38 protein-coding genes and 1 riboswitch (1 of these 39 running past the window's edge) are annotated in these 57,671 nt (G+C 57.5%); of the genes, 7 read left to right on the top strand and 31 right to left on the bottom strand.

All coding sequences use genetic code 11. The features are described from left to right. From tuf to rpsL, 4 genes are all read right to left on the bottom strand, one after another. Positions 1-296, bottom strand: partial view of an elongation factor Tu gene (tuf, locus tag QP442_RS03390; RefSeq protein ID WP_285069614.1) — the beginning only. It extends 892 nt beyond the left edge of the window; only the first 296 of its 1,188 coding nucleotides appear in the window; the start codon lies at positions 294-296; its stop codon lies off the left edge, out of view. Positions 297-458: 162 nt separating this feature from the next. After that, on the bottom strand, positions 459-2,582 hold the full coding sequence (gene fusA, locus QP442_RS03385; RefSeq protein ID WP_285069613.1) for an elongation factor G: 2,124 nt from the start codon (positions 2,580-2,582) through the stop codon (positions 459-461). Between the two features lie 89 nt (positions 2,583-2,671). Then, the gene (gene rpsG / locus QP442_RS03380; RefSeq protein WP_005962255.1) at positions 2,672-3,142 is read right to left on the bottom strand and encodes a 30S ribosomal protein S7; all 471 of its coding nucleotides are present in this window, start codon (positions 3,140-3,142) and stop codon (positions 2,672-2,674) included. Further along, positions 3,142-3,516 carry a 30S ribosomal protein S12 gene (rpsL, locus tag QP442_RS03375; protein ID WP_006681505.1) on the bottom strand — a complete coding sequence of 125 codons (375 nt, stop codon included), beginning with the start codon at positions 3,514-3,516 and terminating at the stop codon, positions 3,142-3,144. Before rpsL ends, rpsG begins: the two co-directional genes overlap by 1 nt. Positions 3,517-4,150: 634 nt before the next feature. Here rpsL and QP442_RS03370 point away from each other — a divergent pair. Then, the gene (locus tag QP442_RS03370) at positions 4,151-5,197 is read left to right on the top strand and encodes a hypothetical protein (RefSeq protein ID WP_285069612.1); all 1,047 of its coding nucleotides are present in this window, start codon (positions 4,151-4,153) and stop codon (positions 5,195-5,197) included. Positions 5,198-5,569: 372 nt separating this feature from the next. Here the strand turns inward: QP442_RS03370 and QP442_RS03365 are convergent, their stop codons facing one another. Together QP442_RS03365 and rpoB are read right to left on the bottom strand one after the other, a co-directional pair. Then, entirely contained in the window at positions 5,570-9,466 is a 3,897-nt protein-coding gene (locus QP442_RS03365) for a DNA-directed RNA polymerase subunit beta' (protein WP_103633255.1), read from the bottom strand. Positions 9,467-9,481: 15 nt separating this feature from the next. After that, positions 9,482-12,961, bottom strand: a complete 3,480-nt coding sequence (gene rpoB, locus QP442_RS03360) for a DNA-directed RNA polymerase subunit beta (protein WP_285069611.1) — start codon at positions 12,959-12,961, stop codon at positions 9,482-9,484. A gap of 391 nt (positions 12,962-13,352) precedes the next feature. On the opposite strand from rpoB, the gene QP442_RS03355 reads away from it, so the two are divergent. Then, entirely contained in the window at positions 13,353-13,988 is a 636-nt protein-coding gene (locus QP442_RS03355) for a restriction endonuclease subunit S (RefSeq protein ID WP_285069610.1), read from the top strand. Positions 13,989-14,543: 555 nt separating this feature from the next. After that, entirely contained in the window at positions 14,544-16,934 is a 2,391-nt protein-coding gene (locus tag QP442_RS03350; RefSeq protein WP_285069609.1) for a serpin family protein, read from the top strand. Positions 16,935-17,111: 177 nt separating this feature from the next. On the opposite strand, the gene QP442_RS03345 is transcribed toward QP442_RS03350, so the two are convergent. From QP442_RS03345 to guaA, 7 genes are all read right to left on the bottom strand, one after another. Continuing rightward, entirely contained in the window at positions 17,112-17,405 is a 294-nt protein-coding gene (locus tag QP442_RS03345; RefSeq protein ID WP_285069608.1) for a hypothetical protein, read from the bottom strand. Between the two features lie 258 nt (positions 17,406-17,663). Continuing rightward, entirely contained in the window at positions 17,664-18,086 is a 423-nt protein-coding gene (locus QP442_RS03340) for a hypothetical protein (protein WP_257878430.1), read from the bottom strand. Next, positions 18,083-19,159, bottom strand: coding sequence for a 5-methylcytosine-specific restriction endonuclease system specificity protein McrC (gene mcrC, locus QP442_RS03335; RefSeq protein ID WP_285069607.1), 1,077 nt, complete (start codon positions 19,157-19,159; stop codon positions 18,083-18,085). The genes QP442_RS03340 and mcrC overlap by 4 nt, the downstream gene beginning before the upstream one ends. Next, a complete protein-coding gene (locus QP442_RS03330; RefSeq protein WP_285069606.1) occupies positions 19,156-21,558 on the bottom strand; it encodes an AAA family ATPase in 2,403 nt (800 codons plus the stop codon). Before QP442_RS03330 ends, mcrC begins: the two co-directional genes overlap by 4 nt. A 10-nt stretch (positions 21,559-21,568) precedes the next feature. Then, entirely contained in the window at positions 21,569-21,802 is a 234-nt protein-coding gene (locus QP442_RS03325) for a hypothetical protein (RefSeq protein WP_285069605.1), read from the bottom strand. Positions 21,803-22,206: 404 nt separating this feature from the next. Further along, positions 22,207-24,126, bottom strand: a complete 1,920-nt coding sequence (gene tet, locus QP442_RS03320) for a TetM/TetW/TetO/TetS family tetracycline resistance ribosomal protection protein (RefSeq protein ID WP_219585434.1) — start codon at positions 24,124-24,126, stop codon at positions 22,207-22,209. A gap of 969 nt (positions 24,127-25,095) precedes the next feature. Continuing rightward, positions 25,096-26,664, bottom strand: a complete 1,569-nt coding sequence (gene guaA / locus QP442_RS03315) for a glutamine-hydrolyzing GMP synthase (RefSeq protein ID WP_285069604.1) — start codon at positions 26,662-26,664, stop codon at positions 25,096-25,098. A gap of 279 nt (positions 26,665-26,943) precedes the next feature. Between guaA and QP442_RS03310 the strand changes: the two genes are divergently transcribed. Beyond that, a complete protein-coding gene (locus QP442_RS03310) occupies positions 26,944-28,326 on the top strand; it encodes a hypothetical protein (RefSeq protein WP_285069603.1) in 1,383 nt (460 codons plus the stop codon). Positions 28,327-28,566: 240 nt separating this feature from the next. Here the strand turns inward: QP442_RS03310 and purH are convergent, their stop codons facing one another. The 9 genes from purH to QP442_RS03265 all read right to left on the bottom strand — a co-directional run bounded on the left by purH (position 28,567) and on the right by QP442_RS03265 (position 41,706). Next, positions 28,567-30,405 (bottom strand): bifunctional phosphoribosylaminoimidazolecarboxamide formyltransferase/IMP cyclohydrolase, encoded by a 1,839-nt coding sequence (gene purH / locus QP442_RS03305; protein ID WP_285069602.1) that lies wholly within the window; start codon positions 30,403-30,405, stop codon positions 28,567-28,569. A gap of 25 nt (positions 30,406-30,430) precedes the next feature. Beyond that, positions 30,431-30,516, bottom strand: a riboswitch (ZMP/ZTP riboswitch). A 197-nt stretch (positions 30,517-30,713) separates the two neighbouring features. Continuing rightward, positions 30,714-30,866, bottom strand: a complete 153-nt coding sequence (locus QP442_RS03300) for a hypothetical protein (RefSeq protein ID WP_285069601.1) — start codon at positions 30,864-30,866, stop codon at positions 30,714-30,716. 23 nt (positions 30,867-30,889) lie between these two features. Further along, the gene (locus QP442_RS03295) at positions 30,890-32,398 is read right to left on the bottom strand and encodes a cell division protein PerM (RefSeq protein ID WP_285069672.1); all 1,509 of its coding nucleotides are present in this window, start codon (positions 32,396-32,398) and stop codon (positions 30,890-30,892) included. A 278-nt stretch (positions 32,399-32,676) separates the two neighbouring features. Then, positions 32,677-33,597, bottom strand: coding sequence for a succinate--CoA ligase subunit alpha (sucD, locus tag QP442_RS03290; RefSeq protein WP_006681537.1), 921 nt, complete (start codon positions 33,595-33,597; stop codon positions 32,677-32,679). A gap of 27 nt (positions 33,598-33,624) precedes the next feature. After that, complete coding sequence (gene sucC / locus QP442_RS03285) at positions 33,625-34,824, bottom strand: ADP-forming succinate--CoA ligase subunit beta (protein WP_285069600.1); 1,200 nt, start codon at positions 34,822-34,824, stop codon at positions 33,625-33,627. Between the two features lie 91 nt (positions 34,825-34,915). After that, complete coding sequence (locus QP442_RS03280; protein WP_285069599.1) at positions 34,916-37,855, bottom strand: ATP-dependent helicase; 2,940 nt, start codon at positions 37,853-37,855, stop codon at positions 34,916-34,918. Between the two features lie 304 nt (positions 37,856-38,159). Beyond that, positions 38,160-39,650 (bottom strand): DUF1846 domain-containing protein, encoded by a 1,491-nt coding sequence (locus QP442_RS03275; protein WP_179369914.1) that lies wholly within the window; start codon positions 39,648-39,650, stop codon positions 38,160-38,162. 174 nt (positions 39,651-39,824) lie between these two features. Further along, the gene (locus QP442_RS03270; RefSeq protein ID WP_006681541.1) at positions 39,825-40,475 is read right to left on the bottom strand and encodes a LuxR C-terminal-related transcriptional regulator; all 651 of its coding nucleotides are present in this window, start codon (positions 40,473-40,475) and stop codon (positions 39,825-39,827) included. A 70-nt stretch (positions 40,476-40,545) separates the two neighbouring features. Further along, positions 40,546-41,706 carry an ATP-binding protein gene (locus QP442_RS03265; protein WP_179370297.1) on the bottom strand — a complete coding sequence of 387 codons (1,161 nt, stop codon included), beginning with the start codon at positions 41,704-41,706 and terminating at the stop codon, positions 40,546-40,548. A 247-nt stretch (positions 41,707-41,953) separates the two neighbouring features. Here QP442_RS03265 and QP442_RS03260 point away from each other — a divergent pair, with 247 nt between their 5' ends. Then, a complete protein-coding gene (locus tag QP442_RS03260) occupies positions 41,954-43,894 on the top strand; it encodes a PspC domain-containing protein (RefSeq protein WP_285069598.1) in 1,941 nt (646 codons plus the stop codon). Further along, entirely contained in the window at positions 43,891-44,226 is a 336-nt protein-coding gene (locus QP442_RS03255; RefSeq protein ID WP_285069597.1) for a hypothetical protein, read from the top strand. Before QP442_RS03260 ends, QP442_RS03255 begins: the two co-directional genes overlap by 4 nt. A 194-nt stretch (positions 44,227-44,420) precedes the next feature. Here QP442_RS03255 and QP442_RS03250 read toward each other — a convergent pair whose 3' ends face one another. Both QP442_RS03250 and metG read right to left on the bottom strand, forming a co-directional pair. After that, positions 44,421-48,119: an alpha-L-fucosidase gene (locus QP442_RS03250; protein ID WP_181002162.1), complete on the bottom strand. Its 3,699-nt coding sequence runs from the start codon at positions 48,117-48,119 to the stop codon at positions 44,421-44,423. Between the two features lie 449 nt (positions 48,120-48,568). Then, positions 48,569-50,410, bottom strand: a complete 1,842-nt coding sequence (gene metG, locus QP442_RS03245; protein ID WP_103633082.1) for a methionine--tRNA ligase — start codon at positions 50,408-50,410, stop codon at positions 48,569-48,571. Between the two features lie 317 nt (positions 50,411-50,727). On the opposite strand from metG, the gene QP442_RS03240 reads away from it, so the two are divergent. After that, positions 50,728-51,303, top strand: coding sequence for an isochorismatase family protein (locus tag QP442_RS03240; protein WP_103633081.1), 576 nt, complete (start codon positions 50,728-50,730; stop codon positions 51,301-51,303). An 85-nt stretch (positions 51,304-51,388) separates the two neighbouring features. Here the strand turns inward: QP442_RS03240 and rsmI are convergent, their stop codons facing one another. The 7 genes from rsmI to QP442_RS03205 all read right to left on the bottom strand — a co-directional run bounded on the left by rsmI (position 51,389) and on the right by QP442_RS03205 (position 57,270). Continuing rightward, positions 51,389-52,246, bottom strand: coding sequence for a 16S rRNA (cytidine(1402)-2'-O)-methyltransferase (gene rsmI, locus QP442_RS03235; protein ID WP_285069596.1), 858 nt, complete (start codon positions 52,244-52,246; stop codon positions 51,389-51,391). A 118-nt stretch (positions 52,247-52,364) separates the two neighbouring features. After that, positions 52,365-53,204 carry a metal ABC transporter permease gene (locus QP442_RS03230; protein ID WP_285069595.1) on the bottom strand — a complete coding sequence of 280 codons (840 nt, stop codon included), beginning with the start codon at positions 53,202-53,204 and terminating at the stop codon, positions 52,365-52,367. Further along, a complete protein-coding gene (locus QP442_RS03225; protein WP_103633079.1) occupies positions 53,201-54,127 on the bottom strand; it encodes a metal ABC transporter permease in 927 nt (308 codons plus the stop codon). Before QP442_RS03225 ends, QP442_RS03230 begins: the two co-directional genes overlap by 4 nt. After that, positions 54,124-54,885, bottom strand: a complete 762-nt coding sequence (locus QP442_RS03220; protein WP_103633078.1) for a metal ABC transporter ATP-binding protein — start codon at positions 54,883-54,885, stop codon at positions 54,124-54,126. Before QP442_RS03220 ends, QP442_RS03225 begins: the two co-directional genes overlap by 4 nt. A gap of 9 nt (positions 54,886-54,894) precedes the next feature. Further along, a complete protein-coding gene (locus tag QP442_RS03215) occupies positions 54,895-56,076 on the bottom strand; it encodes a metal ABC transporter substrate-binding protein (RefSeq protein ID WP_285069594.1) in 1,182 nt (393 codons plus the stop codon). Between the two features lie 172 nt (positions 56,077-56,248). Beyond that, positions 56,249-56,806 (bottom strand): NADPH-dependent FMN reductase, encoded by a 558-nt coding sequence (locus QP442_RS03210; protein ID WP_103633076.1) that lies wholly within the window; start codon positions 56,804-56,806, stop codon positions 56,249-56,251. Between the two features lie 263 nt (positions 56,807-57,069). Then, positions 57,070-57,270 carry an Rv0909 family putative TA system antitoxin gene (locus QP442_RS03205; RefSeq protein WP_103633075.1) on the bottom strand — a complete coding sequence of 67 codons (201 nt, stop codon included), beginning with the start codon at positions 57,268-57,270 and terminating at the stop codon, positions 57,070-57,072. Positions 57,271-57,671: the final 401 nt, after the last annotated feature.

Below are 57,671 nucleotides of genomic sequence, written 5' to 3'. Positions count from 1 at the left end.
GCTGCACCGGTGATCATGTTCTTGACGTAGTCGGCGTGGCCGGGGGCGTCAACGTGTGCGTAGTGACGCGCCTCGGTCTGGTACTCGACGTGGGAAACGTTAATCGTAATGCCACGCTCACGCTCTTCAGGAGCGTTGTCGACGTTTTCGAACGGGGTGAACTCGTTCAGTTCCGGGTACTTGTCGTGCAGAACCTTGGTGATTGCTGCGGTAAGCGTGGTCTTGCCGTGGTCAACGTGACCGATGGTACCGATGTTGACGTGCGGCTTGCTGCGCTCGAACTTGGCCTTCGCCACTTGTGTCCTCCTGGACTCGGGTAGTTTTTCTAGCCTTTGGCTACGTGCAACTCTAACACCCAGCCGGCCGAAACCTACATGGAAATTGTTGGTATGTGAGGCGGGTCGCTACGCTCGCGCTAATTTCTTAGCGCGAGCAAGCGAAACGCGACGGATCGGGACTCACTCGCCCCGGGACTTGCCGACGATTTCGTCAGCGACGTTACGCGGAACTTCCGCGTAGGAGTCGAACTCCATCGAGTACACTGCACGGCCCTGCGTCTTGGAACGCAGGTCGCCAACGTATCCGAACATTTCAGAGAGCGGAACCTGTGCCTTGACGACGCGGATACCGTGCTGCTCATCCATGGACGAAATCTGTCCACGACGGGAGTTCAGGTCGCCGATGACGTCGCCCATGTACTCCTCAGGAGTACGGACCTCAACGGCCATGATCGGCTCAAGAAGAACCGGGCTTGCCTTCTTCGCGGCTTCCTTCAAAGCCATCGAACCGGCAACCTTGAACGCCATTTCCGAAGAGTCAACTTCGTGGTACGCACCATCGAGGAGCGTTGCCTTGATATCAACCATCGGGTAGCCGGCGAGAACACCGGACTGCATGGCGTCTTGGATACCAGCGTTAACCGAAGGAATGTACTCGCGCGGAACGCGGCCACCAGTGACCTTGTCCTCGAACTCGTACTCTTCCTCGGAGCCTGCGGGGATAGGTTCGAGAGCGATGATGACACGCGCGAACTGGCCGGAACCACCGGTCTGCTTCTTGTGCGTGTACTCGTACTTCTCGACCTTCTTGCGGATGGTCTCGCGGTAGGCAACCATCGGAGCACCGACGTTTGCTTCAACCTTGAATTCGCGACGCATACGGTCAACGATGATGTCCAGGTGAAGCTCACCCATACCACCGATGATCGTCTGGCCAGTCTCAGCGTCGAGCTCGACCGTGAAGGTCGGGTCCTCTTCGGCGAGCTTCTGAATTGCGACGCCCATCTTTTCCTGGTCAGCCTTCGACTTCGGCTCAACCGCAACCTGGATAACAGGCTTCGGGAACGTCATCGATTCGAGAACGATCGGCTTGTCGATTGCGCAGAGCGTATCACCAGTGGTCGTGTCCTTCAGGCCGATAACCGCGTAGATGTGGCCAGCATGTGCCTGATCCACAGGGTTTTCCTTGTTGGAGTGCATCTGGAAGATCTTGCCGATGCGTTCCTTCTTGCCCTTGGTGGAGTTCAAGACCTGTGCGCCAGAGTCCACCTTGCCGGAGTACACGCGGACGAAGGTGAGCTTGCCGTAGAACGGGTGAGCAGCAATCTTGAATGCAAGAGCTGCGAACGGTTCGTTCTCGTCAGGCTTACGGGACTCGGTCTCTTCTTCGGTTTCCGAACCGGGCTTGAAGCCACGGACGGACTCAACGTCCAGCGGAGACGGGAGGAAGTCAACAACCGCGTCGAGCACGGGCTGAACACCCATGTTACGAAGAGCGGTACCGCAGTAAACCGGGAATGCGCGACCAGAGATCGTCAGCAGGCGGATGCCTTCCTTAATCTGCTCGACGGTCAGCTCACCATTCTCCAGGTATGCCTCGGTCAGCTCGTCGGAGCCTTCCGCAGCAGCTTCGATCATGAGTTCACGATATTCTTCCGCGCGTTCCTGCAGATCCTCGGGGATCGGGCCACGAACAATGAGGGAGCCGAGGGTTGCCTCGCCCTTGTCGTCTTTTGCCGGGTAGCGCAGGGACTCCATCGAGAGCAGGTCAACCTGGCCCTCGAAGTCATTCTCTGCACCGATCGGGAGCTGCATGACGATCGGGGTCGCGTGGAGGCGATCCTTAATCGTCGAAACGGAGAAGTAGAAGTCAGCGCCCATCTTGTCCATCTTGTTGATGAAGCAGATACGCGGGACTTCGTACTTGTCAGCCTGACGCCACACGGTCTCAGACTGTGGCTCAACGCCTTCCTTACCGTCGAAGACTGCAACAGCGCCATCGAGCACACGCAGGGAGCGCTCAACCTCAACCGTGAAGTCAACGTGGCCGGGGGTGTCGATGATGTTGATCTGGTTGCCGTTCCAGAAAGAGGTAACAGCGGCGGACGTAATCGTAATGCCGCGTTCCTTTTCCTGTTCCATCCAGTCGGTCGTCGAGGCGCCGTCGTGGGTCTCGCCGATCTTGTAGTTAATGCCCGTGTAGAACAGGATGCGTTCCGTCACGGTCGTCTTGCCGGCATCAATGTGAGCCATGATGCCAATGTTTCGAACCTTGTTAAGGTCGGTAAGCACGTCTAGTGCCACGAGTGCGATCCTTCGCTCGAAGTGATTGTGAATTCGCGGGCAAAATTAAGGTTGACGAAGACCGAAGATCCCGGCCTCGTCACCCAAAATCACCAGCGGTAGTGAGCGAACGCGCGGTTCGACTCGGCCATCTTGTGCATGTCCTCACGACGCTTCACGGCGGCGCCGAGACCGTTGGAGGCATCCAGGATCTCGTTCGCGAGGCGCTCGGTCATCGTCTTTTCGCGACGCTGACGCGAAAAATCAACCAGCCAACGCAGGGCAAGGGTCGTGGCGCGCGCGGGGCGAACCTCAACCGGAACCTGGTAGGTCGCGCCACCAACACGGCGGGAGCGAACCTCAAGGGCGGGACGAATGTTGTCAAGAGCGCGCTTCAGAACCGAAACCGGTTCCTGCTCGGTGCGCTCACGCACGGTCTCCAGTGCACCGTAAACGATGCGCTCTGCAACGGTCTTCTTACCGTCGAGGAGTACGCGGTTGACGAGCTGGGTCACGACCTTCGAGCCGTAGACCGGATCGTCGACGAGGGGACGCTTAGGAGCTGGGCCCTTACGAGGCATTACTTCTTCTCCTTCTTCGCGCCGTAGCGGGAACGAGCCTGCTGGCGACCACGAACACCCTGGGTGTCGAGGGAGCCACGAACGATACGGTAACGGACACCCGGGAGGTCCTTCACACGACCACCGCGAACGAGCACGATCGAGTGCTCCTGCAGGTTGTGGCCTTCACCGGGGATGTACGCCGTAACCTCAATGCCGGACGAAAGGCGCACACGAGCAACCTTACGGAGGGCTGAGTTCGGCTTCTTCGGGGTGGTGGTGTACACGCGGGTGCACACACCACGTCGCTGAGGCGAGCCCTTAAGCGCCGGGGTCTTCACCTTCGAGCGCTTCGAGCTACGACCCTTGCGGACGAGCTGCTGAATGGTAGGCACTGGTTCTCCAGTTTCTTTCCGTCGGAGGCCTTTCGATTGAGCAATCGCGAAAGGCCCTTGTCTAGTCATCCATGGCTTGACGAATCCCCTTACGGACACACGCATGTCCGTCAAGGGGCCGGTGCGCCATGATAGCCACCGTTCGGCTGGCCAGAGAATGACGCCCGGAGCTCCGACGGACGGAGCCCGCTGTCAGCGAAAGCTGACGAAAGAGAACCCGTAAATTCACGGGAACCTCGTCTAGTTTACGAGGCTTGGAGTTTCTTGGTCAAAGGCACAACTCGTGAGGTGCGCCCCACTTCCCCCACCGCGCTTGTTCACCACCGCCCGCCCCACCCACCGCGCTTGTTCACCACCAACGATCCCTCATTTAGGGCACCGCGAACCCTTTTCCAAACGCTGACGGACTTGAACGCCTAGGAGCGCTTTGCTTCAACAAGCGCGCCAAAGTCGCAAAACTACGCGCTTCCCTCCCCGTATTGAGTTCCGCAACGGTGAACAAGCGCGGTAGTTTTCCACAGTTTTCACACACCCCGACTTATCAACATTTCGCTCTAGGGAGCCTCGCACATTCCTCCTCCATCGCGGAAGCTAGACACCTACTTCCCCCCTTCAGCCCACAATCGAGGTCCCCATGCACCGTTTCCAGGCGCCTCGCATCCGCGACGTCCGCAAGGCAATGACATTCACCCGCCCGCACCGAGCTTCGCGCGACGAACTCACGTACAACGTCGAAATACGAAGAGGCGCTTTCCTGAGCGTCACCTACCTCTCGACACTTCCTCAGCATTGGCAACGCGAACAGGCCGTCCAACTTGCTCGCATTATCGCTGTTCAGCACACTCATCCGCGATGCGTTCCAACGGGTATATCAGCAGCGTACTTGCACGGTGCCCGCGCGTTTGATTACCCCGGCGACGTCCATATGGCTTCCCTGTCGAATTCAACGCGTTCTGCAAAGGCGTTACCAGCGGTCACTCTCGGCGAAGAAGTACTAGCCAGTCGCGCCACAATCGTATTTCACCGGATGCTTCCTATCGCCAATCACACGTGCAGGATTGATGGAGTGCGGAGTTTGACCTTACATGACGCGCTGTTGACGCTCGCAGTGCAGGAGTGCGGTGCGCTAGCTTTCTCGATGGCTTGCTCGGGGATGCGCCTGTTGATTGAGAACACACGAAGCAGAAGCATTGGATTCAAAAAACGCCTTCGAACACTCAGGCAGTCGTTGATCGCTCAGTTCAAACAGCTCGAATCGGGCCACCGCCATCGCGCGGACGGCTCTTGGCTGTTCACTCACGCCGATGCCGCGTGCGAGAGTCCTGGAGAAAGCCACATCCTATGGATTCTGCGTTCAAGCGGACTAGCTGGCATTGAAACGCAGTACGAAGTCACAAGTAACGGCAACCGTTTCTTCTTCGATCTCTGCTTTCCTGAGGCTCACGTCGCAATCGAGTTTGACGGGCGTTTCAAGTATGGAGACAGTGACTTAGAGATTGACGAGGCTACGGCCAAGCAAGTTCAACGACAGACACAATTAGAGGCCGACGGTTGGCAGTTCATCCGTTTCCGTTGGGAAGACTTGCCAGACTGTTCGAAGATATTGAATTCAGTGTTCATGCTACTTCTGCAGGTTGAGGCTTGTCCGGCCACTATGAGACGCGCTCGCGTCCACGCCTGACACCTTGCCTGCCTCTACTGACCGAATCAATCCACCGTTTTTACTGACATTTCCTCCCTTGCCACTCGGCACCCCTGCCACTGCCTAGGCACTACGGTGTCGCCTCGCGTCTGATGCCGCTTCCTCATCCCCGCGCTTGTTCACGATTTACAGTCACATTTCGTAACTTCTGTGTCCCGCGCGCGTTCGACGGCGCACCAAATACAACCTGTTCACTCTGAGCGAACAGGCGCTTGTTCACCGTTCGCCAACGGTGAACAAGCGCTGAAAGACAGACGACAACATATACAAAGCGTGGCACCCGAGCGAACAAATCGCATCAAGCGCCACGCCTCGTATTTAGCCGGTCATTGCCTGGCTAAAGAGCAACTACTACTCACGGAACGACATACCGAAGTCGATCGCACCAAGAGCATCGAGGAAGTCCTCGGAAACTCCACCATCCTGGAAGTCCATCTGCGTGTAGTTCGAAGCAGCAAGCGCTTCCGCAGTCGGCTCAACGGTGACTCGGTTGTAACGCGACAAGCCGGTACCAGCCGGGATGAGCTTACCGAGAATGACGTTCTCCTTGAGGCCAACGAGCGAATCAGACTTGCCGTTCATCGCTGCCTCAGTGAGAACCTTCGTCGTTTCCTGGAAGGATGCCGCCGACAGCCACGAGTCGGTTGCCAGCGACGCCTTCGTGATACCCATAAGCATCTGACGACCGGAAGCAGGTTGCCCGCCCTCGGCAGCGACCTTGCGGTTCTGCGCCAGGTAAGCCATACGGTCAACAAGCTCGCCGGGCATGAAAGTCGTATCACCGGGCTCAAGGATGGTAATTCGACGCAACATCTGGCGAACGATGACCTCAATGTGCTTCGCGTGGATACCGACGCCCTGATCGCGGTAGACCTTCTGGACCTCGTCAACAAGCTGCTTCTGCGCGACGGAGCGACCCATGATGCGAACGATTTCCTTCGGATCAAGCTGACCCTCAGTCAGAGGCTTGCCTGCCTCGACATGCTCGCCTTCAGCGACAAGAAGCTCCTGACGACGCGAGACCTCAATAACGTCATCTTCCTTCGCATCATCACGAGTAATGACGATGCGACGAACCGACGGATCCTCGTCATCAATGTGAACGCGACCAGCGGCCTCGCTCATCTTTGCTTCCATCTTCGGACTACGAGCCTCAAAGAGTTCCTGAACTCGTGGCAGACCCTGGGTAATATCAGCTGCAGATGCGGCGCCACCGGTGTGGAACGTACGCATCGTGAGCTGAGTACCGGGCTCACCAATCGACTGCGCGGCGATAATGCCAACTGCTTCACCAATATCAACCTGCTTGCCGGTAGCCAACGAGCGACCGTAGCAGGCAGCACAGGTGCCGACCTGCGATTCACAGGTGAGGACGGAACGGCAGGTGATCTCTTCAACGCCTGCTTGCGCAAGGGCGATGAGCTCATCGTCACCAAGATCGGTGCCTGCGGGCATGATGACCTCGCCGGCTTCGTTCACAGCATCGCGGGCAAGGTTACGCGCATATGCGGTGGTCTCAACCGTTTCGAGAGCCTCCCAAACGCCGTCGACCTTCTTCGCGATCTTGATCTTGACGCCCTGGCGGGTGCCACAATCCTCTTCACGAACGATGACGTCCTGCGAGACGTCAACCAGACGACGAGTCAGGTAGCCAGACTCTGCGGTACGAAGTGCCGTATCAGCAAGACCCTTACGAGCACCGTGCGTTGCGATGAAGTACTCGAGAACGGTCAAGCCTTCGCGGTAGTTCGCCTTGATCGGACGCTCAATGAGCTTCTGCTTCGGGTCGGACACCAGACCACGCATACCTGCGATCTGCTGGACCTGTGACCAGTTACCACGCGCGCCCGAGTTGACCATGCGGTACACGGTGTTGCGATCGTCGAAGTTACCGCGCATGTCATCTGCAACCTTCTGGGTGCATTCGAGCCAAAGGTCAACGAGGTCCTTGTAGCGGTTTTCTTCGAGGATGAAGCCTGCGTCGAAGTCTTCCTGAATCTTGGCTGCGCGAGCCTCGTATTCAGCAAGAATTTCTTCCTTGCGTGGCGACGCCTGGATGTCGGAGAACGCGATCGTGATACCCGACCACGTCGACCAGTGGAAGCCGGCCGACTTCAGGGCATCGAGGCATTCTGCAACCAGAACGTTCGGGTAACGCTGGGTCAGGGTGTTGACGATCTGACCGAGCTGCTTCTTGCCGACGACCTCGTTCACGAACGGGTAGTCAACCGGTAGCTGCTCGTTGAAGATCGCGCGACCGAGGCTGGTTTCGAGCAGAACATCGTCGCCCGGTTCCCAACCTTCAGGTGCTTCCCAATCGGCCGGCGGAACGATGCCGTCGAAGCGAATGAGAGCCTTCGCGTTGAGGTCAAGCAGACCCATGTCGAACGCCATAATCGCTTCAGCGGCACTGGAGAACGACGGCACGATGGGGTTGCCGGCAGAATCCTTGGCAACTTCGATCGTCGAATCCGGTTCCGAAGTCAGGTGGAACAGGCCAATGATCATGTCCTGTGACGGCATCGCAACGGGGCGACCGTCGGACGGCTTCAGAATGTTGTTCGTCGACAGCATGAGGATACGCGCTTCAGCCTGAGCCTCGGCACCCAGTGGCAGGTGGACTGCCATCTGGTCACCGTCGAAGTCAGCGTTGAACGCGCCACAGGCGAGCGGGTGCAGCTGAATGGCCTTACCTTCAATGAGCTGAGGCTCGAACGCCTGGATACCCAGACGGTGAAGGGTAGGTGCGCGGTTCAGTAGCACGGGGTGCTCGCGGATAACGTCGTCGAGGACGTCCCACACCTCGGGGCGCTGACGCTCGACCTTGCGCTTCGCTGCCTTGACGTTCTGCGCGTAGTTCTTCTCAACGAGGCGCTTCATGACGAAGGGCTTGAAGAGCTCGAGTGCCATCTGCTTGGGCAGACCACACTGGTGGAGCTTCAGCTGCGGGCCGACGACGATGACCGAACGGCCAGAGTAGTCGACGCGCTTACCGAGCAGGTTCTGACGGAAGCGACCCTGCTTGCCCTTGAGCATGTCAGAGATCGACTTCAGCGGGCGGTTGCCCGGGCCTGCAACGGGGCGACCACGGCGGCCGTTGTCGAAGAGCGCGTCTACAGATTCCTGCAGCATGCGCTTTTCGTTCGCGACGATGACGTCCGGCGCACCCAGTTCAAGCAGTCGCTTGAGTCGGGTGTTGCGGTTGATCACTCGACGGTACAGGTCGTTGAGGTCGGAGGTCGCGAAGCGGCCACCGTCCAGCTGAACCATCGGGCGCAGGTCCGGCGGAATAACCGGAATCTTGGTCAGGACCATCGATGCCGGCGAGTTGCCGGTCGCGATGAAGGCGTTGATGACCTTCAGGCGCTTGATGGCACGTGCTTTACGAGGCCCGGAGTCGGACGCAATGGTCTGACGGAGGGATTCAACTTCGGCTTCAAGATCGAAGGTTTCCAGGCGCTTCTGGATGGCAGCTGCGCCCATGTCGCCCTTGAAGTAGGTACCGTAGCGGGCGACCATCGCGCGGTAGAGGCGCTCGTCACCGATCAGGGCACCGACCTTCAGGTTCGTGAAATTATCCCACACGACTTCAAGACCGTCGATGTCACCGTCGAAGCGCTTACGAAGGCGCGCCATGTCCTTCTCGGCGCTCTTGCGGAGCTTTTCGCGTTCCGCGGCGGAGGCGCCATCAGCTTCGAGAGCAGCGAGATCAGCTTCGAGCTTCTCGGCTGCCTGGTTGATGGCGTCGTCACGGCGGTCTTCCATCTGCTTCTTCTGAACTTCGAGTTCAGCGCGCAGATCCATGAGGTCCTCGTCGCGGCCCTTTTCGTCGATTTCTGTGACCATGTATGCGGCGAAGTAAATGACCTTTTCGAGGTCCTTCGGAGCGAGGTTCAGCACGTAACCGAGGCGCGAGGGCACGCCCTTGAAGTACCAGATGTGTGTGACCGGTGCGGCGAGGTCGATGTGGCCCATGCGCTCGCGGCGAACCTTAGAGCGCGTGACCTCGACGCCACACTTTTCACATACGATGCCCTTGTAACGGACACGCTTGTACTTGCCACACGCGCATTCCCAGTCGCGTGTGGGGCCGAAGATCTGTTCACCGAACAGGCCGTCGCGCTCGGGCTTGAGCGTGCGGTAGTTGATGGTCTCCGGCTTCTTGACTTCACCGTGTGACCACGAAGCGATGTCATCGCTTGTGGCCAGGGTGATCTTCAGGCTGTCGAACGTTTTGGCGTCCAGCAAAGTCATCTCTCCCTATCAGATCGCGTCGATGGTCGCCGCAGCGTTCGGACGGGCATCAAGCGTGATGCCGAGGTCTTCGCGCGCGTTGAAGTCTTCTTCCTGGTCACGCAGGTCAATGGCGTTGCCGGCTGCGTCGAGAGCTTCGACGTTCAGGCACAGCGAGCGCATTTCCTGGATGAGAACTCGGAAGGACTCGGGGATTCCGGGCTCAGGAATGTCTTCGCCCTTGACGATCGCTTCGTAGACCTTCACACGACCGGTCGTGTCATCCGACTTGATTGTGAGGAGTTCCTGGAGCGCGTAGGCTGCACCGTAAGCTTCGAGCGCCCACACTTCCATCTCACCGAAACGCTGGCCACCGAACTGGGCTTTACCGCCCAGTGGCTGCTGCGTGATCATCGAGTACGGGCCGGTTGAACGGGCGTGAATCTTGTCGTCAACCAGGTGGTGGAGCTTGAGCATGTAGGTGTAGCCCACTGCGATCGGATACGGGAACGGTTCACCGGAACGACCATCGAACAGGCGGGCCTTGCCCTGCTCGTTCGTCAGACGGTTGCCGTCGCGGTTCGGGTTCACGTTACGCAGCAGGCCTGCGAGTTCGTCGGCTTCAAGACCGTCGAACACGGGGGTTGCCACGAGAGTCTCAGGTTCGGTGGTGATGCCGTCAGCCGGGAGGTGACGGGTCCATGCTTCGCCGGCCTCGACAGCCTTGGAAGCATCCCAGCCCTGGTGAGCGAGCCAGCCGAGGTGGTATTCGAGTACCTGGCCGACGTTCATACGGCCGGGGACACCAAGCGGGTTGAGGATGATGTCAACCGGGGTTCCGTCTTCGAGGAACGGCATGTCCTCGACCGGCAGAATCTTGGAGACAACGCCCTTGTTACCGTGGCGGCCTGCCATCTTGTCACCAATGGTGATCTTGCGACGTTGGGCGACGTAGACGCGAACGGTCTGTCGAACGCCAGGGTTGAGTTCGTCTTCTTCGTCGTTGAATTCGCGGACGCCGATGACGATGCCTTCCTGGCCGTGAGGAACACGCAGGGAGGTATCGCGAACCTCGCGGGCCTTCTCACCGAAGATTGCGCGCAGAAGGCGTTCTTCGGAGGTGAGCTCAGTTTCACCCTTCGGGGTGACCTTGCCAACGAGAACGTCGCCAGCGGTAACCTCGGCACCAATGCGGATAATGCCACGTTCGTCTAGGTCAGCGAGTGACTCTTCGGAGACGTTCGGGATATCGCGGGTGATTTCTTCTTCGCCGAGCTTGGTTTCGCGGGCGTCGACCTCGTATTCCTCGATATGGATCGAGGTGAGGACGTCCTCTTCAACGACGCGACGCGACAGGATGATCGCGTCTTCGTAGTTGAGGCCTTCCCACGACATGTAGGCGACGAGCAGGTTCTTGCCGAGTGCGACTTCACCATTGTCGGTTGCCGGACCATCAGCCAAGACGGAGCCGGCCTCAACGCGGTCGCCTTCGTCGACGATGACACGCTGGTTGGTGCAGTTGCCCGGATTCGAACGTTCGAACTTTTCAAGACGGTAGGTGTCGCGACCGCCTTCGTCCGTGGAAACGATGATCATGTCTGCCGAAACTTCGGAAACAACACCAGCGTGGGTGGCGATGATCATTTCACCGGAGTCCTGTGCTGCACGACGTTCCATACCGGTACCGACCAGCGGTGCTTCGGTGGTCAGCAACGGCACTGCCTGACGCTGCATGTTCGCGCCCATGAGTGCGCGGTTTGCGTCGTCGTGCTCGAGGAACGGAATGAACGCTGCTGCAACAGACACCATCTGACGTGCAGACACGTCCATGTAGTCAACTCGGTCGCGCAGGATCAGCGTCGGGTCTTCGCCGGCGACACGGCAGAGGACATGCTCTTCTGCGAAAGTGCCGTCGTCGTTCAGACGGGACGAGGCCTGTGCAATGTAGTGACCGATTTCGTCGTCTGCGGTCAGGTATTCGACCTCGTCGGTGACTTTTCCGTTGCGAACAACGCGGTACGGGGTCTCAACGAAACCGAAGGGGTTGATGCGACCGAAGGTTGCGAGCGAGCCGATCAGACCAATGTTCGGGCCTTCAGGGGATTCGATCGGGCACATGCGGCCATAGTGCGACGGGTGGACGTCACGAACTTCCATGCCTGCGCGTTCACGGGACAGACCGCCAGGGCCAAGAGCCGACAGACGACGCTTGTGCGTCAGACCTGCAAGCGGGTTGTTCTGATCCATGAACTGCGACAGCTGGGAGGTGCCGAAGAATTCCTTGATCGCTGCAACAACCGGGCGGATATTGATCAGCGACTGAGGAGTAATCGAGTCGGCTTCCTGGGTCGTCATGCGTTCGCGGACGGTGCGCTCCATGCGGGACAGACCTGCGCGGACCTGCGCCTGAATGAGCTCGCCAACTGCGCGAATACGACGGTTACCAAAGTGATCGATGTCGTCCGCTTCAACACGGAGTTCGACAACCTCGCCACCGTTGCGGGTGCCGAGGAAGGTCTTCTCACCCTTGTGCAGAGCGAGCATGTACTTCACGGTTGCAACGACGTCATCGATGGAGAGAGTCGAAGCCTTCGGATCTGCGTCGGTGCCGAGCTTCTTGTTGATCTTGTAGCGACCGACCTTTGCCAGGTCGTAGCGCTTCGAATCGAAGTAGAAGTTGTTCAGCAGGGTGCGTGCCGATTCGACGTTTGCGGGCTCGCCGGGACGGAGCTTGCGGTAGATGTCGACGAGGGCTTCTTCCTGGGTCTTGACGGTGTCCTTCTCGAGGGTCTCGAGGAGCACCGGGTATTCGGCAAACTCTTCACGAATCTCAGATTCGGTCATGCCGATTGCCTTGAGGAAGTGGGTGACAGGTTGCTTGCGCTTGCGGTCAATACGAACGCCAACAGAATCGCGCTTGTCGATTTCAAATTCGAGCCATGCGCCGCGACTAGGAATGACCTTTGCGCTGAACGTTTCACGGTCGGTGGAACGCTCGGAAACGCGCTCGAAGTAGACGCCCGGGGAACGGACGAGCTGCGAGACGACAACACGCTCAGTGCCATTGATGATAAAGGTGCCACGCGGGGTCATGAGCGGGAAATCGCCCATGAACACGGTCTGACGCTTGATCTCAAGGGTCTCGTTGTTCATGAACTCCGCGGTCACATACATCGGTGCAGAGTATGTGTAGTCCTTGGTCTTTGCTTCTTCGATCGAGTACTTCGGTCGTTCGAGCTGGCATTCCCTGAACGTAAGGGACATGGTCTTGCCCAAGTCCTCAATCGGCGAAACTTCTTCGAAGATTTCTTCAAGACCGGAGACGTCGGGGACGTCGTTACGGCCTTCCGCCTTAGCGGCTTCGACGCGAGCCTTCCACGCGTCGTTGCCCAGCAGCCAATCGAAGCTCTCGACCTGCAAACCCAGAAGGTTCGGGGCCTGAAGCGGTTCGGCGAGCTTAGCGAATGAGATGCGGTTCCTGGGCTGGTTGGCAGTGCTACTGGCAGCCAAAGGGGATCCTTCCCTGCATTTTCGGTGCGCACACACGCCTTCGCCCATTATCTGACTCCGTCCATCCCGCTCAGCGCCTGATACAGCGGGGTGGATACGGATCACCTCGGGCACAATAAGGCGCAAGTATCAATGATAGGGATTCGCGGCTCCTCAGCTCAATATCTTTTGGCGTTTGTGCCGAGTTTCACGCAACTACCACGTTGGCGCGCCGATCACGCTCCAGTGTGCCGCGATCGCAGATTAATTCGCCTTCGATTCTGCTCATCGTGGTCGGAGTTTTCGACGAGGCCTCGTACATCACCCTTGCAGGGTTTGCCTGATTTCTTGAGCCATCAGGGCTAATGCCCGAAACTTCAAATTCAGTGAAAGACGTTTCGCTTCTCTAGCGATGGTCGCTAGTGCTTGCAAAGCTATTGAAGGATTATTAGCAATTCGCGAATTCACGGTAACTCGAGATACTGAGAGTAGACAGCGACAATCGCCTTCAACGCCAGCTTGGGAACAGCGTAAGGTTGGGGACTTACTTATAGAGCGTAATCAGCAAGCGCCGATGAGCGACGAATATCCACTTATGGCATTCATAGCAAATGAAGGTGTTGCCCCTAAAGGCGAGCGTTATGACCGAACTGCTTTAGTTACGGATACGGTAAACAAGCTATATAAGCAAACAGAAAGAGGCGATTTCATATATAGCTCCAACAATCTCGAAACTGGCTCAATCGGTCTGAATAAGTACGGAAAAGCCTGCATTTCACCGGTTTATAGCATTTTTGAGTCTACCGGCATTGCCGACTCAGATTTTTTAGGAAGAAGATTAGTCAGAAAAGACTTTATAAATGCTATGGTCAAGTGGCGTCAAGGTGTTATCTATGGACAATGGCGAATACACGAGTCCGATTTTGTGAAAATCGAAATACCTGTACCTTCAGTTGAGGAACAACGGAAGATCGGTGCCTATTTAGACCAGCTCGACCGCCTCATCACCCTTCATCAGCGTGAGCCACGATTTGCTGATACAGGTTAAATAAGAGTCGAAAGAGCCCTCATGACGATGTCAATGTCCTTGTTCTCGAGCTCTTGGATGACGTGCAGATAGGTTTCCTGAGTGGTGGTCATGCTTGCATGCCCGAGCCTTCGGGATACGCTGGCGATGGATACGCCAGCGAACATCGTAAGCCGTCATTCGACGACGAACGCTTTCGAAGCCTTAGCGCGCCTTAGCGTGCGCCAGAGATTCGCGGCGCAACCTAGTAAACGAGCTGACGGAGCGGAGGAAGGAATTCGCGCCCTTCGGAATAGGGCTCCTCATGGGGCTCCTCACGCTCACGGCCTACGCCTGCTGCGCCGCCGGCGACGACAGGGATTGAGCACGGCGTAAACAACAAGCAGCAACCGAATTCATCGCCCAAAACCTCTCATAACGCGGAAGCATCCATGCTTTTTGGCATCTATAAGACGCCAACACCCACTGTCTGACATGCGCCCGTCACATACGGTGGAATAATCACGAACGAAGCAGGTCCCACGCGAGAATTACATCCCCTACAGAGAATGCAGTTCTCGAAACCAGGAGGCGAAGATGGACGACGAAATAGTCGATTCGGGCCATATGAAGAAAGGCGGCCTTTTAGACAGGTTGGTAGCCGGCGTTGCAGATGCCGCGGATGCGGGTGCAAAAGCCGTGAATGCCGGCGCCGAGGCGATCAAGGCCGGAGAAAAAAAGACCCACCAGGCATTCGGGGGCGAATACGGAGAGGTATTCGAGGGAAACCTCGTCGGCGAGGACGGCTCGTATATCATGCCGGACCCCGCGCTCGACGAGCGAGAGTTCAACGAGATTGAAACCCTCGCGAAACGCTACGAGAAGCTTACATCGCCCGGCACACTCGCGAAGGCTGGTAAGCAGATCGGCGAGGCGGTGCCCGCGCCCATGAAGGCCCTCGCCAATAAGGCTGGGAAGGCCGCGAAGGACGCTCTCAACGGGTTAACCGAGCAGGAACTTATGGCAAACGCCATCAAGGCGGCAGCAGAGGGATTCGGGGAACTCGAGAAGCAGGCGGCGAAGGCGAGCGTCAGCAGGGAGTACGTCATTTCCCGTATCAACGAGGGCAAGCAGGAACAGAAGGTCTCCTCGCTCTCCGAGATATGCCTGCTGCGCGCCTACGACGTCGCCGCAGTGTCCGCGAACGAAAGGCTGCACCACATGGGCATAGCCCTCGCCGAAGGCGGAGGCACGGGCGCCGCGGGCTTCTGGGGTCTGCCCGCCAACCTCGTCCTCAGCATGCTCATCTATTTCAGGGCCGTTCAGTCAGTCGCCATGTTCTACGGCTACGACGTCAAGGACGACCCGTCCGAGCTCGTCATCGCGAGCGAGGTGTTCCAGAGCGCCCTCGCTCCCAAGGCCAAAGTCGACGCCTCGAGCGAGTATATCGGCAAGGCCCTCGTCTACGCGGAAGCGGCAGTGGTCAAGCAGACCGCAAAGAAGGGCTGGTCGGCGATGGTCGAGCAGGGCGGCGCCGCTCTCGCGATAGCCCAGATCCGCGCGCTTGCCAACGGCGCTGCCCGCAAGGCGGTCGAGAACGGCGGCAAGAAGGCGCTCGAGGCTGGAGTGTTCAAGAAGGCGCTCACCCAGATCGGGCAGAAGATGACGCTCGAGACCGTCGGGAAGATGGTCCCCGTCATCGGCGCGGGCTTCGGGGCGCTGTTCGACAGCGCGCAGATGAAGAGAATCCTGGATTTCGCGGACCTCTTCTACCACAAGCGCTTCATCGTCGAGAAGGACCAGCGCGCCCAAGCCCTCGCGGAAAGGGGACCCGAGCCGTCAGTGTCCGATAGCCCCGCGGAGATGAAAGAAATCGCCTTGGCGCCCAGCCCAGAACAGGGGCTCGACTCCATAGCCGCACGGCTTCTCGAGATCGGCCTCAGAGACGGCAAGAGCTTCGTTTCCTCGCCCGCGTGCCTCCAGGTTGCGCTCGAGGCGCTCGCAAGGGGTGCGGAGGCGGAGACGCTCGCCGAGATCGATACGGTGCTCGGCGGCGCGGATGCGCGAGAAGCCGCCCACGCCGCGCTCTTCGGTGAACCCTCTGAAAGCCTGCCTGACAACTACAGCTTCACCATCGGCACGTCAATCTGGGCCGATCCCGACCGAGCGCCGCTTCACGGATCGTACGCAGAGTCGATTAGCGATATGAATGGCAAGGCGGTCGAGGCGAACCCCGCCAGCGAAGAAGCTCATTCGCGGATGTCGAGCTGGCTCGCCGAGAACACTGGAGGCAAGTTCACTTCGGCTCCGCAACTCGATGCCTCGACGACGCTCGCCCTCATGAGCGCGATGCGCTTCAAGGACACGTGGATCAACCGTCTGGACGATGAAGAAACGGATATGCTGTTCCATGCCGCCAGCTCCACTCCGACCGTCACGATGATGGGCGGGTTCAGCTTCTATGAAGACCTTATCAGGGAAGCGGGCGGCACCGCAGTGACCTGGCACATGGAGTCGGGAGCGCAAGCCGTGTTTGCCATGCCCGATGAAACGGCCGGCATCGAAGAGTTCATCGGGAGCGGTTCGGCGTGGAGCTTGATCTCCCGATGCCGTGATAGGAAGGGCGTCGAGCATCCCGAAGGAGGCATCGGGCTTGTCGTCCCCGAGCTCGACCTGAAGACGGAAGGCATGAGTCTCGATTCCGCCATGAAGGCCATGGGAGTGCGGCGGGTCTTCTCGCCCGAGGCCCAGCTCGGCAGCCTCACCGAGGCGGACACAATGCTTGACAGGGCGATACAGAGCTCGATGCTCAAGCTCGATCCCAACGGGGCCGAGGGCGCAGCTTTCACGCTGTTTGCCTGCCGCGCTGGGGCTCTGCCGATGGACCCGCCCGAGCCCGTCAGGCTCGTCTTCAACCGACCCTTCGTGTTCGCGCTGTTCAACGATGCCGATGCGCCGCTGTTTGTCGGCGCGTACACGGGAGAATAAACCACCCGTTTAACGAATAAGGTCCCATGCTCGAGCATGGGACCTTATTCGTTTTCCTGCTTTCCAGGTTGCTTCCACACGGTTTTCGTTTCCTCTTCTCACATCACCCACTTGAACACAGCGCGGAACAGTCAGACGAAAAAGCCCAGCGTGACCTTCAGCGCCGCCTTGAGGAACCTACCAAGCCTCTTCATCGACGTCACCCCAATCTTCCTTGACCTTGCGGGCGCCCTCCTCGGCGCCCTCTTCCTTCTCTTCGGCGAGCAGCCTCGCCAGCTCGTCCGACACGCCCGGGACCTCCGCTCTCCCCAGCGCGCGCTGCAGGTCCCTTATCTGCGACTTCAGCGGTTTTGAGGGAGGGCCTACGTGCTCGCGGTAGCAGGCGCCGATCGCAGCCGAGTCGCACAGGAAGCCGCGCACCCAGGCAAACGCCTCGTCGCCGTCGAGCAGGATGCGGCCGGGCTTGGGCAAGCTCGGCCTCCGAGGCCAGCATGAAGCGCCACCCGCGGGACCTGCGCGCCGCCGGGATGCCGTCCGCGGGCGCGTCGGCGCGCCAGTCGTCGCACACCTGATGCCAGTTCGCCGTGAGCCAGAGCCCCTTCTCGGGCTCCTCGCGCATCTCGAGCTCGAACTCCGTGAGCGTGTTCGCGCCGGAGAACGGCGAGCCCTCCGTGAACGAGAGCATGTCGAACAGCGTCGTCCTGCCGCCCTCGTACTCTACCCTCACCATCATCTCCGGCCCCTCTCCCTGCGCTGGTCCTGCCTGGCCCGCTGCCGCTCGGCGGTGATGATGCGCTGCTGCTCGTCCCCTCTGCGGCCCTCGCGTGGGTTGCCGCCGGCATCGACGCACCCGCCATCGTCCCCGTAGCGGGTCTTGAGCGGCATGAGCCCGTTCTCGGCCATGTAGGCGCGCGCAGCCTCGAGGCGGCGGTACCCCTCGCCACCCGCCTGGCCGCGCCGCTCCAGCGTCGCCATACTGAGCCCGAACTCCTCTATGGACTCGACGTCGAACTTCGCGCAGGTCTCGAGCGCCGAGGAGAGCCTGCTCAGCTCCGAGAGGTCGTTGAGCTCGAGGGCGCGCTCGGCGGAATCACGCAAATTTGCCACCAGCTCGTCAATTTGAGCCGCATTGGCTGTTCCCGCTTCACTCATACCGCAATCGTCTCCTTCGCGAAGTGCGCCTCGGCTATGCCGTCGAGCTGGGCGCGGATGGCCTCGAACGGCTGGTTCAGGTCGAGCGTCTTCGCGCTTATCCGGTTGCCGCTCATCTGGTAGGTGCTGTCCGGCTGGATTTCCTCATCGGTCTTGGCGTAGAGCAGCATGCCGGAGACTTCGTGTGGCACACCCGCCCGCTCAAGTTCCGCCTCCTTGTTCTTCACATAGGTGAAGATCTGGTACAGGTTGCCGGAGTGGATGGTATGGACATCCCAGCTCTCCTGCGTCGAGTGCGTGTAGTACTTCGCGTCGATGATGAGGATGCGGTTGTCCCGGCTGAGTACGATGTCGCTCTGCATGGTTGGCAGCATCGTCCCGAAGCCGTCATCGAGAGCCCACTTGATCTGCGGCGAGCTCGCATCGGCAATACGGCACTCGGCGGCATAGTACTCGAGGATGAACTTCTCGTAGAGGCGTTCCATGTATTTCGGTTTGATGTAGGTCATGAGGCGCATCTCGCCGTGCTCGCTCGTCAGCAGCATCCCCTGCAGCACGAGCTGGCACACCGACAGCAGCATGCGGTAGCTCTGCGTGTTGCGCGTGAATCGGATGGAAGACCAGCGGATGGCCGAAGGATCCACCTCTTCGACGCCCGTGAAGAACAGCATCCGCTTCTTCAGCTCGTCGCGGTGCTCGGCGCTCACGTTGCCGTGGCGCAGCAGGATCATCGACGTTGTCTTGAGCACCTGGTTCAGCAGATTGTCCTCGGAAAGCTCGTCGAACTCGCATGAGACGACCTGCCTGTGGGCGAGCCGGTTCCTCAGCGTACCGGGCATGTCGACCTTGCCGCGAAGCGAGGTGAGGTCTTCGGCGCGGTTCAGGTACTCGCGATGCAGCCCCTGCTTGAGCTGGCGGGCTATGCCCTTCGCGAGAATCACCGCGAACAGGTCGTGGATGCGCTCGAACTCCTCGCCCGCGACGTCGTCCTCGCGGTCGGGTCGCAGGTCTTGGAAGGCGTAGGAGAGCATATAGTAGACGTTCTTGATGAATATGCTCTTGTCCTTGATCATCGCTGGAACACCCCGTGCATAACGTTTTCCCAACGCTTGACCTTGGCCTCGTCGTCGAACCAGTACTCGGAGAGCATGGGTAGGATGTCGTAGTCCACGACCTCCTGCAGCCACTCCTCATCGCACGCGTCGCGCCCGCAGAGATAGCTGTGGCCGATGCAGAATCCCGCGCCAAGAGACTTGTCTCGGGCGATTTCCGCATTGAGCTCCTTCACTTTGGCAATCAGCTCGTCGAACGTCTCGTTGTCTAAAGCCTTCTGGTAGGCGGCGAAACCCTCCGAGTCGAAGCCCGGCTCCATCTCGAAGAACGAGAAACGACGGCGCAGCGCGTAGTCGATCATCGCAAGCGAGCGGTCGGCGGTGTTCATCATGCCGATGATGTAGAGGTTCTCCGGCACGCTGAAGGGCAGCCCGTTGTAGGCGAGTGTCGCCTTGTGCCCACGGTAGTCCCGCTCGATGAGCATCAGCAGCTCGCCGAATATCTTGGACATGTTGCCACGGTTGATCTCGTCGATGATGAAGAAGAAGTCCTTGTCCGGGCGGTTTGCGGCCTTCTGGCAGAAGCGGTAGAACACCCCGTACTTCATCTCGAACGTCTCACCAGCGGGCTTGTAGCCCATCATGAAGTCCTCGTAGGAGTAATTCTGGTGGAACTGCACGAACTCGATGCGGCTGTCGTCCTTCTCGCCCATTATCGACCATGCCAGCCGGTTGGCGGCGAAGGTCTTACCCACGCCCGGAGCGCCCTGAAGGATGACGTTCTTCTTGTTCCTGAGCACTGCGACGAGGTGGCGGTACCGCTCCTCCGTCATGTAGACCTCCTCGAGGAAGTCGTCGGGCGTGTACGTCTCGACGGCCTTCTCGTCGGCGATGGGGTTCTCCTCGCGGATGAGGTCGAGGATGAAGTCGTACTCGCCGGGGGTAAGCTTGAAGAGGCTACCCTGCGGGTTGATGAAGTACTCCATCTTCTCGAGCTCGGGGCAGTCGTGCAACGTCTGGTAGTCGACGGGCGTTGCAAGCCCCTCTACCTTCTCGAAGTAGAACTGCTCGCCATCTTGCTCGGACGTTATCTTGGCGATGGCCACGACCTGCTTCACGGGGTTGGACTCGTAGCCGATGACCATGTCACCGGCCTTGGCATCGAGGAAGTTCTGGAAGATGCGGCGCTTGTTGCCGTTCTCGTTGTAGAGGGTGTACGACTTCACCTCGCCGACCGGCAGCCCCGAGAAGCTCCAAATCTTGGGGCTGGCGTTGAGCCACCAGTAGCCCCTCGCGCCCTCGCCCTCGGAGGCGGCGACGAACAGAGCGACGCCATCGGTGTCGAAGCGTCCGAGCGCCTCGGACAGCTCGTCGCGCAGCCGCCAGATGTAGCTGCCCTCCTCGTCCTTCTCGGCGTGCCTGCCGGTGTAGAGCACCGGCCACCACTTGAAGTTCTTGGTGTCGCCCTGCATCACAGGGCATCCAGTCTTGTCCACAACGCGCTTGGCGAGCGCCACCGAACCGGACAGGTAGAAGTTGCTTGACTCGCCGTACTTCACCGAGAGCTGCTTGCACGAGGCAGCGCCGCCGTAGTCCTTCAGGCGCTTTACTATCTCGAGACTGCCCTCGGTGAACACGGCCTCGTCGCCGAGCAACGCCAGCCATTCGTCCGAGGTGAGGCCGGGGTCGTACTCGTCCTTGGAGGGGAACCAGTCCGCCGCCGACGCGCCCTTCTGGTTTCCCGAGACGTAGCGGCTGATGTAGAAGCCCACGTCGATGGTGAGCGTGCGCAGCTGCGGGTCTGGGTAGCACTCGGACGTGAGCTGTGAGCGCAGCATGGTGCTAAGCTCGTCGTCCTTCTGCAGCTCCTCGCACAGCTCATCGTAGAACGCGAGGTGGCTGCGCACGTTGTCGGCGTAGGCACCCTTCTTGAAACGATAGCTCGCGTCGAGTTCGTCCGCCGCCTTCTTGACCTCGCCGAACTTGTAAATGTAGTACCTGTCCGGGTAGCGCAGCCACAGGTAGGTGGTGATGGCGTTCTCGTACTGGTAGCGCTGACCTGCGCCGTTGCCGTACTTCTCCAGCAGCGTGGTCGCCCCCTGCTTGAACGCCTCTATGCGCTCGTAATAGTCTATGCTCTCGTCGAAGAGTGCGATGAACATCGACCGCACATCTTCGGGCGCGGTCTTGGCGAAGTTCACGATCATCCGCGCCGGGAAGTTGTTCATCGATGCGAGCAGGTTGTAGGTCTTGGACAGCGACCGCTCGAGCATGCCTGCGAAGTCCGGCGCGTTCACGTCCCAGTTGTCCTGGAAGTGCTTCACGGCCTCCCACTTATACCGCTCGTTTCCCCATTGGGTGGCGACGAAGTCCCTTTTGTACTCTACGAGCACCTCTTTAAGTCGGAATGCATCGAACACGGCTAGCTCCTTACGCGCTTCTCAGGCTCTGGTATATCTCGTCGGTGAAAATGCCCAGAACCTGCCTCTTTATCTCGTCGTTGCTCAGCAGCAGCGAGAAGAAGTCCTGATTCTGCGAAAGCCCCTCGATGAGGGCGTCGTCGATGTCGTCGAAATAGGAGAACTCGAAGTCTTTCACCGTGTTATTCTTCGCGGACGCCTTGAGCTTTTCGGACTTGAGCAGAAGGTCGCGGATTTGCAGCATGGCCTTTACGGCAACGTCGTTGTCGTAGGACTTGCCGGTGCGGCTGTTGATCTAGGCGATGATCTGCGAGAGCCGTTCCTCCTTGGCCTCGCTCAGCTCGAAAGCCTCCGTTGCTGGCGGCTTTGCTATGACTTTCATACGAAACGAAACTCAGGAGTACAGTGCGGCACTCAAAAGTGCAGGTCAGAACCCTGTCAGCCTACTCCCACTCGACAAATTCAAGTATATGAGGAAGTATTTCTCTTGAATTTACAGGTAAAATATTCGCAAATTTGCTAATATTTTACCTGCTATTTTCGGCTGTCAATTTTCTTAGTATCAAAATAGTATCACAAGAGGCTGGAAAATGCAACAGAATTATGTGGAGCTCTACATAATTCTGTAACCTTCTTTGCTGTGGTGTATCAAGTAATCTTACTGAACATATGGCGCACCTTGTCCAGGCGGCTGTTTGGACGGCGGGGCTGGATGACCGGCTCGCCGACAGCGGCCTGATACCCTTTCAGTTCTGTAAGACATACGCTCCGCCCGTTGGTGTAAAAGGCCAGATCAGTACGGTATGCCTGTATATAGCGGGCGGGAATTTCGCCAGTAAAGACAACTTCATCCTTTTTTACCTGGGCCGTTTCGATAGCGGCACAGTATTTTGGCGCATCGTGATAAGCCCTGGAAAGGTATTCCTGGGGCGCATAGAGGGTGAACGAGAGATAAGGTTCCAGCAACTGCGTTCCTGATTTCTTCAATGCCTGTTCCAATACAATCGGGGCCAATGAGCGAAAATCCGCCGGCGTGCTGACCGGGCTATAATAAAGCCCGTATTCAAAGCAAATCTTACAGTCCGTTACGTTCCAGCCGCACAAGCCTTGTTCCAGCCCGTAACGGATACCATCCATGACAGCGTTTTGAAAACTCTGGTTCAAGTATCCCAGGGAAACCCGGCTCTCGTATTGTACACCGGAGCCAAGCGGGAGCGGCGTAACAGACAGTCCGATGGATGCCCAAAATGGGTTGGGCGGCACCTCAATATGGATAGTGTGGCTGGCTGCTTTGAGCGGCCGCTCTAAATAAATGACGGTAGGTTCCTTCACCGCTGTTTCAATCTTGTACTTTTCTGCCAGCAAAGCGGAAACAACCTCCAACTGCACCCGGCCCAAAAAAGAAAGAATGATCTCATGGGTGATGGAATCCACCTCGTAGCGCAAAAGCGGGTCAGTATCCGCAATTTGCGTAAGAGCGTCCAGCAGCCGTTCTCTTTGCGCTGCCGTTTTCGGCGTGATCGCCGTCCGCAGCATGGGGAGGGGGGCATCGCACCACCTTTCACGAGGAAGCCGGGTGTTGTCCCCTAATACGTCGTTTAATCCCACGCTGTCGCTGGGAAGGATGACAATTTCGCCCTTGTGGGCGGTGTCTGTCCGAACAATCTCCCCTTTGGATGGAATACGCATCTCTGTGATTTTCAGCTTTTCTCTCCCGGCCAGGGCCACCGTATCCCGCAGGCGCAGCGTTCCGCTGTATAGCCGCAGATAGATAAGCCGCTGGTCACAATCTGTATACTCCACCTTGAAAACGTTGCCGCATAGGGCGGCGCTCCCCTGTTCCCCAATCGGTTGGAACAGCCCTGTCACCGCATCCATCAACGGTTGAATGCCAAGGCCCTTTTTGGCGCTGCCGTGATAGACCGGGAATAGGGAGGCGTCTTGAACCCGCCGCTGTTCCTCCTGCGCAAGTTCTTCCCGGCTGATTGGTTCTCCTGCGATATATTTTTCCAATAATTCATCGTTATTTTCGATGACCGCATCCCATGCTTCTATGTCGGTATTTTCATCCAGGACTATTTCCGGGGACAGCGACACCGTCTGCTTGATGATAATATCGGCGGAGAGCTTATCCCGAACAGACTGATACACACCCTGCAAATCAACGCCAGCCTGGTCGATTTTGTTGATAAAGATAACGGTGGGAATGTTCATTTTCCGCAGGGCATAGAACAGAATACGGGTCTGGGCCTGCACACCATCTTTAGCGGAGATCACCAAGATAGCCCCATCTAAAACGGCCAAAGAGCGGTACACCTCCGCCAAAAAATCCATGTGGCCGGGCGTATCCACTATGTTGACTTTACATCTGCGCCACAGGAAGGAAGTGACTGCCGCTTGAATGGTAATCCCACGCTGCCGCTCCAACAGCATGGTGTCCGTCCTCGTTGTCCCTTTTTCGACGCTCCCCGGTTCTGAAATGGCTCCGCTGGCATACAGCAGGCTTTCAGTCAGTGTCGTCTTGCCGGCGTCTACATGGGCAAGAATCCCGATATTGATTATATTCATGTCTATCCTCCATACAAGGCCCAAATGGGCGCAAAAATCCCCAGCGGCTAATACTTTTACCGCTGGGGATCATGACTTCGGACACACAAAAACACACACGGCTTACATAAGCTGCTGTCCGTCACGATATTTGCTTAAAAGGCAAAAGTATTCTTAAATTGGGTACAAAAACCAAGCCCCTGCAAGGGGCAAGCATTTTTGCGCCCATTATCAAATTTTATTTAAGAATACCTTGCCGCATATTTGGTAGACTCCTCAAATCAGGATAATAACAGTATATCATAGTGCGCTCTAAAAAACAAGAAATTATTTTACCCGATTCCCCAAATAAAACTGGAGGGCATTCACTGGAACACCCTCCATTTTTGGTGATTATCGCAACCGAATCAGGACGCCAGGCTAGGCGGTGAGCTCCGCTCGCACCTGCGTATGCTGAGTTTTTACTCCCCATTGCATGCAAAGGCATTTTCGACGCACCCGGGGAGTAAATGACGCAGTGGCTTACACGGCGGCACGCGGTAGTACGCCGCGGCATTTCCCCTGATTACTCCCGTTTTCATTGAGACGGAAAGATTCTTTACTCCCCATTAGCCACCTGGGGTAACGCCGTACGGAGACCGCAAAAACGCCCATTGAGTTCGATTTGAGTTTCACAGGCCACGAGACGGTCCCGTTTTGCCCTCGGGGACAAAAAGCGCGCGTCTACTCACTCGGGATGAATCCTTACTCCCATTCCTCCGAATACCGCCCCGTGCCTTGCCGTCTTGAAATACGGGGAGTAAATGGCGAAATCGCAGGTGAAAGGGAGTAAAAAGGCAAAGAAAAAGCCTCCGTCCCAACATGGAAACGGAGGCTCGATAATCGGTTTTACTCACCAATGTCGCTGGCGGCTTTGCCGTGGCTCTCGTACGAAACGAAACTCAGCAGCACAGTGCGGCACTCAAAGATGCAGGTCAGAACCCTGTCAGCCTACTCCCACTCGATCGTTGCCGGCGGCTTGGACGTCACGTCCAGCACCACGCGGTTCACTTCTGCAACCGAGTTGGTGATGCGCGTCGAGATCTTCGCCAGCACATCGTACGGCAGGCGGGTCCAGTCTGCGGTCATCGCGTCTTCCGAAGAAACGGGACGCAGGACGATCGGGTGCCCGTAGGTGCGACCATCACCCTGAACACCCACGGAACGAACATCTGCAAGCAGAACGACCGGGCACTGCCAGATTTCAGAATCGAGGCCGGCAGCAGTCAGTTCTTCGCGAGCAATCAGGTCAGCTGCACGCAGGATATTGAGGCGTTCCTTCGTGACCTCGCCGATGATGCGAATACCGAGGCCCGGGCCCGGGAAGGGCTGGCGCTCAACCAGGTAGTCGGGCAGACCGAGCTCGCGACCAACGGCGCGGACCTCGTCCTTGAACAGCGTGCGCAGGGGCTCAACGAGCTCGAACTTCATGTCGTCGGGCAGGCCACCAACGTTGTGGTGGCTCTTGATGTTTGCTGCGCCCTCGCCACCGCCGGATTCGACAACGTCCGGGTACAGGGTGCCTTGAACGAGGAACTTGACCTCGCCACCTTCCGCACCGATCTGTTCAATAACCTGCTTCTGAGCAGCCTCGAATGAGCGAATGAACTCACGGCCGATGATCTTGCGCTTGGTTTCCGGATCGGAAACGCCCGCGAGCGCGCTGAGGAATCGTTCGGATTCGTCGCAGGTCACAACGCGGATGCCCATGCCTCGCGCATAGTCGCCTTCGACTTGGTCGCGTTCGCCCGCGCGGAGCAGACCGTGGTCGATGAAGAAGCAGGTGAGCTGGTCACCGACTGCCTTGTGAACCAGCGCTGCTGCCACGGAAGAGTCAACACCGCCGGAGAGCGCGCAGATCACCTGAGCGTCGCCAACCTGCTTGCGGATCGCCTCGACCTGTTCGTCAATGATGGAGCCTGCGGTCCATGAGGGTTCCAGTCCAGCGCCTTCGTAGAGGAAGTTCTTCAGAGCGTCCTGGCCACACTGCGAGTGGCCGACCTCGGGATGCCATTGCAGACCGAACAGCTTGCGGGAGCGATCTTCGAACGCTGCAACCGGGGTTTCGGAGGTGGATGCGGTGACCTCGAACCCTTCGGGAGCCGCCTGGACTGCATCACCGTGGCTCATCCACACGACCTGGTCAGCGGGAGTGCCAGCGAAGAGGCAGGACGAGGTGCCGACGGAAGCGTCCGTATGCCCGTATTCGCGGGTGCCAGTGCGACCGACGGTTCCTCCGAGGACAGCGGCCATTGTCTGGAAGCCGTAGCAGATACCAAGCAACGGAACACCGGCATCAAAGATTGCGGGGTCAATCGACGGAGCGCCCTCTTCGTACACGGAGGACGGGCCACCCGACAGGATGATCGCTGCCGGGTCCTTCGCCAGCATGTCGGCGACCGACATGGTGTGAGGAACGATCTCAGAGTAAATGGAGGCTTCACGAACGCGACGGGCGATCAGCTGCGCGTATTGTGCGCCAAAATCAACGACGAGGACGGGGCGAGGAGTTGAATTCATGGCTCAATCGTACCTGCCGCTCGTCAGCGAAACGACCCGCGCGAGCGTTCAACGCGTCTCAACCCGCTCCCCCACCACCGCGCTTGTTCACCAATCGCACCCCACTCACCACCGCGCTTGTTCACCAATCCCACTCAAAAATATGAGGCTGCGCGTCCCCGTCTCGCCCCCCATCCGGTGAACAAGCGCGGCCAATGAAGCCCGTTCAAGCACCTCGTTTCTTGAACAAGCGCGGTCGGTTGAGCACAAGAAAACCTAGAGGTACGACACAATAGACTCATGCCTGCCAACGACCACCAGATGCCAGCCTTCGGCGCTTTCATGCTCGAACGTGGCAAACACGGCAGTCATAAACGCTTCCCGGACGGTCGCAAGCTTTCCAACGCAGAACGTCAAGCGCTCCCACTCATCGCGGAATTAAACGCTCCCCTGCAAGTGGCTCGAGACCAGATCGCCAGCATCGCTCACTCCCGAGACGTCCCATGGTTGATCGATCAGTTCCTCAGCCCCGTCGCCCTCGCCTCGAAGAAGCGCGTGAAGCTTCCAAACTGGGACCTCCTCTTGAAAGCAGTTGCGCACATCGAAGGAGCATTTGACGCCCAAAACCCTACGATCGCTCCGGCCCACACCCCAGATGTTCCACGTAAGAAACTGCTGGCCGGCCTCGTGAACTGGGCCGAGGCAACCCGAACGAGAGCCAGCGACCCACGCTGGGGCGACATCGACGGCCAGCCTGTCACGCACGCGCAATTTGTTGCTTGGCGAGCGTCAACGGCACGGCAGGAGCTTACAGTCATCCCTCACCTCGAAGTACCCGCACCATTCGCTCATGCCTTGGAAATCGTGCAGGCATGGGACACCGTGCTTGCCGATCGCGGTTATGTTGGCGAGCAGTTTTCTCTGCGTGAAGAGGTTGTTCGACTGCACAACTGGCCGGGCGATCAGTGGGTTGACGGCGACGACTATGCTTCGGCGCAAAAGCGTTTTCACCGTCGCTTGAAGAAGGCGCGCAAGCTCGCCGATGATCCGGTGCGCGACGCGGTAATGCAACGCGCTCTTTACCTGCGCGAGGGGCTCCTCCTTGATGGAGTTGACCCGTTACAATGGTTCCTTGCAGTTTGTAAGTTCCGCTGGTCTGCGCCGGATATGCTCGACGTCCGCCCGGAGATTTTTACGTGGAAGCTCGCCGAACAGCTCGCTCATCTTGCCGGGGCTCCGGGGCACGATGATCAGTCGGCAAGTATCGACCTGTCGACGCTGACCGTGAATGACCCGCGTGAATTGGGGCAAGGTAACCTGCGTGCAGTCAGCGGCCCGCGGATCATGATTGACTTGGATGAAGATGTCGTGACAGCGCTTCCACCCGGTTGCCGAGTACGACGTTTCATCGTTTCGGGGCAGTCTGCTCTGGGCCCGGATTGGACCGTGTATTGGGTTGATTCAGAACGCGGGGATGCGCGCGTTATCTTGGATCTCGTCGAGTCCGAGAAGCTGCACCCGAACGTCATCTTCGTCTCCGACGGACAGCCTGACGACCTGGCGAATCTACTGCGCCCATTCTTGGAAGTCGCTTTCGAGATTCCCACGAACCCTCTGACTGCGCACAGTCACATCCCGGGCGTCATGCCACTCTTCCCCGAGCATCCAGACGCGGGGCTGTAGCTTCGAGCCTGATTTCAGGGTGTCAGAGGCTCAAAATGAGGCACCACAGTCTCTCGGTTCCGCGCGTTCCGCGTGCTCTAGGTATTCCTCGCAAACTCGCCACTTTACCGCGCTTGTTCACCGTCGCCCCCGTCGCACACGGCAGTGTACTCAGATGAAATTCCCCCTGCCGGAGCGCTCCAGCAGGGGGATAATCAGTGGACGATGTCGCCGTTTCCAACGACCTCGCCGAAATGCAGGTCAGTGTGCGAAGTGGCGCGTGCCCGTCATGTACATCGTGATGCCAGCAGCCTTCGCAGCTTCGATGGATTCTTCGTCGCGGATGGATCCGCCAGGCTGGACGACAGCCTTCACGCCGGCATCAATCAGGACCTGCAGGCCATCAGCGAAGGGGAAGAACGCATCGGATGCGGCAACCGCGCCGATGGAACGCTGCTCAGTTTTTGCGCCAAGAATGTCTTCTGCGCGCGCACCGCCAGCGGACTGAATATCTGCGCCCGCATCCTTGGCCGCGTCACCGGTAGAGCGACCTCCCAGCGTGTTTGCGCGTTCGACTGCAAGCTTGCAGGAATCAACGCGGTTGACCTGTCCCATACCGACGCCGACCGAAGCCTCATCCTTAACCAGCAGGATCGCGTTAGAGCGGACGGCGCGGACCGTGCGCCATGCGAACTCAAGGTCAGCTAGGGTTACAGCATCCGCGGCTTCACCTGCGACGAGCGTCCAGTTTGCCGGATCGTCGCCGACTGCATCGACGTCATCGCGGTCCTGAACCAGCAGGCCACCAGAAATCTGCTTGAACTCTCTGGCACCGACTGCCAGCGGAGCAACTTCCAGGACACGCAGATTCTTCTTCGCAGACAGGACCTCGAGCGCACCCTCGTCGTATCCGGGGGCCAGCACAACCTCGGTGAAGATCGGGACGATCTGCTTAGCCAGTTCAACGGTGACCGGGCGGTTCACGGCGATCACGCCACCGAATGCGGAGACGGGGTCACACGCGTGCGCCTTGCGATGGGCCTCGGCGACGTCGTCGGCAACGGCGATACCGCAGGGGTTCGCGTGCTTGATGATGGCGACGCAGGGGCGCTCGTGGTCGTAGGCAGCGCGCAGGGCAGCGTCACCGTCGGTGTAGTTGTTGTAGCTCATTGCCTTGCCATGTAGCTGGCGAGCATTGGCGATGCCGGGCAGAAGCTCGTTTTCGTCGAGGTCTTCTTCGTCGAGAATCTCCCGGTACACAGCAGCGTTCTGATGCGGGTTCTCGCCGTAGCGCAGGGAGTCAACGCGTTCGAAAGCATCGGCGACGAACGCCGGCATTTCGCCTTCTTCATCGTCAGCTTCGACGATTTCTTCGGCTTCCTCGTCGATGGCAAAACCGAGGGACTCAAGGAACGCAGCATCGGAAGCGTCGAGGTGGGTTTCGCAGGCCTCGTCCAATTCGTCGCGGACATCGTCCAGATCGAGCTGATCGGCGAGCCAGCCGGAGATGGCCAGATCGTAGGTTGCGGTATGTGCGAAAGCGCGTGCTGCCAGTTCGCGGCGCTGTTCCAGCGTGAAACCTTCACCCTGGGCGGCTTCAATAACCGCAGCGTAGGAATCGGGCGAGGTCACGACTGCAACCGACGGATGGTTCTTCGCCGCTGCACGCACCATGGACGGGCCACCGATATCAATCTGCTCGATGCATTCGTCGAAGCTACCACCACCGGCAACCGTCTGAGTGAACGGGTAGAGGTTGCAAATAACCAAATCAAATGCCTTCACGCCGAGTTCGGCGATCTGATCGCGGTGGTCAGCCTTGCGCTGATCAGCAAGAATGCCCGCGTGGATCATCGGGTGCAGGGTCTTCACGCGTCCTTCGAGGACCTCGGGGAAACCGGTGACGTCGTCAACGGGGGTAACCGGGACGCCAGCTTCTGCGATCTTCGCGGCGGTCGAGCCGGTGGACACAATTTCAACGCCAGCGCCAGCAAGTGCGGTGGCAAGCTCAATCAGACCGGTCTTGTCATAGACGGAAATAAGAGCGCGGGTAATGGGGCGGACGTCAATAGCTTCGAGATTGTCCAGGCGAACGGACATGGTTCCTCCAGTAACGGTTGATCATGCCCGGCGCCCAGGCGGGCGACGCCTCACGGGTATTTCGGGTTGCTCCCCGGTGGTGATCCACCCTCGCCAGTTGCAACCTACGTCGATCGTATCCCGTCGCGTGTGTGCGTTCCAAGCAGGTCCAGTGAGGGATTCGCCCCACATTCGCCTTCCGCGTGCCAGTTATCGACGAGGCCGGCCGCGCTTGTTCAAGGTTCCGTCGAAGCTCAGCGTCCCAGTCTTCGCGCGTTTCAAAGTGAGAAAACTAGCAAACAAAGTGCGGCGAGGCCTCGTTCCTTCGCTCAGTCGATCGCTGAACACTCCCTGTCTGCACCCACCAGAACCGCCGTGGCGCCGAACGTGGGATCTTCGCACGCTTGAACAAGCGCACGCTTGTTGGAGCCTTCGCCGGATACCAGAACAGTTAACCGCGCTTGTTCAAGCGGAGCGGGCACAGATCAATGAGTCGGTTCGGTGTTCATTCGTCCTCTTCCGAATGCGCTTGTTCACCGGTCGAGAGCGAAGAAAGGTCAAGACGCTCAGTTGCAAGCGCATCTTCGGAGCGTGCTTGTTCAGCTTCCTGCTGAGCCGGAGACTTCACCGTCGGCTCAACAACTTGGGGAGTCGGTGCCCATGGAACAAGTTCAGGTTCCGACTGGGATTCTTTGGGGGTGTCATCGGCGCGTTTGTTCACCAAAACCTCGAGTTCTTCCTCGGTCGGGTCAGTATCAATTTCATCCGGTTCCGGAGTCTCTTCTGCTTCAACAAGCGCGGTCGAAACAGGCACGTCTGAAGCCGAAACATCGGAGGGCGATTCTTCAACAAGCGCGGGTGAAGGCGGAGCCGTTTGCCCAGCGTCAAGAAGCGAAAGCTCCCATTGATCGCGCATCCACTTCAACGAGCGCGGGTGAACGATCACCCAACCAAATACAAACGCCAAACCAACTTCGCTGAGCAGAGCCGCAGTAGTCGGACCGACATGCGGCCCTAGGAATGCCATGCGCGTCGCCCCCAGCTGAAGGGTTGACATGGCCATCCAAATCCAGAAGCCAACACCGATCACGACAAATGCGACAGCGGAAAGAACAAACTGTTCACGAAGCGATGCTTGCCGATGCTTCCTTCCGCGCCACATACCGATGCCAAAACCGATCGCAATCGGAACGAGGATCGTCCAATAGCTTGGAGTGGTATTGGGCATCGCGCCCAAGACAGGGATACCTGGGATCGGCAAAGTTGGGGCTGACGTGGGCGAATGAAGCGCATCGACTCCGACCCAGAATCCGGGTCCAGCAAACCAAGCCAACGTCCACGCCAAGATTGTTGGGGCGAAAAATAACTGACCGAGTCCAACAAGCGCGTCCTCAATTGGAGATGTCGTGAGCAGGAGCTGGTGGATCCCCGCGATTTGTGAGGTATGAGTAAGAAGGGCGATCAGAGTAAGAACCGCCGCCGATCCGACGATGACTGTGATTGCGATTGCGGCCTCGCGAATTCCTAAACGAATGAGGCGCGGGACTCCCCACCGGCGAAGCGGATGGTCGCCACAAGAAAAAAACGCCCACGCCGACGCGAAAAGCGAAACGCATAGGGCACCCGGCATCGCTTCCCACCAGCGCACATACGAAGCACCCGAACCGATCAGGAAAGCGGTCATCACAGTGAAAGCAGGAACGGCGAACCAGTTCGACGATGGCGAGAAATCTTCGCCTCCGCGCAAGAAGAGTCGGAGCAGCAGAACGAGGCCGATCGACACAAGAGTGGGGATGGCGTGATAGGTGACGGTTTCTGTATGAACTGATGCGCCGAAGAGGACTCCGAAGACATCCGAACTGGACGCGAACACCGTGTCCCAGCCGATTTTTGACACCCACGGGTTCGACGCGACCGTCAGGAAGGAACCCATGACGATAAGAACGCAGGTAGCCCAACCGACGAATGCTGCTTCAACGCCCGAAAGCATGGCGCGCGCCCAACCGTCAGGCATGCTCACGCGAATAGTTTTCCGCGTCGGAGCGTACGTCGTTGTGGTGACGCGTGGTGAAGTCTCAGGCGTAACGTTCATAACGTTATCCATCATGACGCACCGGTGGCCGGTAGGGCTTTCGCACCACCGGCCACCGTCAGATTGAGACCTACCTCAGTGTGGAAGCGAGATCAGATCGCTTTCAGAGTTTGTGTTCTGGCCACTCCGTTTTCAGAGTTGGTGTTCTGTTCGCTTCCGGCCTCTTCAGTTTGCCCTACCAAAATCGGCATAGTGTGCAACTACTTTGAGAGGATTTCTCGAGCAAGCTGAGCGGTCTGCGACGGAGTCCGACCGACGCGAACACCAACTGCTTCTAGAGCCTCGGCCTTTGCCGCAGCAGTGCCGGAAGAACCGGAAACGATCGCGCCAGCGTGCCCCATGGTCTTGCCTTCGGGGGCTGTAAAACCAGCAACGTAGGCGACGACGGGTTTCGTCATGTTTTCCTTGATCCAGGTAGCTGCTCGTTCTTCTGCGTCGCCACCGATTTCGCCGATCATTACAACCAGATCGGTGTCGGGGTCGGCTTCGAACGCCGCCAGGGCATCGATGTGGGTGGTTCCGACCACCGGGTCGCCACCGATGCCAAGGCAGGTGGTGAAACCAAAGTCGCGGAGTTCGTACATGAGCTGGTACGTGAGCGTGCCGGACTTAGAAACTAGGCCGATGCGACCCGGACCGGTGATGTCTGCTGGCGTGATACCAACATTTGACTGGTTTGGGCTAATGATGCCTGGGCAGTTCGGGCCAATCAGACGAACACCCTTCTTCAGTGCATGCGACACGAAAACGGTTGAGTCTGCGACTGGAATACCTTCGGTGATCACAACGATCGTTTCGATGCCAGCATCAATCGCTTCAAGTGCGGCTCCCTTCGCGAAGGCCGGCGGAACGAAGATGACAGAAGTGTTCGCGTTCGTTGCTTCTTTTGCTTCAGCAACGGTGGCGTACACGGGTACGGATACTGTTCCGTTTTCGACCCGGTCAGCGGCCGGGCCGTAGCCAACCACGTCAAAGTCAACACTGGTGCCGGCTTTACGCGGGTTAGTGCCAGCAACAATGGTTGTGCCGGCGCTCAGCATCCGTTGCGTGTGTTTACGACCTTCAGCGCCCGTCATACCCTGGACGATGACACGGGAGTCAGAGTTAAGGAAAATCGACATTCTTTTCGTCCTTTGTCTTTCGTCTGGTCAGTTCTGAGCCGGCTGTGAAGCAACGGCCTTAGCAGCAAGTTCAGCTGCACGTCGCGCGGCATCGTCCATGGTCTCAACCATGTGGATCAACGGATGGTTCGCTGTCTGGAGAATCGCTCGACCTTCGGCGACCTTATTTCCATCGAGGCGAACCACCAGAGGCTTCGTCGCAGAGTCGCCAAGAACTTCGAGAGCTCCGATGATGCCTTCCGCGACCTTGTCACATGCGGTAATGCCACCGAAGACGTTGACGAAGACAGAGCGAACCTGCTCGTCGCCAAGGATGATGTCGAGGCCCTTTGCCATCACTTCAGCCGAAGCACCGCCACCGATATCGAGGAAGTTTGCCGGTTTTACGCCAAGATCTTCACCGGCCATCGCAACGACGTCGAGGGTTGACATGACCAGACCAGCACCGTTACCGATGATGCCAACTTCACCTTCGAGGCGCACGTAGTTCAGTCCGGCTTCCTTCGCCAGTGCCTCGCGGGGATCTTGGGTGGCTCGGTCGACGAGTTCTTCGTGTTCCGGATGGCGGAAGCGGGCGTTGTCGTCCAGGCTGACCTTGCCGTCGACTGCCCACACGGTACCGTCGGTGGCAGTGACAAGAGGATTGACCTCGACAAGGGTTGCGTCCTCGTCGCGGTAGGTTTCCCAGAGCAGGACGAGGACCGGAATGAGGGGATCCTGGCGTTCAGCGGGGAATCCCGCTTGCGTCAAGATCTCCCGTGCCACTTGATCGTTGATTCCGATGACGGGGTTCAGAGGCACGCGAGCTAGGGCTTCGGGGCGTTCCTTCGCCAGGGTTTCAATGTCCATACCGCCTTCGCGGGAGCACATTGCAAGGTAGCGACGGTTCGATCGATCAAGGAGGATCGAGAAGTAGTATTCCTCGGCGATGTCGGCACCCGATGCGATCAACAGGGTTTTGACGATATGTCCCTTGATATCGAGTCCAAGAATTGCCTCTGCTTTTTCAGCGGCTTCTGCGGCAGTGTAAGCAAGTTTGACGCCACCTGCCTTTCCACGGCCACCGGTTTTCACCTGCGCTTTGACGACGAGAAGCTCGGCGCCGTCTGAGAGCAGACGAGTTGCCGCTGCGCGCGCCTCTTCGACAGTCGTTGCAGTAAGCCCGGGTAGTACGGGAACGCCGTGCTTTCGGAACATGTCACGTGCTTGGTATTCATACAGGTCCACGGGTGGGCTCCTTTGTCATCTGTGGCTTGTCATTGAACAGACTAACGACCACTTAGGCCGTTCGTCCTAAGAACGCCAATTTATGTTCGATTCAGATTTTTTCTAGGGGTGCAACTCGAAGAAGCAGGCGCTTCTCCGCTTCGCTGAATTTGACCCGAGCAACCGTTGTTTTCCCCTGACCTTCGAGGCCAACAACAGTTCCCTCCCCCAGACTCGCGTGTTTAACCCTATCGCCAACCTTCAAGTCAAGGAGCGGTCGGCGCGTATTGCGTGACGTTTGTTGCGCGCCCATGCGTATGGTTTTCCCGGTTCGAATACCTGTGACTCGAGAGGCAGTTTCTGCTTTACCGGAGCCAAAAACTGGCCCATCATCATCCAAGGTACGACCGGTGCGCGAAGAGTAGGAGCCCGATCCCCATCCGCTCCCCCAGGAGTTTTCGTGCGAACGCAGTCGTTCACTTGCAGTTGAGGATCGGCGGATATCGCATAGCTCCGGCGGAATATCTGCGAGGAACTGGGACGGCAGCATCTCTTGCGGAGTACCCCAAGCTGAGCGAATAGAGGCTCGCGTCAAATACAGTCGCTCACGCGCACGCGTAATTGCCACGTATGCAAGGCGACGCTCTTCCGCAAGCTCAGACTCATCCCCAAGCGACCTTTGATGCGGGAAGGTCCCATCTTCCATGCCGGTGACAAACACGATGGGGAATTCCAGTCCCTTCGCTGTATGCACCGTCATCAACGTCACCTGACCACTTCGCTGGTCTTCAGATGGAATTTGATCCGAATCTGCAACGAGTGCGACTCGCTCAAGGAAGTCGACCAAACTACCGCGCGGGTTCACGTGCGCGAAATCAATCGCTACTGAGTGCAATTCTGCAAGGTTTTCCACGCGCGAAGCATCCTGAGGATCCTCCGACTTTCGTAGCGTAGCGAGGTATCCCGTCTTATCCAGGATCTCCTCGAGGATATCGGCAGTCGACACACCCTTTTGACTTGCTTGCCGAGTAGATTCGATCAGACCCCAGAACGCCGCAATCGACTTTCGCGCTCGCGGAGAAAGGCCAAGGACCTCGCGCTGTTCACCACTGGAGTGCAACTGCCGGCTGGGCAGATTTCCGATCGACGAGGCCGAGTTTACATCTTGAGCATCCGGCGGATTTTGCTCGAATGTACGTACCTCTACGTCTGCCCACGCACTGAGCGCATTGTCTACGACGGACCCCGGTGTTTCAGACTCGACAAGGGAAGACTCGCTTGTTTGTTTCCCTAGGTTTCTTCCGTTCGATGGGAAAGGTTCACCTGAAGGGGAAGCAGAAGAGTTGGCACCATCGACGGGCGATGTCGCATCGCTTTGACTGACCGTCGGGTATTGCCATTCAATACCTTCACTTTCACCCAGCGGGCATCCTTCGCTTTCCCAGACGTCTCGGACAGCTTGGCCGAAGGAAATACCGTATCGAGAAGCATGGACTGCGATAGCGTCTTCAGCTTTTGCGCCGATCCCACGACGTGGAACGTTGATAATTCTGCGGACGGCAACGCTGTCATCAGGATTGGAGATCGCTTGCAGGTAGGCCAGCGCATCTTTGATTTCTTTGCGCTCGTAGAATCGTGTTCCGCCGACCACGCGGTAGGGAATTCCTTGACGCACAAGGAGTTCTTCAATGGCGCGTGACTGGGCGTTTGTACGGTAAAAGACTGCAACATCACCATATGAAGCACCCTGATCAGCCAGGCGATCAACTTCAGACACGACAAAACGTGCTTCATCATGTTCAGAATCAGCTGCGTCAAGAGTGATGAGCGCACCATCGCCTGAAGCTGTCCACAGGTTTTTTGGTCGACGCCCTTGGTTGCGCGCGATCACTGCATTCGCGGCAGAGAGAATATTCTGCGTCGACCGATAATTCTGCTCCAGAAGAATCGTGCGAGCACCCGGAAAATCGCGCTCAAACTGCTCAATGTTGCGGATTGTTGCACCGCGGAAGGCGTAAATCGACTGGTCTGAGTCACCAACCACGGTGAGCTCACCGGGTTCTACTCCGTCATCACCATCGCCGACAAGTAGGCGAACCAGGACATACTGCGCATGGTTCGTGTCTTGATACTCATCCACCAGAATGTGGCGGAAGCGCCGATGATACTGTTGAGCAATCAGTGGCTTGTCTTTCAGCAACTGCACCGTCGCCATGATCAGATCATCGAAGTCCAGCGCATTCGATTCGCGCATTCTCTTTGAGTATTCGCGATAGGTGTTTGCGACGATCTTTGAAATTGGGTCGTTTGCGCAGGTTTCCTCGTATTTGGCGGGAGTAATCAGTTCATTTTTTAGATCTGAAATCTTAGCCGCGATCATTTTGGGTGAGTATCGCTTCACGTCGACACCCATCGATTTCAGGATCATTTGAATGAGTCGCTGAGCATCCTGCGCGTCATAAATGGTGAACGACGAAGTCAGACCGGCGGCCTCGTGCTCACGTCGCAGGATTCGCACGCAGGCCGAATGGAACGTCGAAACCCACATATACTCCGCGCCATGACCGACCAGCCCGCCAACCCTTTCACGCATTTCTGCGGCGGCTTTGTTGGTGAACGTGATCGCAAGAATCTGCCCTTGTGTGGCTCGCCCTGTAGCAAGAAGGTAGGCAATTCGGTGAGTAAGCACGCGCGTTTTCCCAGATCCCGCGCCCGCCATAATCAGTAACGGTCCGCCGTCGTGGACGACAGCTTCGCGTTGCTGATCGTTGAGTTCTCTAATGAGTTCGTCCGGTTCAGAAAAACGAGGCCGGGACTGCCAGTCTGAAGGTTCTTCACTTCCATTGCCCGAATAGCCGAACGCAGATTTCGAGCTGGTCCTATTCGCCTGAGAGAAGTACTCAGATTCATCCAAAACGGGCACAACATCCTCACCTGGAACGGATCCGCCGGGGAAGTCATACACCGGCGACTCAGGCCCAGGTTCTGGCACACCGCCCCATTCTGAGAATGAAGCGGAGCCAAGATCGGGAAGAGAAGTGAAATCAGTCATCGCTCTCCTAGCCTAAAACAGACCATGTAGAAACCAATCTGCAAAACGTCCGGCAGGTGTTCATCCTGAGAAGTAGCCGGGACTTCGGGTGAACAAGCGCGACCATGACAGCGTGCAATCACGCCCGCAACAGTGAGCAAGCGCAGCCCCACGCTAAACAAGCACGCTACCTTTCACGTGAACAAGCACGGTAAAAACGCAGATCACACACGTTTGCTTCTACGAAGACGCTGAACAAGCGCAGCAAACGCTGGGCACGGCACCTCGGTACAAGCGCGCCCACGCCCGCTCAACCCAACCAGTTCTACTTCTTGCGATACAGCGACTTGGTTGCATAGACGGGTTCGTTCGTCACCTGAACGCCAAGCGAACGGAAGATGCCTTCATCCACTGAGCCGAGAATCGTCGAAGTATGAACGTCGCAGCCCTTCAGCTCGCCTAAGCATTCAAGAGCTCGGCGGGCGTTGTCATCAGTGGAAGCAGAGACTGCCAGCGCGATCAGGACCTCGTCAGTGTGCAGACGCGGGTTCGCGGAACCCAGGTGCTGAGTCTTCAAAGTCTGGATCGGCGTGATCGCGTCGGGCGACAGCAGCTTCACCTCAGAATCGATACCCGCCAGGATCTTCAGGGCGTTCAGCAACATGGCCGATGAACAGCCAAGCAGAGCCGACGTCTTACCCGTGACGATCTGACCGTCAGCCAGTTCAATCGCAGCAGCCGGAGCGCCAGTTGATTGAGCGAGCGCAACCGTCGGCGGGACAACTGGGCGATCGGTCGGCGTGATTGACAGCTTTGACATCGCCAGAGCGATGCGTTCCGATTGAACCGGCTCAGACAGTTCCTTCTTTTCGGTCACCAGCGCCTTGTAGTAGCGACGGATCACTTCCTGCTTGGACGCTTCGCGGCACGCATCGTCGTCGCAGATCGACTTGCCCGCCATATTGACACCCATATCGGTCGGGCTCTGATACGGGGATTCGCCCAGGATCTGCGTGAACAAGCGCTGTAGCACGGGGAAGATTTCGACGTCGCGGTTGTAGTTAACGGTCTTTTCGCCGTGGGCTTCCAGGTGGAAGGGATCGATCATGTTGATGTCGTCAAGGTCAGCAGTTGCCGCCTCGTAGGCGATGTTAACTGGGTGGTCTAGAGGCAGGTTCCAGATCGGGAACGTCTCCCACTTCGCGTAGCCGGAGCGGATGCCACGCTTGTGGTCGTGGTACAGCTGGGACAGGCAGGTTGCCATCTTGCCGGAGCCCGGGCCGGGGGCGGTGACGACGATCAGGTCGTGGGCGGTCTCGATGTATTCATTTGCGCCGTAGCCTTCATCCGAGACGATGCGCGCAACGTCGTTCGGATAGCCGGGGATCGGGAAGTGGCGGTAAACGGTAATACCGAGGCGCTCGAACTTCTGCTTCACGGCCTGCGCTTCGCGATTATCGTCAGTCCACTGAGTAATAACAACAGAGCCGACGTACAGTCCGTAGTCGCGGAATTCGTCGATGTGGCGCAGGACCTCGTCATCGTAGGTGGTGCCGAGGTCTGCGCGCACTTTATGACGTTGGAAGTCCTTGGCATTCACGGCGACGATGATTTCGACGTCGTCAGCAAGTTCCTTCAGCATGACGACCTTGTTATCCGGGGTGAAGCCGGGCAACACGCGCGATGCGTGCATATCGTCGATGAGTTTGCCGCCGAACTCCAAGTAGAGCTTTCCACCGAAGTCAGCGCGCCTTTGGGCGATGTGCTGAGACTGGAGTCGCAGGTAGGTGTCGCGGTCAAATCCGATACGGTGCATGGTCTCCCCTACTGAAAGCTCTGAACGCCAAAGCAATATTCGTAACGAATGGAGATTACCGCGTCAGCCGGCTCAGGGGGCGCCTCTTCGGTCGCCTTTCGCGCCTCAGGGTCGAAATGCGTTCGGGTTCACAGCAGACTTTCGGCTTCGCGATTTTTATTCACGAGGCTGACCTCACACGATGTGACGTTGCATTGCCCAGCGGGTCAGTTCGTGACGGTTCGACAGCTGAAGTTTGCGCAACACAGCCGATACGTGTGTTTCTACTGTTTTCACCGAGATGAAGAGCTCGGAGGCTACTTCCTTGTACGTGTAACCGCGAGCAATCAGACGCATGACTTCCTGTTCGCGAGCGGAGAGAAGATCGAGTTCGTCGTCACCGATGGCAACCTGCCCAGTGCCGAATGCGTCAAGCACAAAGCCGGCAAGGCGAGGACTGAACGCCGCGTCTCCGGCAGCAATACGACCGATAGCTTCAAGGAGTTCGGGGGTAGAAATCGACTTGGTGACATACCCGCGAGCGCCACTTCGGATGACCTGAACGACATCTTCGGGTGAGTCTGAGACAGAGAGGGCTAGGAAGCGTAGACCCTCAATATCTTGGCATCGAGCGGAAACCTCTGCTCCACCGCCACCGCGACCTCCGGGCAGGTGAACGTCGAGCAGGGCGACATCGGGGCGAAGTTCATGGCATGCCGCGATTGCTCCATCAACGTCTGCTGCTTCGCCGACGATTTCGAGGTCTGCGCCGGAGTTTTCAAGTTCTGCGCGAACACCAGCGCGAACCATTGCGTGGTCGTCAATCACGATGAGTCGAATTGTCATAGGTCTATTCTCTTCGCTTTTCTTCACTGCCGTGGTTGCGGATAAGTGTTTCTTGTTATTGAGCGTTTGCTTACTCTCTTGGGAGGCTGAGTTCTACTTCTGTTCCGCTCTGAAGCATTCTGATTCTGGCTTTTCCTCCTACGCGTTCCATACGACCGATGATTGAGTCACGAACGCCGTGCCGATCGCTCGGGATTGAAGCCAGATCAAATCCTGAACCGGAGTCTTTGATGAACGCTTCGATAACGTTCGGTCGAACTTCAACATATACAGAAACGGGAGGTTCGCCGTGCCTGACGGCATTCGCTACAGCTTCTCCGATTGCGGCGACCATCGCTAGCTCACCAGGACCCGGGACAGTATCTCCGACCGCAACAACATCAACGGGGATACCGTGACGGCTTTCCACCTGTTCGACGGTGTTTCGGATTGCTTGCGACAATGACTCATTTGCCTGCGTACGACCGGTGTAGAGCCAGGATCGTAGCTCTCGTTCTTCTGCAAGCGCTAGTGCTCGTACGCGAGCGGGGTCGGAAGCGGCCGAACGAATCAGTGTGAGTGTTTGAAGAACCGAGTCATGCAAGTGCGCTGCGATGTCGGCGCGCTCGGCCTCGCGAACTTCTCGTTCACGGCTTACTGAAAGGTCTTTCGACGTGCGTAACCAAAGCGGAAGTAATGCGAACAGCACGCCGGCGACCACGACCGCACCGATCAGGCCGCCGCGAAGCAAGATGATTGGCGGGTCTCCGCGTCCGGCAAGGAAGAGCACGCCAGTGAAGAGGAGCCCGATTCCCGCGCCGATGATTGCCAGAAATTTGGATGATCGCCACTGCTGAATATGTGCCCCTTGGCTCCACACCAGTCCCAAGCCGGCGATGATCAAACCTGCCGATGCTACGTCGAACAGACGGGCGACATTCGTCCAAGCAAACAGTGTTGCAACGAGGGCCGCAAGCAGAATCAGCACTCCAGCAAGCAGGAGCTGTCCCCTACTTGCATCGTGCGGATTGCCCTGTTTTTTCGTTGCTAGGTTGGCTCCGATCGGAGCGCCCCCAACACGGATGCGTTGCCCATCATCTTCGGGGACCATTGCCCACAGCCAGACGTAGAGGATCACGCCCGTTCCACCGAAGAGCCCAGCAAGGACCATCAGCACGCGAACAAGCGTGACTGACACTCCGAGGTGAACAGATAGGCCGGAGCAAACCCCAGCGATACGGGCGCTCGGCATATCTGCTGATATTTCGCGCGCACGTTTCAGCGGAGCACGGTAGGCAGAAGGCATGGGAGGACGCCAGCCGCCGACAGTATTGGCCATGCCGGGCTGAACGGGAATATACCCTTTGTTTTCGCCTTCATTCACACGACCTATCTTCACATCTTTCGAACAGCGACCGCGACTTTAAGGGGCTAAATCAGGGACAGTTAAGGGATAACCCCACTGTCGCCGGTTCAGCGAAGCGACCACACTGTTGAGTATGGACATGAACTCTTCGCACCCGTACGGTCAGGCCACGACCGGGGACACCCCTTCCGGCAGTGCCTTCAACCCAAACGACGCAAATGCGCCGAATGCTACTTTCAACGGCAACGCTCAATACCCAGGTGGACCAGGTTTCAGTGGGCCAGGTTTCACTCCGAATAATGGAACGTTCCCACCGGGCCAGGGTGGATACAACACGGGTGGCGGATTCTTCGCCTCCATCCGACGTTCCGGATGGTACCGCCCATCAGTGAGGACCATTGGTGGCGTGTGCGCAGCGATTTCCGCCCGAACCGGTTGGGACTTAGCGCTTGTCCGCGGGCTCAGCATTGTGGCAATGCTGGTCTTCCCGCCACTGTTGGCAGCCTACGGTCTTGGGTGGGGTCTCCTTCCCGATCAGATGACTGGACGAATCCACGCTCAAGAACTCGTAAATGGTCGATTTGAATCAGGACAGGCGGGCGCAATCCTGTTCATCCTGATGGGAAGCACCTCAGCTTTCCCATTCTCAGTCGTGATCGAAGAATTACCCCTCGTCCCACTCGGCACACTGCTTGTCTTAGTGGCGATCATCGTCATCGCCGTTATTTTGCTCCGCCACGACCGACGGTCAGCACCCACGACGTTTCAAGGAAATCCGCCAATGAGCATGGATCCGAATAGTCAGCCTGGGCACTCCTCTTCAGCTTTCGCTTCAACCTCCATGAACGAGGCCGGTCAGCCCACTTCAGACGCAACGAACGTTTCAGGGACCGGTGCCACATACTCCACCCCCCATCCGGGCATGATGCCGACTCCTGCGTGGGCGGCCTCGTCCCCAAATCCCACACAGCCAGCAACCCCATACACCGGAGGTTTTTCGCAGGTTCCAAACGGCGCGTATCACAATAATGCCGGAACACCATACCAGCCGGCATATCCGAATGCTCCTATGAATTCGGCACCTTATCAGGCTCCCAACACGCCGATGAACAATGGAGCGAACAACTGGATTCCACCGCTGACTCCGTTCGTCCGTAGCGTCGGGCGCCGGACAAACTTGGTCGTCACCGGTCTTGTTCTTCTGGCAATGGCGACGACATTTGGACTCATGTACTACTACATGGACAATGGCTCCGCCGAGATGCTGATTTTCGGCACGAAGATCGGTCTGATCGGTGGTGGCATCTGCATGCTTATCACAGGTCTTGCCCTCGCGATCGCATCAATGCGTGGACGGAAAGCCGACTGGTTGGTCGCCCTGTCAATAATCGGCGCGTTCTTGTCCTTGCCGACTGTCTTGTTCGGCATCGCAACGGCCTCCGAATACACCGCTTCCTTCGATTATTCGAGCGAAACGCTAGTCAGCGATTGGACCGAATCGACGGTCTATTCTTCTCGGGGGAGAGCGTTGCTTGACATCTCGCAGGCTCCCGCGGGAACTTCCAAAGAAATCGTCGTTGACCCTAGCGTGAGTGACCTAGAGATTTCTGCGCGCACCGATCAGCCGGTCCGCATCATCTGCGAAATGGGAATTCAAGAGGTCGAGTATTCTTTCGATAACACTCACCCTTCAAAGAACAGGACGTGGGTGAACGCCCTGCGTGGATGCAACGATTCAGTTGACGCAGAAAATCCGGTATCGGTTCAATCCCCGACCTTCAACAACAGTGACGGGATCACGGTTCGCATCACTTCATGGATGTGGAGCTTCAACTACGAGGAAGACTGGTACGGCAATACTCCAGCTCCTTCTTCAGCGCCCGAATCCGGCGAGGGCCAGTCTGGTTCGACTGGCCAGTCGGGAGCGCTTGATCAGGGACAATCAGGTTCTTCCTCCTCACAGTCCGGGGCTAGCACGCCTGGCGCATCCACTTCTTCCACTACTTCAGGAGCCGACGTTTCCCCCGTATCGTGGGTTCTCTCGGCTGACTCAACGCTAAGGAGCGCAGCATGACCACCTCTCATATGCCTGATGAAGCAACGACCGAGTTCAACGTAGCCGACGAGACAACCACCATGCCCACCTCCGAGGAGCAGCCGACTAAGGTTTGGACCGCAGCAGACGCCGCAGCACATGCTCCAGAACCCGTCGTGGAAGTTTCAACGAAACCTCGGGTAGGGCAGCTCATCTGGGCGCTGATCGTTATTGCCATCGGAGTGTTCCTGATTGTTCTGCCGTTCTTGAACGTCGTACAGTTGCCGTTTGTTTTCATCGGCCTGATTGCAGCGCTCGGCCTAGTGCTCATCATTTCCGCGTTCTTCGTCGGCAAGTCGAAAGAACGTTAGCCCGCTTTTTCAGTCGCGCGCAGTGCATCTTTGACCGCGCTTGTTCACCATCCGCCCCACACACAACCGCGCTTGTTCACGGCGCGGGCGGGTATGAGCCGCGCTTGTTCACCATCGGGCGTACACAACATAAAGAAGGTGCCTCGGGAACAACCCCGAGGCACCTTCATCTATGCCAGGCCGACACTCAACGATCAGTCACGCACACGCCTGCGCGCAGCAAACCCAGCCACACCAGTAGCGAGGAAGAGAGCCGAAAGCTCTGCAAGCAAAACCGCATCAGCACCCGTTGAAGAAAGCTTCTTCACCGAGGCTTTCTTCACAGGCTGAGAATCACCAACAGGCTTATCGGCATTCGACTGATCCGGAACAGGCACAGCATCCGCGGGAAGAACCTCGAACTTAATGATGCTCTCACCCGACTTGCTCACCACCTTCACAGTGTGCTCGCCAACTTCAAAGCCAGCCGGAACCTTCCAATCAGCCTGAGCAGTCCCCTGCTCGTCGTCATACTTGATATCGCTTTCAGGGATTACAACTGGCTCCGAGTGAACGGTGAGCTTAATACGCTCGCCCTTCTTCAGACCCTTCACACGAATCGACAGAGTATCTCCAACCTTCACCTGAGCAGCACCCAACTCAAGAGTCGGAACATCCGCCTGACCAGGCTCATCACCACCAGGGTTCGGAGTCGGAGTCTGCTGGTGCAGAACAACACGAAGCGGAGCCGTTACTGCTTCACCTTGCGAGTTGGTTGCAACCGCACGATAGAGATGCGACTGGACGTCCTTCGATGCCTTCAGGCTCAACTTGTCAGTTGTTGCTCCTTCGATTGGAGTCCACGAATCTTCAGCACCGCTGACCTCACGTGACTGCCATGCAATCGTCGGAACGGGCATACCTGAAGCCGTCGTGGACAGGACGACGGTTTCGCCCTCGTTCACTGTGACTTTCTGCCACGCACCATCGTCAGCCGGTTCAAGAACCGAGTCGTTCAAGCTAGCGGACAGCGGGGTGAGGGCCGGCTTTTCGACGATATTGATCGTGAGTGGCTCAGAGTACGCTGTCTCGACGCTATTCGTCGCAGCAACTCGCACCTTCAAACCGTGGTGCTTCGCGTCGATCTCAAACGAGTAGCCCTGCTGCGTCTGGCCTTCCACATCGTTCCATGTCTGACCATCAGCCGAAGTCTGCCACTGAAGCTTAGGGGCGGGGAAGCCGCTTGTTTTAGCAGTAAAGGTCAGGATTGATCCGGGAACAGCGTTCAGCTGGTCGCCCGAAACGCTGAAGCCTTCTTCAGGGTCAGCAACTGCGCTAATAACCGCGGTGGGAGCAGTGTTCTGCCCGTAGACCTCAACCTCAGCAAGGTTGAGTTCCTTCCAGTTTCCTGGCAACATCACACGAATGTAGCGAGCCTGGTAGCCATCGAAATTCAGACTGGTCGGGAAATCAGCCTTCTCTTCGACCTTGAAGTACTTGAGTTCTCCTGCTTCACCCTTCTTCTCAATTTCTTCGCTGGATAGCTTGTCGTCAAGCTTGTCCTTCGAAGCAATAACGTAGAAGCCCTTCAGGCGCTCCGCACACGACTGGTTTCCGTTGCACTGATCGTCAGCAGAACGGTTGTAGATGTTAACCTGTCCGACCGGAACTGTTTTCTCAAGGTCAACCTCCCACCAGGGATCATTCTGCGTAGCCGTTGCGCTAACCGAACCGTTGTCCCACTTTCCATCCGTGTTGCCGTCGACGGCTCGGGATGCTGGGCCGTTCCAGGCGCTGTCAGAAGACTGGCGTGCAGGCTTCTTGAGGGCCAGGTTCAACGAGGGATCGACAACCGTCAGGGTTGCGATTTCCGACGTGGCTGTTCCAGCTTCGTTGGTGGCAACGACAAAGAAATCTGCTTCATTGTCATCCTTTGTTGTGACGAAGGTGTACGAGGAATTCGTTGCACCCTCAATCAGTATGGCCTCGTCCTCGTCCTCGGCACCATCCTCGTCCTCGGCACCGTCCTCATCCTCGTCCTCGTCGTCGGCATCAATGCGGTACCACTGGTAGGTCGGAGCTGGGCGACCCGAGGCGCCGGCAGTGAAAGTGACGGATTCACCTTCGACGACCTGTGCGTCGCTCGGTTGAGACGTGAAGGTCGGAGCAACCGAGGCAGCGTGATCCTTGTATGCTGCCACCTTGATCGATTCAACCTTGACGTTGAGAGCATCGGTGTAATAGCTCGGGTTTGCCAGCTGGATGCGAAGGCGAGAGACCTCATTCGGGTTCATCGTGTACCCGGAGATGGGACGGGTCTTCAGGTCAATTCCTTTGAACAGGTGAGTGACGCCGTTGAAGCTCACGTTGTATTCAACGTCGTCTTGGAAACCCGACGATTGGGTGAGATCAAATTCGACATCGCCGTACTTTTCGCCAGAGCGATCAACGATGTAGGCGTCCAGGATGGCCGCGTCGCGCGAGGCGCCAACGGTGCGTTCGACAATATCGCGCGTCGGGATGGTGCCACTTCCGTGGTCGAGGTTCACGGTCTGAGTGGGGACGTAGCGCGCTTCACCGTCAAGGGCAACCTTGATGACAGGACGGTACTTGTCAGGGGATTCTCCGGACATCGTCACTGTCAGGTCAAGGCCGTTGCGGGCAAATTGAACGGGGGTTCCCTTGCCATCAACCGTGACTGAGGTGACCTTGTTTGCCAGTCCAGGAACGGTGATTGATTCTCCGGAGTTCCACTGGTCCGGGAAGATGTACAGGTCTGAACCATTCACTGTCAGAAGAGCGTTAGACGGTGCGGGGATCCATGTTGCACTTGCTCCGTCGATGGCGTGCGGGTGATCAGTGTGCCATGTTCCTAGTTCCTTCAGAACATATTCGTCGTATTCAGGGAAGGAACCGTCACCCATCGGACCGACGTTGAAGGCGAAGTTTCCGCCGTTGGCTACGACACCGACGAGGTTCGAGATCGTCTCGCTAATTACTCTGTTAGCTGTGCCCGCTGCGCGATTTGCTCGGGAGTCTGAACAGTAGGACCAGCATTGGGGGAAGATGGATCGGATGGATTCCCACGGACCGATACTGAAGGATGAGTGGACCGCGTTGTCACCACCAACGTTGAAGTCACCTTTGTTGTTCCACACGCGAGAGTTCACGACCGTTGTATTCGGCTGCAGTTCATGGACCTTGTCGGCCATCTTCTGAGACTGTTCCGCGGTCGGGCGACCCATGTCGAACCAGAACTCGGCGATTGGACCGTAGTTGGTGAGTAGCTCGGTAATCTGGTCGAGGTTGTATTGAAGGTGTTCTTCAGTGATGGGGTTGAGGTTGGAGTAGGGCTCGGGCTCATGCTTCTCCCAGTCGATGATGGAGAAGTAGAAGGCGAGCTTCATGTCGATCTTGCCGCATTCGTCAGCGAGCTGTTTCATCGGGTCTTTCCCGAATGCTGTCTGCTTGACGACGTTGTAGTCCGTCGTCTTGGTGTCCCACATGGCAAAACCGTCATGGTGCTTCGAAGTCACCATGACATACTTCATGCCTGCGTTCTTTGCGGTCTGGCAGATCTTCGCAGCATCCCATTTGTCTGCAGTCATCTTCTTGGCTTCTTTGAGGTATTCCTCGCGAGGAATGTTCATCCAAGCCTTGATTTGTTCCGGGTAGCCGATGCGCTGGCGTTGTCCTTTGTAGCTTCCTTCGAACATTGAGTAGACACCCCAGTGCATGAAGAGACCGAATTGCAGTTTCTGCCATGCAGCGATGCGTTCATTCGTGGACTTTTCCACTGCTGCGGGCGCACCAAGGATATCTCCAACGTTTTCCTGCGATGTTTGCACCGAGGCAAATGCTGGCGATAGTGCGCCACCCCCGATGAGCAACGCGGCGGTGGCCAGGCTACTCACGATCCGTCGTCGTAACATACGGCGGTTCCCCTTTCGAGTGTGTTAATGGGACAGACATCGTTGTCTTTTCCTCTTCGTTGAGGTTTCCCATTAGGGAATCGTAATGACGAAATAGAAGCGATTTCTTTCACTTGATGATCGAAAATATTAAATTCGATAGTTTTTCGACGGTTCGATTAATCCTTACTCCAAAAGGTCCTAGGTAAAGTAGTTTCTGAGAAAACTAAAAAATATCCTTATGCCTTTTCCTATTGCCGAGGCCACGCTCCCCAAAATCACCGCGCTTGTTCACCGTCTGCCCCCGCACACAACCGCGCTTGTTCACGGCGCGGGCGGGCATAAGCCAGGGGCAAGTGAAGAAGGCGTGCCTTGCCGTAGACAGACGAAAGGTGGGAAGCGGACGAGCTTCCCACCTTTCGCGGTGTTGAATGAGTTGAGCTTACAAAGGCTCAGGCTCCGGTCACATCATCGGGAGTTGAATCCGCGTAGCGTGCGAGTTCTTCTTCGACGATGGCTTCGTCGAGCTTGGTGAAGACGGGCGTCGGCTTCACGATCGGGGTACCCACCGTGATGAGGTGGCGTTCCCACGTTGGAGCTGAGGTGTAGTCACCCGTAATAATCGGGTATCCGTTGCGGCCATCGAATGCTTCGGGCAGAACCTGCGGGTCGAGTTCTTCGACCTCTTCGATGCGTGGCATCGGAGCGATGTTGCCCGCACCGCCCATGACGCGGTCAATGTCGTTCGCTGCGTGAGGAAGGAAGGGCGAGAGCATCAGGTTGAGATCAGCGACAGCCTGGGCGAGGGTATGCAGAACCGTTGCAAGTCGTTCACGCTGTTCGGGCGCCTTGAGCTTGAAGGGCTCGGTGTCGGTGACGTACTTGTTGGCTTCACTGACCAGTCGCATCGCTTCAGAGAGTGCGGCCTTCTGACGGTGGTGACGGATCAGGTCACCGATGGTTTCGAAGCCTTTGTTGATTTCGTCCAATAGCGCACGGTCGATATCTTCAAGCTCGCCGGGAGCAGGAATTTCGCCGAACTTCTTGGCGATCATCGATGCCGTTCGGTTGACCAGGTTGCCCCAGCCGGCGACGAGTTCGCCGTTGGTGCGGCGCACGAATTCTGCCCATGTGAAATCGGAGTCGGAGGTTTCCGGGCCTGCTGCGCTGATGAAGTAACGCAGGGCATCTGCCTGGTAGCGAGCCAGGAAGTCACGGACGTAGATGACGATGCCGTGGGAGGAAGAGAATTTCTTGCCTTCCATGGTGAGGAATTCGCTGGACACAACTTCGGTCGGCATGTTGAGGACGCCGAGCGTTCCGGGCTTTCCACCCTTGGTACCCTGACCGTTGTAGCCGAGCATTTCGGCAGGCCAAATCTGGGAGTGGAAGACGATGTTGTCCTTGCCCATGAAGTAGTAGGACAGGGCCTCGGGATCATTCCACCACTGGCGCCATGCTTCGGGGTCACCGGTGCGACGTGCCCACTCGATTGATGCTGAGAGGTAGCCGATGACGGCATCGAACCAGACGTAGAGGCGCTTGGTTGGCTGGTCTTCCCACCCGGGAACTGGGATGCCCCAGTCGATGTCGCGCGTCATGGCACGCGGGCGGATGTCTTCGAGGAAGTTCTTGGAGAACTTGATAACGTTCGGACGCCAGGTGCCGGACTGTTCACGATCGTCGAGCCATGCGGACAGGGCTTCGGCGAGTGCAGGTAGGTCGAGGAAGTAGTGGGTGGACTCAACGAACTTGGGGGTCTCGCCGTTGATGCGCGAGTGCGGATCAATCAGGTCGGTGGGATCCAGCTGGTTACCGCAGGCGTCACATTGGTCGCCACGAGCGCCTTCAGTACCACAGATCGGGCAGGTGCCTTCGATGTAGCGGTCGGGCAACGTGCGTCCAGTTGAGGGTGAAATTGCTGCGCGAGTGACCTGTTCGATCATGTATCCGTTGTCGCGGACAGTGCGGAACATTTCTTGGACGACTGCGTAGTGGTTGCCGGCGGTCGTGCGAGTGAAGAGGTCGTAGGACAGGCCGAGCGCGACGAGGTCTTCGACGATCAGTCGGTTGTTGCGGTCTGCAAGTTCGCGAGCGGTCACGCCTTCGCCGTCTGCTGCGACGAGGATCGGAGTACCGTGTTCGTCGGTTCCGGACACCATCAATACGTCGTGTCCTGCCATTCGCATGTATCGCGAGAAGACGTCGGAGGGCACGCCGAATCCGGCAACGTGTCCAATGTGACGGGGACCGTTGGCGTAAGGCCAAGCTACTGCAGACAAAATACGGCTCATGGTTCTAAGGATAGTGCCCCGTCGGGCATATTCCGAACTCGCGTCTCCCCGTTCCCCCACCGCGCTTGTTCACCACACCCACCTCCCCACACACCGCGCTTGTTCACCGTTTCAGTGGGCACGTATGACCCGAATTCACTGATGCATTTCTTCAACAAGCGCGCTCAAAGGGCTTAATCACGGCACTGCAGGCTTCTTGTTTCCACGAGCGTTTGCCCAAAAGCTTGAACAAGCGCGGTCAAAACGGTGAACAAGCGCGGTCAAAACGGTGAACAAGCGCAGTAGAGTTGAGGGCAACATACATAAGAGGAGCTCAGATGAAACGCGCACTCATCATCGTCGATGTCCAGCCCACTTTCTGTGAAGGCGGGGCTTTACCCGTTGAAGGAGGAAATGCGTGTGCGGAGCGTATCCGCACGTATGTGGATGACCATCGCCAAGAGTACGGCTTTATTGCGACGACGCAGGATTGGCATATTGATCCGGGAGCTCATTTCTCTGCGACCCCGGATTATGTGGACACGTGGCCACCGCATGGCGTGGCCGGTAGTGCCGAAGCGGAGTTGCATCCTGCCATTTGGGACCTCGACGTTGATGCCCACGTGAAGAAGGGCCAGTTTGCGGCTGCCTACTCTGGGTTCGAAGGGATGGACGAGGCCGGGACTTTGCTCGGCGATTTACTGGATGGTGCCGGAGTGAATGAGGTTGATGTCATCGGTTTGGCGCAGTCTCATTGCGTGTGCGACACCGCGTTGGATGCGAAGAAGGCCGGTTTTACCGTGCGAGTGCTCTCCGACCTGACGGAGCCGGTATCACCGGAAACTGGGGCTGTTGCGTCGAAGAAGTTGGCAGACGCTGGGATCCCGGAGGTTCCTTCAACCGAGATTAGCTAAGAGGATTCTGGTTCCCTACCAAGACACGGGGGCGGTGCTACTGACACGTAGCACCGCCCCCCATTTCAGCTCACCTGCTCACATATCACTGTTCTTTGTAAGCGAGAGCAGCTTTATAGAGTTCGTTCTTCCGCAAGCCTGTTGCCGAAGCAACTTCGGCTGCCGCGTCTTTGAGTCGCATTCCTTCCGAAGCTAACGCAAGCACTGTTTTCACATGGTCTTCAGCGCTCTTCTTGCCTTTGAAGCCGGCGATAACAATCGTGATTTCGCCGAGTACTTCCCCCTCTGTCTGGGTAATCAGGTCCGATAGGGAGCCTCGTAAAACTTCTTCATATTTCTTTGTCAGTTCTCGACACACGACTGCTTGGCGCTCCCCGCCGAAAGCACTGGCCATACGTTGCAGGGTGCCATGAACGCGTTTGGCTGATTCAAAGAAAATGAGAGTGTGCGGGTCGTCTGCAAGCGCTTCGAGGTAGGCGCTTGCTTCACCGTCTTTACGGGGCAGGAAGCCCTCGAAGCTGAAGCGGTCAGAAGGCAGGCCTGAAACAGCAAGCGCAGTAACAGGGGCTGACGGACCAGGCAATGCAGAGACGTGAACACCACGTTCGACCGCTGCTCGCACCACGCGGAACCCGGGGTCTGAAACGGTTGGCATTCCGGCGTCAGAGACCAGCAGGACCCGCGCTCCTCCTTCGGCACAGTCGACGAGGCCCTCTGCCCGGTCGCCTTCATTGTGATCGTGCAAGCTGAGAACTTTACCGTTTACTCGAACGTTCAAACGGCTAGCCAGGGCCAGCATGCGCCGGGTGTCTTCCGCTGCGACAACCTCAGCTTCTTGCAGGGCCCTAATAAACCGTGGTGAAGCGTCGTCCACATCACCGATCGGGGTTGCTGCAAGCAGGATGGACGCAGGGCGTTGTACAGGTTCACGTTGTTCTGACACGATCTCATCGTCTCATCGAGCTGGGAGGCAGTACAAGCCACGATCGGCCTCGTCCGTTGAATTCACGAAACCCACATGGCTCGCGTTCGGGCGAACCGCAACCGACCGCCCGGCCTCGTCACCCTTGCGCGCAACGAGCCCACACGATCAGACGACTGGCGGCGAAAAAGATACCGGCGAAAATCGCGATCATGCCACCAACCGAAAGGTTGAACGCCACACCGCACGCGAAACCGATCACTCCGATTCCCAGCCCCGCGAGCGGAGCGGCAACCATGAAGTGTGGCCATGACTTGATCAGCGGGGCAAGTCCCGCCGCGGGAGCAGCGAAAAGCGCAATCGACAATACAGTGCCGACGGCGGGAATCAACAGGACGATTGCACCGATGACCATTGCGATACTCAGGCTCTCAAGAAGACGCGTGTTCATCCCGCGTGTCAATGAATCAATGGGGTCGTAGCTCTTAAAGACCAGGTCTTTCCCCCACACAGCAACGATGATGAGCACCACCACTAGACCCGCGCCGGCCGACGCAACATCCCAGGAGTTAACCGTCAGAATCGAGCCGGTCAGAAACGACTGGATTTGAATCGGCAACGGCGAAAACCAGCGGTACAGGAAGTAGCCCATCGCGAACCCAAAGGTCAGCACGATGCCGGCGCTTGCCTGTGATGAAATCCCCGGAATTCCACCGAGGAACCGCATCAGCCCACCTAGGGGAAGACAGAAAAGGAAGGCGCCAACAAACAGGGCAAGCGACATCTGCTCATGGCTCGCCCCAAGCGTGGCGGCGATGACTACGCCCAGAATGCCTCCTGGGAATGTTCCGTGCGTGACTGACTCGGCAAAAAAGATTTTCCGGTCGAGGAAGGCGAAAGCGCCGACCAGCCCGGCGAGTAAACACACGGCAACGAGCTCCATGACAGGAAGGAGAAGAACATCCAGATGAGAAATCAACAGCGCACCTTTCCCCTTCGTTTCCCGATCGCAGCGATACCGACAGCGATGAAGAACAGTGCAACAAGGACAAGGACGACACCCGCTTGCGGAGAGATGGGGCGCGGGCTGGGGGTCAGGAGAAGTTGCATGCCTAGCCAGCTGGCAAGAAGGCTCACGCTCACTCCAATAATGCTCGTTTGTCGCACTGTTCGTCCAAGCAGACGCCCAGTTGCCCCTGGAACGATCAAGAACGCGATGACAAGAAGCACGCCGATTGCCGACGATGCTGCGACAACGACCGCGGCAATACACGCGTTCAGCACGTAATCGATACCTCTGACGTTGATGCGTGACGCCTGCGCTCCCTGCCGGTCAAACGCAACGTAGAGGTGTTCCTTCCACGTTAGCGCAAGCATGATTCCTGTCAGGATAAAGACGACCAGCGACTGAGCAAGCCCAGAGTCGGTCGTTTCCAACAAGCGCCCGAACATGAGGGCTTCCAGTTGCCCTGACATATCACCGACTTTGAGGGAAATCGTCATGCCGAGTGCGAAGAAGGCAGTCAAAATGACCGCGGTTGCACCTTCATGCGCTGATTCGTTGTCGCTTTCTCGCCTGGAAGACTGGCTTGCCACTAGTGCAATGACAACTGCGATGCCAGCACATCCGGCACCAATAATGATGGCGTCGCTCCCGCCAACGATGAACCCGACGACGATTCCGGGGAACACTGAGTGCACCATGACTTCAGCGTTAAATTCAGCTTTTCGTAGGTTCACTAGCGTACCGACGAGGCCGGCCACCACTGATAGAAGGACAAGAAATATAAATGGCCGGAATAGGAAGGGATAGGCCGCAAGACCCCTGAGCCCCACGATTGATTCGGCGAGCGCTCGAAGGTGTTCAACGAGCGTTGCAACGCCATCGGACAGCGTGTTCATGCGACTTCCCCACGTTGCTTGCGGGAGTCGTAACAGGTCGCAAGTTCACACGCCTCAGTTTCTAGGCTTTCGGATCCGTATGCCTGTTTCATGAGCTTTGGGGTGAGGACTTCGCGGACGGGACCGAAGGCGATCTGGCGCCCAGCGACAAGGATTGCTTGGTCGCAGACGTCATAGGCTAATGAGAGATCGTGTGTTGAAACGACGACGCTTGTTCCATCATTTTTTGCGCGTCGAATGATTCCGAGTAGGGCATCACGATTGGGCTGGTCCAAACCGTTGAAGGGTTCGTCCAGCAGAATCAGTTTCGGTTGGGCGATAAGTGCGCGCGCTACGAGTACACGCTGGCGTTGCCCGCCTGATAGTTCACCGAAACGGTCCTTGGCTCGGCTGAGAAGACCAACATTTGTCAGAGTGCTGGCGACTTTTTCTCGGTGGGCTTTCCTGGGGAAACGGGCAAGTCCGATCTGTTTGTAGAGACCCATCATGACAACTTGTTCAACAGTGATGGGGAATGTCAGGTCGAGGTCAGCCGATTGAGGGACGTATCCGATGGTGTCGGGAATGCCATCAATGTGTCCTTCGAGAATAGGAACGCTTCGGGCTAGGGCTTTGAGTAGCGTCGTTTTTCCGGATCCGTTTGGGCCGACTAGGGCGAGCGCCTCACCGGGGTTCATGCGCCCTTGAACCCCGGTGAGGACGACGCGCGTCCCGTAGCCAACTCCAGCGTCGTGAAAGGTGATGCCGTTCGTGGTCACGGGTATTGCCTACTTCAAGTTGTCTGGAAGCTGGGCCACCACGCCATCCCAAGCAGTGACGATGGTCGTGACGTTGTGGATGATTGAGCCGGTGTAGGTTTCTCCCGCGGATCCTGCCGGCCCCAAGGAATCGCCGTATAGGGCGTCGTCGCCAATGATGGCCTTCACACCGGCTAGTTCAGCGATCTTCTCGATTGACTTTGAATTGTTCGAGTTTTCGGCGAAGAGCGCTTTTGCTCCAGAGTCGATGACGGTTTGGGCGGCTTCCTGAATGTGTTCAGCGGTCGCGTCCTGCTGTTCATTGAAGTCAGAGAGGGCCGCGCCGATGAAGTTGATCCCGTAGTCCTTGGAGAAGTAGCCGAACGCGTCATGTGATGAGAAGAGAATGCGCGAGTCTGCCGGAACGCTATTGATCGAGTCTTGGACCCACTGGTCAAGGTTGCGCAGTTTGTCGGCGTAAACGCTGACACTTTCTTCAATTCCTGCGGCGGAGTCGGGGGCTACTTCTTTGAGGAATTCACCAATGTTGGCAACTTGAACAGCCGCGTTCTTTGGGCTTGTCCACACGTGGGGATCGTAGACAAATTCAGGTTCCGTTTCGCCTTCTGCTGGCGGGAAGGGCCACTTGCGCACCTCGACCTTTTGGGTGCCTCGTTCGACCGTGTAGGGCAACGAATCGTCTTCGGTGATGGCTTGCGGGTCGGTTACTTCTTTGCTGGTCAGAATGCCGCTGGTGACGCCCATCGTTCCCTTGAAGCCGGATGCTTCAATCGCACGGTCAAGGAAATGCTCGAGGTCAACTCCGGATACAAGGAGCACGTCAGCTTTGGCAAGTGCTGTCGCTTGCGAGGGAGTGAGCTCATGTTCGTGAGCTGATGCGTTGGGGGCAAGAAGGCAGGTGAGTTCGAGTCGCGTTTGGTTCGTGGCATCTTCACTACCAATTGTGGTCTTTTGTCCGTCTGCGCCTGTTTTCTCGAGGACGAGGCCTGCCGTCGCTGGCGCGCCGGCAGCGATCTGCGTGACATAGTCACAGATTTGGGTTGTGGTGGCAACGATGCCGACTTTTCCATGCTCCGTTCCGCTATTCGCGCTGGCGTTGGATGCGTCGTGGTTGGCGCAACCGGCAAGAGCCAGACCGAGCACACTGGTAAGTGCCGCTCCTTGGAAAATACGGGTATTTGAGCGATGCATTGATTAAGACTCCATTTTCATGTACAGTTTCGGGCACCCGAAACTGTACATGAGAACACCTTAACTTGCAACATCCCAAGTTTATTGAGGTACTCCTATAGCACCTTGCTCTAGAAAACCATGTGGGGGGTGGACCATTCGACCCATCCCCCACAAAGCTAAGAGCTATTGGTCAGCGAAGAGGTGCGAGAGCGTCCGTGCGCGCAACCATTGCCGCAACCATGTCCTGAACCTCGTTGTCATGATGCGCGCCCGGCTTGAATTCCGACATGTTTTCAAAGTCGGTAATGAGCGAAAGCGAAACCTGCTGAGTGACCATCGTAGCTTCGAAGTTCGCCAGAATCTGACGCAGGTGTTCAACCTGACGGACACCACCGCTGAAGGAGTAGCCGACGAAGCCGACACCCTTATTCGCGAGAGCCTTGGGCTCAAGGAAGTCGATAGCGTTCTTCAGGGCGCCAGGAATTGAGTGGTTGTACTCCGGAGAAACAAAGATCAGCGCATCGTAAGACGAAACGGTTTCGTTGAACTTTGCGCCACCAGGATCCTGCGGGGTAGCCATTGCAGGCGGCATCGGCTCAGCGAAAAGGGACATATTGAAGGAAGCAATGTCAATAACATCAGCGTTGACACCTTCAACAGTATTTGCTTTGTCGACAACCCACTGAGCAACAGATGCGCCAACACGGTTCGAACGGACGGTGCCAAGAATAACGCCAAGACGAGTCACGATAAACTCCTTAAGACTGTTTAAACTCTCAACTACTATATATTTATTTCAATCTTCAATCAACGTCACGTGAGGTACGTTCAGACACTGCAAGAACCTTCTGGGTCCCTCATTGATTCAATGCGCCTACGAACTAATGACAGAATGGTCGACGCGGTAGCCAAAACCAACGAACGTACGCATTGAGTGATGCCAACATTCAAGGGACGGTCGTAGACAAAAGGTGGGCTAGAGTTTCCTCTAGCCCACCTTTTAACGTTGAATCATTCACCGATCTTGTCGTCAACAACGTCGCGAGCTGCGTCAATCTTGTCGTCAAACTTACCGCCGGTAGCTGTCTTGGCTGCATCTGCAACCTTATCCAGGATGCCGTCGGTGTTTTCTTCGGTCATCATACCTTTAGCAGCGTCGGTGGCCTGGTCCTTGAGTTCTTCGGCCTTGCCCTTGAGATCGTCGAGGTTCATTGTTTCTCCTTGTATTAAGAACGATGTCGTGTTCAGTCTATGAGGACTTTGAAGGTTGCGCACTATATAACGAGGACTCAGTGCTTACAATGAGCGACAATACGAGAGATACTAGGGGCCAACAGAGCACACTGGGAGAACCCTCGATTGCAGAAGGGGCCCATCAACACCGCCTTCTCAGATGGGCACGTGCAGCAGTGAGTGCCCCGGCAAGTACCCGCAGGCGAACATCTTGAAAGAGCGACAGTGCAAACCGTCTTCGCACTTTGTGCACAGTAGTAAACCCCTTGGAGGGGTGCTCCAAGGGGTTTACGTGAGTTAAAATTGCGGCGGTGTCCTACTCTCCCACACTCTGTCGGGTGCAGTACCATTGGCGTTTGTGGGCTTAGCTTCCGGGTTCG

The organism is Pauljensenia sp. UMB1177 (assembly GCF_030217965.1).
GTDB lineage: Bacteria > Actinomycetota > Actinomycetes > Actinomycetales > Actinomycetaceae > Pauljensenia > Pauljensenia turicensis_A.
Note: the sequence above shows the minus strand (reverse complement) of the source record. Positions and strands in the feature narration are given on the sequence as shown.

Excerpts from the sequence above, each read along its gene's own strand:
- guaA (WP_285069604.1), bottom strand. The coding sequence starts at position 26,664 with ATGAATTCAACTCCTCGCCCCGTCCTCGTCGTTGATTTTGGCGCACAA.
- sucD (WP_006681537.1), bottom strand. The coding sequence starts at position 33,597 with ATGTCGATTTTCCTTAACTCTGACTCCCGTGTCATCGTCCAGGGTATG.
- QP442_RS03205 (WP_103633075.1), bottom strand. The coding sequence starts at position 57,270 with ATGAACCTCGACGATCTCAAGGGCAAGGCCGAAGAACTCAAGGACCAG.
- QP442_RS03225 (WP_103633079.1), bottom strand. The coding sequence starts at position 54,127 with ATGAACACGCTGTCCGATGGCGTTGCAACGCTCGTTGAACACCTTCGA.
- rpsG (WP_005962255.1), bottom strand. The coding sequence starts at position 3,142 with ATGCCTCGTAAGGGCCCAGCTCCTAAGCGTCCCCTCGTCGACGATCCG.
- QP442_RS03215 (WP_285069594.1), bottom strand. The coding sequence starts at position 56,076 with ATGCATCGCTCAAATACCCGTATTTTCCAAGGAGCGGCACTTACCAGT.
- QP442_RS03265 (WP_179370297.1), bottom strand. The coding sequence starts at position 41,706 with ATGCCGAGCGCCCGTATCGCTGGGGTTTGCTCCGGCCTATCTGTTCAC.
- QP442_RS03310 (WP_285069603.1), top strand. The coding sequence starts at position 26,944 with ATGCCTGCCAACGACCACCAGATGCCAGCCTTCGGCGCTTTCATGCTC.
- QP442_RS03350 (WP_285069609.1), top strand. The coding sequence starts at position 14,544 with ATGGACGACGAAATAGTCGATTCGGGCCATATGAAGAAAGGCGGCCTT.
- tet (WP_219585434.1), bottom strand. The coding sequence starts at position 24,126 with ATGAATATAATCAATATCGGGATTCTTGCCCATGTAGACGCCGGCAAG.
- QP442_RS03295 (WP_285069672.1), bottom strand. The coding sequence starts at position 32,398 with ATGCCTGACGGTTGGGCGCGCGCCATGCTTTCGGGCGTTGAAGCAGCA.
- QP442_RS03240 (WP_103633081.1), top strand. The coding sequence starts at position 50,728 with ATGAAACGCGCACTCATCATCGTCGATGTCCAGCCCACTTTCTGTGAA.
- metG (WP_103633082.1), bottom strand. The coding sequence starts at position 50,410 with ATGAGCCGTATTTTGTCTGCAGTAGCTTGGCCTTACGCCAACGGTCCC.
- QP442_RS03355 (WP_285069610.1), top strand. The coding sequence starts at position 13,353 with ATGGTCGCTAGTGCTTGCAAAGCTATTGAAGGATTATTAGCAATTCGC.
- QP442_RS03325 (WP_285069605.1), bottom strand. The coding sequence starts at position 21,802 with ATGCTGCAAATCCGCGACCTTCTGCTCAAGTCCGAAAAGCTCAAGGCG.
- QP442_RS03280 (WP_285069599.1), bottom strand. The coding sequence starts at position 37,855 with ATGACTGATTTCACTTCTCTTCCCGATCTTGGCTCCGCTTCATTCTCA.
- QP442_RS03370 (WP_285069612.1), top strand. The coding sequence starts at position 4,151 with ATGCACCGTTTCCAGGCGCCTCGCATCCGCGACGTCCGCAAGGCAATG.
- QP442_RS03340 (WP_257878430.1), bottom strand. The coding sequence starts at position 18,086 with ATGAGTGAAGCGGGAACAGCCAATGCGGCTCAAATTGACGAGCTGGTG.
- QP442_RS03275 (WP_179369914.1), bottom strand. The coding sequence starts at position 39,650 with ATGCACCGTATCGGATTTGACCGCGACACCTACCTGCGACTCCAGTCT.
- purH (WP_285069602.1), bottom strand. The coding sequence starts at position 30,405 with ATGTCCGTTCGCCTGGACAATCTCGAAGCTATTGACGTCCGCCCCATT.
- QP442_RS03270 (WP_006681541.1), bottom strand. The coding sequence starts at position 40,475 with ATGACAATTCGACTCATCGTGATTGACGACCACGCAATGGTTCGCGCT.
- mcrC (WP_285069607.1), bottom strand. The coding sequence starts at position 19,159 with ATGATCAAGGACAAGAGCATATTCATCAAGAACGTCTACTATATGCTC.
- QP442_RS03255 (WP_285069597.1), top strand. The coding sequence starts at position 43,891 with ATGACCACCTCTCATATGCCTGATGAAGCAACGACCGAGTTCAACGTA.
- QP442_RS03260 (WP_285069598.1), top strand. The coding sequence starts at position 41,954 with ATGGACATGAACTCTTCGCACCCGTACGGTCAGGCCACGACCGGGGAC.